Here is a 57,671-nt window from a genome sequence, read left to right on the forward strand (position 1 = left end):
GGGAGGGCCGGTTCATCGGGCGATCGGGATCTTTCCCGGGGCCCGCGGGTGAAACGGTCCGCGACCGGCGGACGGAGTGAACGCGGGGGCGCGTGCCGAACGCCCGTGCGCCCCAGCATGTTTGACGGCCTGCCCGGCGCGGGGGTATCCGGGGGCGGCGCCACGCGCCTACACTGCGAAGCTCCGTACGATTACCGGTCGGTATACCGGTCGGTACGGCTACTGGTACTACCGGTTGGGAGTTGGGATGGCCGACGAGCGGGTCCACGCGTTCACCGACGACGCCCTCGGCGCGCACGACGCGGTGGCGCTGGCCGCCCTGGTCCGGGCCGGCGAGGTCAACCCCCGGGAGCTGGTCGCGGCCGCCGTCGCCCGCGCCGGGCGGATCGACGGCGCGCTGCTGCCCGTCGCCCACGCCTCGTACGACCGGCCCAGGATCAGCCGCGAGGGCATCGGCGGCCCGCTCTGGGGCGTGCCGACCTACCTCAAGGACAACGTCGACCTGCGCGGCCTGCCCACCGCCATGGGCAGCGAGGCCTTCCGCGCCCGCCCGGCCCGCCGCAACGCCCGCTTCACCGACCAGCTGCTGTCCACCGGCCTGGCCGTGCTCGGCAAGACCCGGCTGCCCGAGTTCGGCCTGAACGCCTCCACCGAGTTCGCCACCGCCCAGCCGGTGCGCAACCCGTGGAAGACCTCGCACTCGCCCGGCGCCTCCTCGGGCGGCGCGGCCGCCCTGGTGGCCGCCGGCGTGGTGCCGATCGCGCACGCCAACGACGGCGGCGGCTCGATCCGCATCCCGGCCGCCTGCTGCGGCCTGGTCGGCCTCAAGCCCACCCGCGGTCGGCTGGTGACCAACGCGCAGGGCGGCAAGCTGCCGATCGACCTGGTCACCGACGGGGTGGTGACCCGCTCGGTGCGCGACACCGCCGCCTTCTTCGCCGCCGCCGAACGCCACCACCGCAACCCGAAGCTGCCCCCGCTCGGCCTGGTCGAGGGCCCGGGCGAGCGCCGGCTGCGGATCGGGTTGGTGGTGGACTCGCCGACCGCCAAGACCGACGAGGCGACCCGCCGGGCCGTCGAGGAGACCGCCGCCCGGCTGGAGGCGATGGGCCACCGGGTCGTGCCCACCACCCTGCCGTTCGGCGAGGAGTTCTCCCGCGACTTCCTCTCGTACTGGGGCTACATCGCCTGGGTGATCGCGTTCACCGGCCGGGTGATGCTCGACCCGAGCTTCCGGGCCGGGAAGCTGGACGGGCTGACCACCGGGCTGCGCCGCAGCTTCCAGGCCGAGTTCCCGCGCACCCCGGGCGTGCTGCGGCGGCTGCGCCGGGCCGAGGCGGTGTACGCGGGGATCTTCCGCGAGCACGACGCGATCCTGTCCCCGGTGCTCGCCCACACCGCCCCGCCGATCGGGCACCTCAGCCCCAACGTCGCCTTCGACGAGCTGGTCGAACGGCTGCTGCGCTACGTCGCCTTCACCCCGGTCAACAACGTGACCGGCGGCCCGGGCATCGCGCTGCCCGCGGGGGCGACGCCGAGCGGGCTGCCGATCGGGGCGCACCTGTCGGCCGCGCACGGGCAGGAGCGGCTGCTGCTGGAGCTGGCCTTCGCGCTGGAGGCGGACCGGCCGTGGCGGCGGATCCAGGACTGAGCGCCGGGGGGCTCGGGCCGGCGGTGCATCCGGGACTGAACGCCGGGGGTCGGGCCGGCGGTGCATCCAGGACTGGGTGCCGGCGATGGCGTCACGGATAGGCCACCGACCGGGCCGCGTGCACCTCGTGGTGCAGCCGGGCCAGCGCGCAGTCCGGGGCCAGCGTGCCAGGGTCGCCCCCGGGCGGCGGGGCGCCGGCGCGCAGCGCTTCCGCCAGGGCGGTCAGCTCCCGGGTGACGGCGTCGACCTCGGCCGGGGTCGGCGCCGGCGCGCCGTGCTCGATCCGGACCCGGGTGGCGGTGGTGGTGTCGACGATCCGCTCCACCGCGATCACCAGCGGCCACCAGGCCTCCGCCCGGGCGCCGACCGGCGGCGGCTCGGTCAGCGCCCGCTGGAACTCGCTGCGCACCGCGGAGAGGTCCCGGTAGAGCCGCCGCCGGTAGCGGGCGCGGGCCGGCTCGTCCCGCCCCGGCGCGGTGGTGAAGGCCAGCGACACGTACGAGGCGGTGTCCTGGACGGCGTCGGCCAGCCGGTCGCCGATCCGGGTGTGCCAGGACTCCGGCCACAGCAGGTAGCCGGCCAGCAGGGCGATGCCGCAGCCGATCAGCGAGTCGTAGAGCCGGGGCAGCACCAGGTGGAAGCCCTGGTGGTTGAGCAGGTCGGAGAGCATCAGGATGACCGGGGTGATGGCCGCGGTCTGGAAGGCGTACCCCTTGGCGGAGAGTACCGGGATGAGCGTCGCGAGCACCGCCATCACGGGCACGTCCCACCAGCCGTGCGGCACCTCGGCCAGCACCGGGATGGCGATCAGCAGCCCGGCGGCCGTGCCGAGCGCGCGCAGCACGGCGCGGGAGAACACCGAGCCGAAGTCCGGCTTCAGCACGAAGGTGACGGTCAGCGGGACCCAGTACGAGCGCGGGACGGCGATCGCCGAGACCAGCACCTGGGCCAGCCCGATGCACAGCGCCAGCCGCAGCCCGTACCGCCAGGACGCGCCGGACAGCAGCAGCGCCCGGGCCGCCCGGCGGGCCCGGACCTCCAGGCCGGCGGGCCGGCCGAGCCGGTCGCCGGCGGCGTACGGGTCGGGCGCGGCCTCGTGCACCACGGTGGCCGCGTGTCCGATCGCCTCGCCCAGCGCCCGGGTGGAGGGGCCGCGCGGCTCGGGCAGTTCGGGCGGCGGGACGGGGCCGGTGCGGCCCTGCTCGACGGCCTTGGCCAGTTCGCGCACGGCGGCCGGGTAGGCGGGCGACAGCGGGCCGTACCCGGGCGGGCGCAGTTGGGCGGCGGACGCCCCCTCGACCACCGGGATCAGTGCGTTGAGCTGGGCGAGCAGGCGCACCAGGGTGGCGGAGCGGCCGTGCCGGCGGGCACGGCGGGCCAGCAGCAGGTCGTAGGAGTGGTTGAGCGACCGGGTGAGCTCCCGGCGCCGGTCCTCGTAGTCGGGTGAGCCGGTGGCCTCCAGCAGCCCGGCGACCGCCCGGTAGGTGTCGGCGACCACCGCGCGCTCGGGCGTGGCGCCGCGCAGCGGCCAGGCGAGCAGGCTGAGGGCGAGCACCAGCAGACCGCCGAGCAGCAGCAGGCCGGGCGGCAGCCACCAGGGGGAGGGCAGCGGCAGACCGGACCCGACCACGGCGTTGAGCAGCAGGAGCAGGCCGGAGACGGAGGCGACCGCGCCGATCGAGGAGATCATCCCGGAGACCAGGGCGACGACGGTCAGCACCACGACCGCCGTCCAGCCGGCGCCGTACACCTGGGTGCCGACCAGCACCCCGAGGGCGCCGAACAGCTGGGGCACGGCGATGTTGAACACCCGCATCCGGTAGGCGTCGGCGGTGTCCCCGATCAACCCGGACAGCGCGCCCATCGACACCAGCGCGCCGTAGCCGGTCCGGCCGGTGGCGGTGCCGACGGCCAGCGGGGCGGCGAGCGCCACCGAGGCGCGGGCCGCCGCGGCCCAGGGGATCGGCGCGTCCCGGGGCCGCAGGCTCTCGGTCAGCCAGCCGGGCGGCCTCAGCGCGGGTGCCATACGCCCAACGTACGGCGGGTCGGTTCGGTTCACCTTTGCGGTTATGTCAATTGGCGAAACATAAAGCTGGCCCGGAAAGGCAGTGTGAGCTGCGCTGTTTTCCCGATCGGTGAGACCTGGAAAGGGTTGACACCATTAGTTGGTCTAGTCCAACGCATGGGGAGTAACCGCGACCGCGCCCTCATCGAACCCACCGACCAGGGCTTCGACATCGAACTGCACTGGGACGTCGACACCACCCGGGCCATGCTGCCGCAGCGCGTCCAGGGCATCATCGCGCTCAGCGACACCGCCCCCGACCAGGCGGAACAGCTCCGGGCCGCACTGGAATCCGCCGCGCTTCAACGAGTGGCAGGCCGCCCAGCCGTCGACCGGGCCGAGTTCCCGGTCATCCGGCCCGAGTTGAAGGCCGGCGACCTGCTGATCTGGACGGACTGCTCGCCCACGGGGTCGCCCCCAACACCTCCGAGGGCGGGGTGCGCGCGGTGCAGTACCTGTCCATGATGCCCGCCCTGGAGGAGGCCGAGCCGCTGCGCCGCTCCCGGGTCGAGTCCTGGCGCACCCTCGCCACCCCGGACTGGAACCGCACCCTGGTCGGGGACGCCGGCCGGCCCGAGGCGCTGCGCTACGGGCCGGCCGAACTGAGCGAACTGGGCGAGAAGTTGCTCGGCCTGCGGTCCTGGACCGGGCGCAGTTTCGAGCAGCTCGCGGAGGAGCGGTAGTGCGGGGACGGGCAGGCCGGTGCCCCACCCCCGATCAGGGTGCGCAGGTCGGGGAAGACCACGAAGGCGCGATTGCGGACCGGCACCTCGTCGCCCGGACGTCAACCCCTGACGCATGGGGCAGGGGCAAGGCCCAAGGAGTCAAAGCCGTCTGACGGGACGTGGGGGAAGACGGTCTTCTAGAGTCACCTGCGGTACGACCGTGCGACCGTGCGAGGGAAGAGAGCAGCATGACCGAGCAGGCCCCCGAGCCCTTCGAGCCCGTCGACGAGGACTGGCAGACCGCGGTGGCGATCGTCGCCCACCCCGACGACATGGAGTACGGCGGCGCGGCGGCCGTCGCGCGCTGGACCGCCCAGGGCAAGAAGGTGATCTACGTGATGGTCACCAGCGGCGAGGCCGGGATCGACTCGATGGGCCCGGAGGAGTGCGGGCCGCTGCGCGAGGCCGAGCAGATCGCCTCGGCCCGCGTCGTCGGGGTGGAGACCGTCGAGTTCCTCGGGTACCCGGACGGCGTGGTCGAGTACGGGCTGCCGCTGCGCCGCGACACCGCCCGCGTGGTGCGCCGGCACCGCCCGGACATCGTGATCACCAGCAACTTCCGGGAGAGCTACGGCGGGGTGCTCCTCAACCAGGCCGATCACATCGCCGTCGGCCGGGCGGCCCTGGACGGCGTGCGCGACGCCGGGAACCGCTGGGTGTTCCGCGAACTGCTGGACGAGGGCCACGAGCCCTGGAACGGCGTCCGGCAGATCTGGGCGGTGGCCTCGCCGCAGGCCCGGCACGCGGTGGACACCACCGACACCTTCGACCTGGGCGTCGCCTCGCTGGAGGAGCACAAGGCGTACCTGACCGGGCTGGGCGGGGCGATGGCGGACGCCCGGGAGTTCCTGGAGGGCTTCGGCCGGGGTGCCGGCACCCGGCTGGGGACGCGCTTCGCGGTGCCGTTCGAGGTGTTCCCGCTGCGCTAGTCGCCTTCGGAGGACTCGGAGGACTCGGTGGACTCGGAGGATTCCTCGGAAGCGGCGGCGTCGGTGTCCTCGCGGCGCCGGCGCCGGTAGCGCAGCACCTGCCGCAGCAGGAGCGCCGCGACCAGCAGCCCGAGCCCGATCGCGAACCAGAGCTGGTAGCGGATCGCCGTCCGGTAGACCGTCCCGATGTTGGCCCCGGCGACGTAGCCGAAGGTGCCCCAGACGGCCGTCCACAGCACGGCGCCGAGCAGGTTGAAGAGCGCGAACCGGCGCCAGGGCATCTCGGTGGTCCCGGCGATGATGCCGTTGTACTGGCGCAGCCCGTCCACGAAGCGGGCGACGGCGACCACCTTGCCGCCGTGCCGGGCGAAGAACCCGTCCGCGCGCTCCATCCGGGCCGGGGTGAGCAGCACGTACCGGCCCCAGCGGTGGACGAAGGCGCGTCCGCCGGTGTGGCCGATCAGGTAGCCGAGGCTGTTGCCGAGGGTGGCGGCCGCGGCGGCGATCAGCAGGACGGCGGCGAAGTCCAGGTGTCCGGTGCCGGCGTACACCGAGGCGAGCACCAGGATGGTCTGCCCGGGCACCGGGACGCCGCAGTTGTCCAGCAGTACGAGCAGCGCCACCGCCAGGTACCCGTAGTGGTCCAGCAGTGGCGCGAGCCCGGCGAGCGCCCCGGGCAGCGGGGGTGAGGGCGCGGACACCGCTCCTCACCACCTCGCACTGCTCGGCAGGCGCGGGGTGTCGGAGGAGTCGGTCAGCGTTCCGCCTTGCGGGTCTCGATGTTGCAGTCGGGGCCGGGGTAGATCAGGCCTTCGTGGCCGTCGTCGAAGCGGACCCAGTACGGCGGTTCTCCGTTGGTGCCGCGCACCTCGAGGATCTCGCCCTTCTGGTCCACCATGCCCACCGATCTGCTGTGGATGTGGAGCTGGTCACCTACCGTTGCGTGCATGGTCGTGCTCCTCGGGTCGTGGCGGCTGCCCGCGCGGCCGAGCCGCCGTTCCGCTATCCACTGTGCTGCGGTCGCGGCGGGCTCGCAACGCCTCGGGCGGACGGGACGGGCGGAGCTCGACGGGTCCCGGCTCAGTGGGCGGGCAGTTGTTGCGAGAGGTAGCCGCGCACCAGCCGCTTGCATTCGGTGATCAGCGCCGGGTCGCCCTGCGGGTCCCCCCGGAAGGCGAGCTTGAGCACCGCGTCGGCCGCCTCCAGGGCGACCCGCAGGGCGAGGGTGGTGGCAGCCGGGTCGCCCGCCTCGAACAGTTCGCCGCCGAGCGCCTGCAGGCGCAGGGCGACGGCGGTGTTGTTGTCCACGCCCGCGTCCAGCAGGTGCGTCTCGTTCCGCACCCCGGAGGGCACCGCCGCACCGGCGAGCCCGAAGTCCACCTGGCCGAAGCCGGGCACCGCGCGCTTCATCGCGACGAACTCCTCCACCGCGAGGTCGGTGAACCCGGCCGGGCCGAGCGGGGCGGACTCGGCCAGCCGGGTGTCCAGGCGCTGGAGGTAGTGGTCGAGGTTGCGGCTGGCGAGCGCGGCCAGCAGGTCCTCCTTGCCGGCGAAGAACTGGTACAGGGTGCCGATCGGCACCTGGGCGCGCTGAGCGACCTCCTTGGTGGTGAGCGCGGTCGCCCCGACCTCGTCCAGCAGCCCGGCGCAGGCGTCCAGGATGCGGCCGTACCGCTCCTGGCTGCGCTGCTGGACGGGCCGCCGCCGGGTCGGTCCGGGACTGTGCTGGTGACTGCGGGTGTCGGCGCTGGCGCCCACCTCGCAGGACTCGGCGGACGCTTCGCTCAACGCGCCCCTTTCGATGGTTCGCTCGCTCCGCTCGCTCATGTCGCAACTCTGCCGCATCGGCTGTTCCGACGGCGAATCACCGGTGCGGGGGAGCCCGGAGTGTCCGGTGGGCGGGGAATCGAGTGATGGCCGGAGCTGAACGGCACGGTGGCGGGAAGGTGTCCACGGGTTGGCTTTGGTCTTGTCGTGGACGCGCAGACCGGTTCATACTCCTGGGGCGGATCACCTTGTGTGGTTGACGCGTGCCTCTTCGTGGCGATCACGGCCCGACCGCGACCCGGTCGCGTGCTGATCGCGGACCCGAACTCAGCTGTCTGTGGCGACGACGGGCGACACCGCCGCCACCCGAAGTCTGGACGGACCCGTGTGCCCCCTTTCCCGTACCGCGTCCCGTTGTGCGTCCCGTCGAACGGAAGGAGGGGGTCGGTTCGGTGACCGTGCACTCCGCTGGGCGTGAGGCCCTCGACACCGAGCACCGCCGTCGGTTCCTGGAGTCCGGGTACCTGGTCCTGCCCGGTCTGCTGCCCGAAGCACTGCGCGAACGCCTCGTCCCCGAGGTGGACCGGTGGGTGGACGAGGGCCTGCGGGCCCGCTCGATCGCCGCCTGCGTCGACCCCGACCGGCACGGACCGCCCCCGGTGCTGGAACTGGAACTCCCCGCCCACGGCGAGCTGCTCGCCCACCCGCCGCTGCTGCGGGCGCTGACCGGGCTGATCGGCCCGTCCTTCGTCTTCCACCACCTGCACAGCGACCGCCAGGCCCCGGGCATCCCGGGGAAGCCCTGGCACCACGACTGCGAGCCCCACGATGGCTCCGACCCGTCCCTGGTGATGGTCCACGCGCTGCACTACCTCGGCGGATTGGACGAGAAGGTCGGCAGCCTGGCCGTCCTGCCCGGCTCGCACCGCACCGCCGCCGGCAAGAACGCCTACGCCCACCACGGCACCACGGAACTGCCCGGCGAGGTGGTCATCGACCGGCTGCCGCCCGGCACCACCGTGCTGCTCAACTCGGCGCTGTTCCACACCCGCAGACCGGCGCCCGAAGGGCCGGGCCGGCCCCGTTACTTCATCGACGCCTCCTACTGCCAGGCGGGAGCGCGCTGGCGCCCGGTGAAGCCGCACTGGCGGCAGATGCTGGCCCGGGCCCGCGAACTGGACCTGGCCGACGGCCAGTGGCCCGAGCTGTTCGCGGAGCACCACTTCACCGAATACACCGGAACCGTCTGAACCGCCTGAGGAGCACTGCCGTGGAGATCGTCACCGCCGTCGCCTACGCCGAGGTCCACGACGCCTACCTGCGGGACCATCCGGTGGAACGGGCCCACGAGGCGAACACCAACGTGTACGGCGAGGAGAACCTGGAACGCGCCGACAAGATGGCCGGCGGCTGGTGGCGGGTCCGGCTCACCCGGGCCGACGTCCTCGGCGTCGTGCTGCCCTGGCACCTCAGCGAGGGCGGCGAACTCGAACTGGTCCCGCGCACCGGGCTGACCGTCGCCGGAGCGGCCGAACGCGTCCGCTCCGGCGGCGCCGCCTGGACGGCGGCCAACCCGGCCTGCGCGGCGAAGCTCCGGCTGCTGCGCCGAGCCCCGTTCACGCCGCTCTACCTCTGCACCGTGCCGGTCGACCACCCCGACTACGCGGAGCTGGCGGTACGGTCCGGACTGGTCCACCTCGACGGCCTGCACCGCATGCTGGCCTGGGAGTTGGCCGGGCGCCTCCCCGAAGCCGCCGAGCTGGATGGGTACCTGGCGGGTGACCCCCGGGTGGCCGCCCGACCGGCCGGGACGGCCCGGACGGGGGACGAGTCGGCTTGACCTCCGCGACGCGGCACGTCCGGTCCACCCCCGCCACCGACTCGCTCACCGCCCTGCTGTCGCACCTCGCCCGGGCCCACCCCGACCGGCCCGCCGTCGCCGACGGCGTCCGCAGCCTCGACCACCGCACCCTGGACGCCGCCGCCGGGCGGATCGCCGCCCGGCTGGCCGCCGACGGCACCGGACGGGGCGACCGGGTCGCCCTGCTCGGCCCCCGGGACGCCCGGATGCTGGTGCTGCTGCACGGGGTATTGCGCTGCGGCGCGGCCGCCGTGCTGACCGATCCCGACTGGTCCGCGGCCGACCTCGCCCGGCGGCTGGCGGCCGTCCGGGTCGGGCGGGCGCTCGCCACCGAGGGCGGTCCCGGTGGTCCCAGCGGTCTCGGCAGCATCGGCCTGGAGGTGGTGGACGCCCTGGCGGACGGGCCGTCCTGGCAGGGCGGCGAGCCCGCCGGCGAGGACCCGGCGTACCTCTCCTTCACCTCCGGCTCCAGCGGCGAACCCAAGGCGGTGGCCGTCACCCACGCCAACGCCGTGCACTACGCCCGCTCGCTGGCCACCCGGCTCGGATTCACCGAGGCCGACGCCCCCAGGACCGCGCACGTCACCACGCTCGCCGCCGACCTCGGGCACACCGCCTGGCTGCTCGCCCTGGCCACCGGCGGCTCGGTGCACGTCGTCCCCGACCACGAGGTGCGCGACCCCGCGGCCTTCTGGGCCACGCTGCGCCGCGCCGGAGTCGACACCCTGAAGACCACCCCCTCGCACCTGACCGCCCTGCTGGAGGGCCGCCCGGCCGGCACCCCGCCGCTGCGCACCCTGCTGCTCGGCGGCGAGGCCCTGCCGCGCCCGCTCGCCGCCGCCCTGCTCGACGGCGCCGTCACCGAGCGGCTGGTCAACCACTACGGACCGACCGAGACCACCGTCGGCGCGACCTGCTTCCTGGCCACCGCCGCCGGTCAACTGCCGCTGGACGAACCGACCGTGCCGATCGGCAGCGGGATCGGCGAGGTGCTGCTCGGCGTGGTGGACGAGGCGGGGCGGCCGGTGGCCGACGGCGCCGCGGGGGAGCTGCTGATCGGCGGGCGGGGCGTCAGCGCCGGGTACTTCGGACGGCCCGAGGAGACCGCCCGGGCCTTCGTCCGGCACGACGGCCGCCGGACGTACCGGACGGGTGATCTGTGTCGCCGGCGGGCGGACGGGAACCTGGTCTTCCTCGGCCGGGTGGACCGCCAGGTGAAGGTCCGCGGGTACCGGGTCGACCTCGCCGAGGTCGAACGGGCCATGGACGGCTACCCGGGCGTGGCCGGCTCCGCCGCGCTGCTGCGGGAGACCGCTGTCGGAAACCAACTGCTGGGTGCGGTCCGCATGGTGGATCCCTCCGCCGGAGTGGCAGGGCTGGCCGACCACCTGCGCGACCGGCTGCCCGGCTACTCCGTGCCGCAGCCGATCCTGCTGCTTCCGGAGTTCCCGGTCGGGCCCAACGGCAAGCTGGACCGGACCGCGCTGGCCGGGCTGGTGGACCGACTGGTCGAGCACCGGGCGGAGTCGGCCCCCGGAGCGGCCGAAGGGGGACTGGCCGGAGAGATCGCCCGGTTCTGGGCCGGTGCGCTCGGCCTGCCCGGCGTCGGGACGCGGGCGGACGTCATCGGCCTCGGCGGGGACTCCATCCTCGCCATGCGCACCATCGCCCTGCTGCGGCGCTCCGGGCTGCGGGTCGCCTACGAGGACTTCTACCGGCACCCCACGGCGGCCGCACTGGCCCGGGCGGCGGTACCGGTGGCCCCGGCCGGGCCGGCCCCCCGGCGCGACGACACTTCGGAAGGCGGCCAACTAGCCCCAGCCCAGCGCTGGTTGTACCGCCGGCAATCCCTCCGGGACCTGCGGCACTGGAACCAGTCGGTGCTGTTGCGCTGCCGCACCGCCGTCGACCCGGCCGCGCTCTCGGCGGCGGTCGCGGCCGTCCTGGAACGCCACCCGGCGCTGCGCCGGCCCCTCCACCCGGACGGCTACGGCGAACCCCGGGCGGTCGCGGAACTCGACCCGGTCTCCCACTCCCGCATCCCGCGCGCGGCGGGCGCGATCGCCGACACCGTCGCCGGCGTCTGCACCGAACTCCACCGCAGCCTCGACCCGTTGGCCGGACGACTGCTGCGCGTCCACCTGTTCACCGGCCCGCCGGGCACCGACGACCGGCTCGCGCTGATCGCCCACCACCTGGTGGTCGACGGGCTGTCCTGGCGGATCCTGCTGGACGACCTCGCCCACGCCTACCGCGCGGCGCTGGACCGCAAGCCGACCGACCTGCCGCCGACGGGCGACTTCTACCGCTGGGCGGCGGCCGCTCCGCCGCCCCCACCGGAGACCGCCGTCGCCGAACCCGCCACGCCCGCCCGACCCGGCGCGCTCAGCTGGTCGTTGGACGCCGCCGCCACCGCCCGACTGGTCGGCCGGCACGGCGGCGGGGCCGGGCTGGAGGCCGTCCTGCTGGACGCCTTCGCCGGAGCCGTCGCCCGGTGGCGCGGCGAGCCCGGCGTCGCGGTGGAGGTCGAGACCCACGGGCGGGACACGGCCGGCGACCCGGGTGAATTCCTGGACACCGTCGGCTGGTTCACCGCCGTCAAGCACCTCGAGCTGGACCCGTTCGCGGGCCCGGAGGAGACCGCGCGGCAGCTGCGCGAGGTGCCCGTGCGGCCGATGGACGCGGCGGACGGGCCCGGCGGGCGCCCCACGGTCGGATTCAACTTCCTCGGCACCTTCCGGCTGCCCGAGGAGCCCGCGCTGGACTGGACCGTCGCCGACGAACAGGCCGGGGTGGCGCGCTGCGCCGGAGGCGACCCGCTGTACCGACTGCGGCTCACCGCACGGGTGGTGGAGCAGCGGCTGGTCGCCGACCTGGTGTACGGCCGGCCCGCCGTCCCGCGCGAGGCCGCCGAGCGGATCCTGCGCCGGTTCGCCACGGCGATCGCCGGCCCGGCGGCCGCCGAGCCGCGGCGATCGCCGCTGTCCACCTCCGGGCAGCTGCTGCACGCCGGGGTGGCGCCCCCAGCCCGGGCGAGCGTCCGCGAACCCGCCCGGGTGCTGCTCACCGGCGCCACCGGCTACCTCGGACGCCACCTGCTGGACGCCTTCCGGCGGCGCGGCGCCGTGGTCACCTGTCTGGTACGGGCCGCCGACGACGCCGCTGCCGTACGGCGCCTGGCCGGCCGGCGGGCCCAGGTCGTCGCCGGGGACCTCGAACGGGACGGCCTCGGTCTCTCCCCGGCCGGGCTGGAACGGACCCGGGAGGCCAGGATCGTGGTGCACGCCGCGGCGGACGTCCGGCTGGTCGCCTCGCCCGACGAGCTGGAGCGCGCCAACCACACGGCGGTGCGCCGACTGCTCGCCTGGCTCGACGAGCACGCCCCGCAGGCCCGGCTCCACCACGTCTCCACGCTGGCCGTCTCCGGCGGGGTGGACGGCCCACCGCGCCGCTTCAGCGAGGCCGACCTGTGGATCGGCCAGCACTTCCGCACCCCGTACGAGCGCTCCAAGTACCGCGCCGAGCAGGCCGTCCGGGCCTGGGCGGCCACCGGGCACGCCGCCTACCTGTACCGCAGCGGCCACATCGCCGCGCACAGCCGCACCGGGGCCTTCCAGGCCAACACCGGCGACAACCGGATCTACCAGCTCGTCCGCGGCTACCTGCTGGCCGGCGCCGCCCCCAGTCGGCCGGACACCGCCTTCGCGTTCTCGCACGTGGACACGGTGGCGGCCGGGATCGCCGCGATCGCCCTCGACCCGTACGCCGCACCCGGCGCCTACCACGTCGAGACGCCGTACGCCACGCCGCACGACGAACTCGTCCGCTGGCTCGCCGAGTCGGGCCGTCCCGTCCGGCTCACCGACGACGAGAGCTTCGCCGCCGCCATCGCCCGGGCCGAGCGGCAGCACCCGACGGCCGCCCGGCTGGCCGCAGCCTGGGCCCAGCAGGAGGAGCGCAACGTCCGGGTGGACAGCTCGTACACCACCGCCGTCCTGGACCGGCTGGGCGTCCGCTTCACCGCGCCGACCCCGCAGTGGTGGGCGGCCGCGCTCGGCTGGGCCGCCGAGGCCGGCCACCTGCCGCCCGCCGATCCGACCGGACAGACCCAACTTCCCTGATCCGACAGGCCCTTGAGAGAAGGCAGATTCCCTTGTCCCAGCTCTCCCCCGTGCTGAAACAAGCCACCCCGGTCATCGCCGTGCGCGGCGAAGGCCTCCACCTCTACGACGCCGACGGCCGCCGCTACCTCGACTTCACCTCCGGCGTGGGGGTGACCAGCACCGGCCACTGCCACCCGAAGGTGGTCGAGGCCGTCCGCGAACAGGCCGGCCGGCTGCTCCACGGCCAGTACACCACCGTCCTGCACGACCAACTGCTCACCCTCACCGAGCGGTTGGGCGACGTCCTGCCGCCCGGCCTGGACTCGCTGTTCTACGCCACCGCCGGGACGGAGGCGGTGGAGGCGGCGCTGCGGCTGGCCCGGCACGCCACCGGGCGGCAGAACGTGATCGTCTTCGAGGGCTCCTTCCACGGCCGCACCATGGGCGCGGCCTCGCTCACCACCGCCGGGACGCGCTTCCGCGCGGGCATCGGCCCGCTGGTGCCCGGGGTCGCGGTGGCGCCGTTCCCGGCCGCCTTCCGGCTCGGACTCCCGGAGGAGGAGGCGGTGGCGCACGCCCTGCGCGGGCTGGACGAGGTGCTGGCCACCGTCTCCGCGCCCGCCGAGACGGCCGCCATGTTCGTCGAACCGGTGCTCGGCGAGGGCGGCTACGTGCCCGCACCGGCCGGGTTCCTCGCCGGGCTGCGCGAGCGCGCCGACCGGCACGGCATCCTGCTGGTGGTCGACGAGGTGCAGACCGGCTTCGGCCGCACCGGCCGGTTCTGGGCGCACCAGCACGAGCCCGGGGTGCGGCCCGACGTGCTGATCACCGCGAAGGGCCTGGCCAGCGGCTTCCCGCTGTCCGCCATCGCCGCGCCGACCGAGCTGATGGCGCGCGCCTGGCCCGGCTCGCAGGGCGGCACCTACGGCGGGAACCCGGTGGCCTGCGCCGCCGCCCTGGCCACCCTGGACGTGCTGCGCGAGGAGCGGCTGGTCGAGAACGCGGCCGAGCAGGGCGCGCGGCTGCTGGACGGCCTGCGGGCGGTCGCCGCCGGGGCGCCCGGCATCGGCGACGTCCGGGGGCTCGGCCTGATGGCGGCGAGCGAGTTCCGCCGACCGGACGGCTCGCCCGACCCTGACACCGCCCGGCGGGTCCAGCAGGCGGCGGCCGAACTCGGCCTGCTGCTCCTGCCCTGCGGGATCCACCTCAACGTGGTCCGGATGGTCCCCGCGCTGGTCGTCACGGCCGCGCAGATCGACGAGGCGCTGGCGCTCTGGTCCAAGGCCGTCGCGGCCGGGGCCCGGCAGGAGGAGACGTCGTGAACGAGCACACCGTGACCGAGATCGGCTGGAGCAGCCTGGAGTTGGCGGCCCGACGGCAGCTGTGGTCGCTGCGGCTGGGGGAGCGGGAGCGGCGGCTGCTCTGGGCCGACGCCCGGGCCGGACGCTGGGGCGCGGGCGGGCCGGTGCGCGAGCGGCTGCGCTCCTTCGTGCGGGAGAGCACCGACTCGGTCGGGCTCACCCACGTCGCCAACCTGGTCGACCCGGCGCGGCCGGAGCAGGAGATCGCCGAGGCGCTGTCCTTCCTGCTGGCGGACTACGGCCGGATCGTCCCGCAGAACGGGCGCGGCGACCTCACCTCGGTGCTGCGCGACCAGGACGGCGACGGCGACACCGAACTCGGCTTCCACTGCGACACCTGTGACCTGCTCGTCCTGCTCTGCCTCCAACCTGCCTACCACGGCGGCGGGTTGACCAAGCTGGCGAGTGCCCGGCACGTCCACGACCTGATCGGGCGGGAGCGGCCGGACGCGCTGGCGACGCTCGGCGAGGACTGGACCTTCGACCGGACCGGCCGGGCGGGCCCGCAGCTGGTCGTCACTCCGATCCTGTACCCGCGGAAGGACGGGACGATCGGCTGCTACTACCAGACCCGCACCGTCCGCTCCTCGCCGGACCGGGGCGGGCCGGAGCTGACCGACCGTCAGTGGGAGGCGCTGGGCGTGCTGGACGAGGTGCTGTACCGGCCGGAGATCGCCTTCGGCCTGTCGATGGCCGCCGGGGACCTGCTGATCATCCGCAACAGCCGAGTGCTGCACGGGCGTTCGGCGTACCGGGACGAACCCGGCCCGCGTGCCCGGCGGATGCTGCGGATCTGGCTCAACGAGGGGGAGACGTGGGCGCCGTGACCCGATCAGACAAGACTCGATCCGACAGGACCCGACCCGCCAGGACCCAGCCGCACGGAAGGGTCGCGCTGGTCACCGGCGGCGGCAGCGGGCTCGGCCGGGCCTCCGCGCTGGCCCTCCTCGACGCCGGCTGGACGGTGGTGCTGGCCGGGCGCCGCAAGGACGCGCTGGAGGAGACCGCCGCGCTCGCGGAGGTCGACCCGGGACGGGTGCTGGCGGTGCCGACCGACATCCGCAGTCCGGAGGAGGTCGCCCGGCTGTTCGACGCCGTCCGCGACCGGTACGACCGGCTCGACCTGCTGTTCAACAACGCCGGCGCCGCCGCCCCGCGCCGGCCGATCACCGAGACGCCGTTCCGCGACTGGAACCGCGTGCTGGACACCATCGCCACCGGCGCGTTCCTGTGCGCCCGGGAGGCCTTCCGGCTGATGAGCACCCAGACCCCGCAGGGCGGCCGGATCATCAACAACGGCGCGCCCTCCGCGTACGTGCCCCGCCCCAACTCCCTCGCCTACACCGCCGCCAAGCACGCCGTCCTCGGCCTCACCAAGGTCCTCGCGCTGGACGGCCGCCCGTACGGGATCTCCTGCGGGCAGATCGACGTCGGCAACGTCGCGCCGCTGGACGGCAGCCCGCAGCCGCCCGCGATGCAGGCCGACGGGACGATGGCGGTGGAGGCCACCATCCCGGTGGAGCGCTTCACCGAGGCCCTGCTGCTGATGGCCTCGCAGCCGCCGGACACCAGCATCCAGTCCCTGGTGGTGCTGCCCACCACCATGCCCTTCGTCGGGAGGGGGTGAGCCGTGCTGGTCAGCGCCCGCTCCTTCGCCGAGTACCGCGCGATGTTCGCGCTCACCGACCGCGACCTCGACCAGCGCATCCTCGACTGCCCGGCCGGCGCGGCGAGCTTCGTCGCCGAAGCCGGGCGGCAGGGGATCGACACGGTCGCCGTCGACCGCGAATACGCCGTGCACCGGGCGGAGCTGGGCCTGCTGGTCGAGCGGGAGACCGGCTTCAAACGCGAGCTGCTGGCGCGGGAGACGGCCGGCTTCGCCCGGTCCTGGTACGCCGACGCGGACGACCTGATCCGGCAGTGGAGCGCCAACACCCGGCTGTTCCGGGCCGACATCGCCGCCCGCCCGGAGCGCTACGTGGCCGGGGCACTGCCCGAACTCCCCTTCGCTGACCGCTCCTTCGACCTGGTGCTCAGCTCGCACCTGGTCTTCTCGTACGGCAACCGGCTGGGCGAGGAGTTCCAACGGGCCGCGCTGCTGGACCTCGCCCGGGTGGCACGGCGGGAGGTCCGGCTCTTCCCGGTGACGGTGTACGACACCGGCGAGCGCTACCAGGGCCTGGAACGGCTGCGCGAGGAACTGGCGGTCCTCGGGATCGGGAGCCGGGTGCGGCGGGTGGCGTACGAGTTCCGGCCCGGGGGCGACGAGATGCTGGTACTCACCTGCGCCGGCTACCGGGCCCCTGCGCCCGCCGGTCCGGGCGTCGGCCGGCGCGGCGAGGCGGCCGTCGACCCGGTGCGGTGGCGGCACCGCGAGCGGGGCGCCTGAGCGCCCACCGGGTTCGCCGGCAGCGGAACGGCCCGAGCTGGACCGGCTCTACCTCGACTTCAAGCAGGGCGACGCGGTCCACACGGCCGAGTTCACCGCCGTCGCCGGAGACTGAGGGCGGGGTAGCCGGTGACGGCCGGTCCAAGCCTCGGGACGGTGTGGTCGGGCCGCCCGCCGGTCTGCGAGCATGGCGCGATGGACAACGGTCGAAAGCTGGTCGGTTCGGGCTCGCCCCTGGAGCCCCGGATCGGGTTCTCCCGCGCGGTCCGCAAGGGCCCGTACGTGGCGGTGGCGGGCACCGCGCCGATCGGGGACGACGGGAGGAACGTCGGGCACGGCGACGTCTACGCCCAGACGCTCCGGTGCCTGGACATCGCCGAGGCCGCGCTCGAAGCGGCGGGCGCGTCGCTCGGGGACGTGGTGCGGACCAGGATCATGCTCACCGACGTGACGACCTGGGAGGAGGCCGCCCGGGCCCACGGGGAGCGCTTCGCGGCGATCCGGCCGGTCACCACCTTCGTCGAGGTCTCCCGCTTCATCGACCCCGAGTGGCTGGTCGAGGTGGAGGTCGACGCCGTTCTCGGCGGCTGAGCAAGGGGGTCACGGGAGGGCGCGGGACATGTGGGTGAAGACAGGTCCTAGGGTGCGGGAATGGTGCACTTCGTACTGGTGGCCGGCGCCCGGCTCGGGGCGTGGGCCTGGGAGGACGTGGTCCCGCACCTGCGTGCGGCCGGCCACGGTGTCCATCCGCTGACGCTGTCCGGGCTGGCGGAGTGGCGGGGCGCAGTGACGGAGCGGTGGTGCCGCCGAGGGCAGTGAGGGCATCGGCGGCCTCACCGTGGACGGCCTCAGCCACACCTGCGCCACCCTCACCGTTCCCGCCGGCCGGGCGGCGACCGTCGAGGTCACCGGCTGAGCATGCCAACTCCCGGCCGGGGTGCCGGACTTCTCCGCACCAGTGGACCCTCCGCGTGCCCGGTCGGGCGCGTCGTCACAGGTCACACCGCACGTCCTCGGCTTCCCGGAGCCCCCCGAGGTGATCATTCGGTAGATCCGACTTCAAACTTCGACCATGTGTTTCACATATCCCCCTCTTCGGGTGCCCCCGATGCTCTAGATTGACTTTCACTTCGCAACGGTTGGGCGCGAGGCGAGACTTCATGATCTTCAAGTCCGGTGCTGCGGACGGTCGGTGGTCGCGTCCCCGGCGGAAGACGTTGGGTGGGAAATTCCTGGTGTCCGAAAACGGGCCCTGAGTGTGGAGAGCAACCGTCGGCGGGTTCCCGCGCACCTCGGGAATCCGGCAATTTCGCCATGCGCGGGAGGCGGGAACTCCCGCGGATAGGAACAGCGCGGCACGGGAGGCAGGGCCTCCCGGGGGGAGGAACGAACAGGTGCGGGAGGCGCAGGCCTCCCGGGGGGAGGAACCGTGTGGAGCGAGCACGTCGAACCCACTGGCAACCTGGACGGGGCTGTTGAGCAGGGGGAAGGAGAATTAGTCCGCCCGTTTCCATCGGCGCCGCGGCGTCGGGTGAACGGGAGACTCAGCCGGTCCGTGATCGACTGGGAGCAGCAGTACCGCCGTACCGTGATCATCAGCGACACCGTGGCCACCGCCTTCATGGTGGCGGCGATCGGCGGATTCTTCGGGGTTCGGAACGCGTCGAACTGGCACGAGAAATGGGGAATCCTCGCCTTCGGCACCGAGCTGCTGGTACTGGGGGCGCTGGCGACGACCCGCGCGTGGGCTCCGGCCGTGCTCGGCGAGGGCGCCGAGGAGTTCCGCCGCCTCGGACGCTCACTGTTCACGGCGGCCGTCGTCCTCGCGCTCGGCGGGATCGCCCTCACCTCGCACAACATCAAGCTCTGGGTCTTCGTCGCGATCCCGGCGATCACGCTCGTCACCATGACCGAGCGGTACCTGCTGCGCCTGTGGCTGCACAAACAGCGCAACTACGGACGCTGCCTGCGCCCGGTGCTCGCCGCCGGCAGCCCGGCCACCGTGCGCGACCTGATCGCCCGGACCCGCAAGTTCCCGCACCTGGGCTGGCGGGTGGAGGCGGTGTGCACGCCGTACGCGCTCGGCCCGGGCGGTGACCGGCTGGACGGAGTGCCGGTGGTCGGCCGGCTGACGGACGTCGCCAACCACGTCCGCCGCGACGGCTACCGGGTCGTCGCGGTCACCCCGGACCCGTACTGGACACCGGACCGGCTGCAGCGGCTGGCCTGGAACCTGGAGGGCGGCGACGCCGAGATGGTCGTGGCGCCGGTGCTGATGGAGGTGGCCGGACCGCGGCTGCACGTCGACGCGGTGCTCGGGATGCCGATGCTGCGGGTCAGCATGCCGGCCTTCACCGGGGGCCCGCGGGCGGTCAAGGCGGTCGTCGACCGGCTCGGCGCCGCGATCCTGCTCGTCCTGTTCGCGCCGCTGATGCTGCTCGTCGGGCTGCTCGTCCTGGTGGACAGCCGGGGCGGGGTGTTCTACCGCCAGCACCGGGTCGGCAAGGACGGCCGCCAGTTCACCCTGGTCAAGTTCCGCACCATGGTTCCCGGGGCGGACCGGGCCCGGGCCGAGCTGGCCGACCGCAACGAGGGCGCCGGCCTGCTGTTCAAGCTCCGCCGGGACCCTCGGGTGACCCGGGTCGGCGGAGTGCTGCGGCGGTACTCGCTCGACGAGCTCCCGCAGTTGCTCAACGTGCTCACCGGCTCGATGTCGCTCGTCGGGCCGCGGCCTCCGTTGCCGGAGGAGTCCGCCGCCTACGGCCCGGACATCCGCCGGCGGCTGCTCGTCAAGCCCGGGCTCACCGGCCTGTGGCAGATCAGCGGACGCAGTGACCTGCCGTGGGAGGAGGCGGTGCGCCTGGACCTGCGGTACGTGGAGGACTGGTCGCTCGCCCTGGACGCGGTGATCTTGTGGAAGACGCTGCGTGCGGTGCTCCAGGGGCAGGGGGCCTACTGATGGGTGGGGGGCGCCGTCCGATCGGCGCGCGGATGGCCGGCCGAACCGGCCTGCCCGAGGGGAGGAACGGGTCATGAGGATCAGCGTCCTGGGGCTCGGCTACGTGGGCTGCGTGTCGGCCGCGTGCCTGGCCAGTCTGGGCCACGAGGTCATCGGGGTGGACGTCAACCAGGTGAAGGTCGACCTGGTCAACGACGGCAAGGCCCCGGTGGTCGAGGAGCGGATCGGCGAACTCATCGCCGAGGTCGTACGGTCGGGGGCGTTGCGCGCCACCGGCGACGTCCGCGAGGCGATCCTGGGCAGCGACGTGTCGCTGGTCTGCGTGGGCACGCCGTCGGAGCCCAACGGCAGCCTGTGCACCACCTACCTGGAGCGGGTCGCCGAGCAGATCGGTGCCGCGGTGGCCGAGCGGGGCGGGCGGCACACCGTCGTGTTCCGCAGCACCATGCTCCCGGGCACCTGCCTGAACCTGCTGGTGCCGATCCTGGAGAAGCACACCGGGGGCACGGCCGGGGTGGACTTCGGGGTCGCGGTCAACCCGGAGTTCCTGCGCGAGGGCACCAGCGTGCGGGACTTCTTCGACCCGCCCAAGACCGTCATCGGCCAGCTCGACCGGGCGAGCGGCGACGTGGTCGCGGCGCTGTACGAGGGACTGCCCGGCGAGGTGTTCCGGGTGCCGGTCCCGACGGCCGAGGCGATCAAGTACGCGGACAACGCGTTCCACGGCCTCAAGATCGGCTTCGCGAACGAGCTGGGCGCGGTCTGCCAGGCGCTCGGGGTGGACTCGCACCAGGTGATGGACGTTTTCCTGGCCGACCGCAAACTGAACATCAGCCCCGCCTACCTGCGGCCCGGCTTCGCCTTCGGCGGCTCCTGCCTGCCCAAGGACCTGCGCAGCCTGGTCCACGCGGCGCAGCGGGCCGACGTCTCGGTGCCCATCCTGTCCCACGTGCTGCCCTCCAACTCCGACCACCTGCAGCGCGCGGTGGAGCTGGTCGAGCGCACCGGCAGGCGCCGGGTGGGCCTGTTCGGCCTGTCCTTCAAGCCCGGCACCGACGACCTCCGGGAGAGCCCGCTGGTGGAGCTGGCCGAGCGGCTCTTCGGCAAGGGCTACGACCTGCGGATCTACGACCCCAACGTGAACCTCTCCCGGCTGCTCGGCGCGAACCGCGAGTACATCGAGACCAGGCTGCCGCACCTCGCGCAGCTGCTCGCGGAGTCCGTCGACGAGGTGCTCGAGCACGCCGAGGTGTGCGTGGTCGGAACGAGGGACCCGGCCGTCCTGTCGGCCCTGCCGCAGGGCGGCGGCCCGCTGATCGTCGACCTCGTCCGCCTCCCCGACGCCGAGGCGCGCCGGGCCGAACCGGGGTACACGGGCCTTGCTTGGTGACACGGAGTCCGCAGACGCGACGAGCGGCGACGGCCGGGGCCGTCGCGCGCTGATCCTGGTGGAGAACCTGTCGGTGCCGTTCGACCGGCGGGTGTGGCAGGAGTGCACGACGCTGCGCGACGCGGGCTGGACGGTGCACGTCATCTGCCCGCAGGGGAGCAAGCGGGACACCGAACCGGAGGCGGTGATCGACGGGGTGCGGATCCACCGCTACCCGCTGCGCGCCGCCACCGGCGGGCCGGCCGGCTACCTGCGGGAGTACGGATCGGCGCTGTGGCACACCACCCGGCTGGCCCGCAGGGTCGGCCCGGTCGACGTGGTCCACGCCTGCAACCCGCCCGACCTGCTGTTCCTGCCGGCCCTGTGGCTGAAGCGGCGCGGCGCGCGGTTCGTGTTCGACCAGCACGACCTGGTGCCCGAGCTGTACCTCTCCCGGTTCGACCGCGGGCAGGACCTGCTCTACCGCGCCGTGTGCGCGCTGGAACGGTGGACCTACCGGGCCGCGGACGTCGTGCTCGCCACCAACGAGAGCTACCGGGACGTCGCGCTCAGCCGCGGCGGCCGACGGCCGGAGGACGTCTTCGTGGTGCGCAGCGCGCCCGACACCGACCGGTTCCGGCCGGTGCCGCCCGAGCCGGAGCTGAAGCGCGGCAAGCCCCATCTGCTGTGCTACCTCGGCGTGATGGGCCCGCAGGACGGCGTCGACTACGCCCTGCGGGCGCTGGCGAAGCTTCGCGACGAGCTCGGCCGCAGCGACTGGCACGCGGTGTTCGTCGGCGGCGGCGACACCTTCGACGCCATGGTGGAGCTGTCCCGGCGGCTCGGGCTGTCGGGCCAGGTGCAGTTCACCGGGCGCGTGCCGGACACCGACCTGGTGCGCTACCTGTCCAGCGCGGACGTGTGCCTCTCGCCCGACCCGCGCAACCCGCTCAACGACGTGTCCACCATGAACAAGGTCCTGGAGTACATGGTGGTGGGCCGGCCGATCGTCTCCTTCGACCTCCGGGAGGCGCGGGTCTCCGCCGGCGACGCCGCCGTCTACGCGCCCGCCGACGACGAGTCCGCGTTCGCCGGGCTGATCGCCCAGCTGATGGACGATCCGGACAAGCGGGCCTGGATGGGCAAGATCGGCCAGGAGCGGATCAACGGGCCGCTCGCCTGGCGCAACTCCCAACGAGCTCTGCTCGCCGCCTACGCCGCCGCCTGCCGGGACGACGCTCCGGCGTCGGCGGGGGGCCGGGACCGGCCCGGGAGAAGGCCGCGCCGTTGAGCGACGACACGATACGCCTGGTCACGATCGGCCGGATCCTCCGTCGGCGCTGGCGGCTGCTCGCCGTCCTCGCCGCGGTGGGTGCGCTGGTCGGCTACGGCACCTCGCTGCTGTTCCCGCCGAGCTACACGGCGTCGGCGTCGGTGCTGCTGCCCGGGGTGTGGCAGGACCGGGAGCTGCTGACCCAGGCGGAGATCGCCACCAGTTCGGTGGTGGTCGACCGGGCCGCCGCCACGCTCGGCTGGAACGGGGTCAGCGGCAGCGAGCTGCGGGACCAGGTGAGCGCCACCGCCGCGGACGGCAACATCATCAAGATCTCGGGCACGGCCGACACCCCGGAGCGCGCCCAGCAGCTCTCCGACCAGGTGGCCCAGCAGTTCGTCACCTTCGCCGGGCGGATCGCGGGCGACAGCACCGACCCCGAAGCGGCGCAGCCCGAGGCGCTGCGGCAGCTGGTGGTGCAGGCCAGCCGCCGCATCACCGACCTGGCGGCCGCGGCCGATCCGGGGCAGACCGTGGACAGCGTGCAGACCCGCACCGACTTGGAGAAGCTGCGCACCACACTGCAGGACGCCATCAAGAAGCTGGACCAGATCGACCCGGCCGCCAACCGGTCCAACATGGTCGTCATGGGCTCGGCCACCCGGCCGTCCGGCCAGGCGCCGCCGACCAGGATCCAACTCATCGCCGCCGGGGCGTTGTCGTTCTTCCTGATCGCGGTCGTCGGGCATCTCGTCGCCGCCCGGAGGAGCCGGCGGCCGCGCACCGGGGCGGAGATCGCCGCGGCGCTGGGCTCGGCGCTCCTCGGCACCGTCGACGTGCCCGGGGGGCCGCGCGCGCACCGGCCGGCGGGCCGTGGCCCGTGGGCGCTGCTCCGCCGGCTGCTGGGCACCGACGTCCGGTGGGACCTGCCGGCCCCGCAGCCCTCCGGCGACGAGGCCGACCGGCGGCTCCGCTACCGGCGGGTGTGCGCCCGCCTGCGGGACCGACTTCCGGACCCACCACGGCTGTTGGTGGTCGTCCCGGACGGCGACGAGCCGGGCCGCCGGGCCGCCGGGCAGCTGGTCGACGAGGCCGGGAGCGATCCGCTGCTACGGGTGGTGGAGGTCGCGGTGTCCCGGCCGCTGCTGCCGGACCGGGACGACGAGTCCGGTGCCCTGCTCGTGCTCAGCGCGGGCGGCTGGACCGCGGAGGAACTCGCCGGCATCGCCGACGCGTGCGCGGACGCCGGGCACGAGCTGGTCGGCGTCGTCGTCGCCGGCCCGGTCCGGGAGCGTCCGACGCGGTCCGAAGGCCGCCGACCGGACGACGCCGAACCGGCGCTCGCGGATGACGCCACGCCGGCGCTCGCGGTCGGCGACGACGGGGGGAGAGGGTCGGGGTGACACCAACTACGACCTCGGAGCCGCCGCCCGCCGCGCCACTGCTGGACCTCCAGGCGCTGGTGGTCGCGGTGCGCAGGCGGCGGCGCCTCTGGTGCTGCCTGGCGCTGGTCGGGCTGCTGCTCGGCGCGGCGCTGGCGGTCCTGAAGCCGCCGCCGCCGACCGCGGTGACCACGGTGCTGGTCGCGCACCAGGCGGACCAGCCCAACGACCCGGGAACCCTGATCCGCACCGACGCCGCCCTGCTGCAGACCACCGAGATCGCCGGCAAGGCGCTGCAAGCCCTCGGGTCCGCGCAGAAACCTGAGGACTTCATGCGGGACTACGGGGGCGCCGGCCTGACCAACAACCTGTTGCAGATCACCGTGACCGGACACAGCGACGCCGAAGCCCAGGCCCGGGCCAAGGCACTGGCCGACGCCTTCGTCGCGGACCACGTGCGGCGGATCCAGGAAGCCGCGGCCGCCGAGGCCAAGGCCCTGCTCGACCAGCGCGACCAGATGCAGAAGGAACTCGCCCAGGTCAACCAGCAGATCGGCGATGCGGCGCAGCAGAGCGGGGCGAAGGCCGCGACGAACCTGCAGTCGCTCTACGACAGCCGGACCGTGCTCACCTCGCGCATCAACGACTTCAGCCAGCGCGCCGCCGAGGCGGGCGTCGGCACCCCCGGGCTCGTCGCCGGGACCCAGATCGTGGACGCCCCGCGCGCGGTGAGGCAGTCCCTGCCGAAGACCGCCGCCACCGATGCCGGGATCGGGCTCGTCCTCGGGTTCGTCCTCGGGATCGCGGTGGCCGCCGTCGGCGCGGTGGTGGCGGACCGCCCCGTGCTGCGCCGGGAGATCGCGACGAACCTCGGCGCCTCCGTCATCGCGGAGCTGCGCCGGGTGCCCCGCCGACCGGCCGGCCGGTGGCAGCCGCGGCGGACCCGGACGGCCCGGGCGAGGCTCACCGCGACCCTGGCCCGCACCGTGCGCGGCTCCGCGGAAGCGGTGTCACTGCTGGAACTGGGCTGCGCGCGCAGCACCGGCGAGATCGCCCTGGACCTCGCCGGGGCACTGGCGGAGGAGGGGCCGGTGGTGGTCGTCGACGGGCTGCCCGGCCCCCAGCTCGCCAAGCGCCGCCCGAGGCCGGGCGAGCCGGCAGTGGTCGCCGCCGAGCAGGTCGGGGCCGGTGCGGAACGCCGGCTCGGCGTCGGCTCGGTGGCGCCCGGCACGGCGTGGACCGACCTGCGCCACCTCGGCACCCGGACCGTGCTCGTGGTGCGCGCCGGGCACGGCAGCGCCGCCTGGCTGCACACCGTGGCGCGCCAGCTCGCGGACCAGCGCATCCCGGTGCTCGGGGTGGTGCTGATCGACCCCGATCCGCGCGACCGGACCGACGGCACCCTGTGGGACGGGCCGCACACCGCGCTGCGCGGTGAGAACGGGCGGCTGGCCCGGCTGAGCCGGACGGGCCGGCGGCGGACGGAACGACTACCGATGTGGACCTCACGGGTCCCCGACAGCGATCAGGAGGCGAGGTAGCACATGTGCGGCATCGCGGGCACGTACCGATGGCCGGACGGCAAGGCCGTGACCGACCTGCTCACCGACACCCTCGCCCACCGCGGCCCGGACGGAGCGGGCCGGTACGGCCACCCCCTCGGTGACGGCGAAGTGCACCTGGGGCACCGCCGGCTGGCCATCATCGACCTCTCCGAGACCGGCGCCCAGCCGATGGTCTCGGACGGCCTGGTCCTGACGTACAACGGCGAGCTGTACAACGCGCCCGAGCTGCGGGCCGAGCTGTCGGCCGCCGGGGTGCGCTTCCGCGGCACCTCCGACACCGAGGTGCTGCTGGAGGCCTGGCGGCGCTGGCGCACGGACTGCCTGCCCCGGCTGCGCGGCATGTTCGCGTTCGGGATCTTCGACGAGCGCACCGGCGAGCTGGTGCTCGCCCGCGACCAACTCGGCATCAAGCCGCTGTTCCTGGTCCGGCGCGGCGAGGGCCTGGTGTTCGCCTCCGAGCTCAAGGCGCTGGCCGCCGCCACCGGCGGGTCGCTGGAGGTGGACCAGGCGGCACTGGTGGCCTCCCTGCTGTACTACTGGGTGCCGGACTCGCGCTGCGCCTTCCGCGAGGCGGAGAAGCTGCCGCCGGGCAGCTGGCTGCGCTGCCGGCCCGACGGCCGGGTGGAACGCGGCCGGTACTGGCACCTGCGGGAGGTCGCCGCCGAGGGCCGGGACCGGGCCCGGGCCGGCGAGCTGCCGGACCTCGCCGCCATCGTCGAGGAGTCGACCAGGCGTCACCTGCTCTCGGACGTCCCGGTGGCGACCTTCCTCTCCGGCGGACTGGATTCCAGCTACCTGACCGCGCTGGCGGCCCGCGACCACCCCGGGATCTCCGCCTACACGATCGGGTTCCGCGCCGAGGACGCCAGGTTCGAGGCGATGCCGGACGACCTGCGCTACGCCCGGCAGGTGGCCGAGCGGTTCGGCGTCGACCTGAACGAGATCGAGATCGCCCCGGACGTGCTCGACCTGCTGCCGAAGATGACGTACCACCTGGACGAGCCGATCGGCGACCCGGCGGCGATCAACACCTTCCTGATCTGCTCGGCCGCCCGGGAGGCCGGGGTCAAGGTGCTGCTGTCGGGGATGGGCGCCGACGAGCTGTTCGCCGGCTACCGCAAGCACCTGGCCAACCAGCTCGCGCTGCGCTACCAGCGCGTCCCGCGGCCGCTGCGGCGCGGTCTGTCCGCCGCCGTGGACCGGCTGCCGGTGGCCACGGCCAGGCGGGGGCTGCGGTCGGTGCGGTTCGCCAAGCGGTTCCTCTCCTTCGCCGACCTGCCGGAGGAGACCGCGTTCCGGCGCAGCTACACCATGTACGACCAGGAGGAACTGCTCGCCCTGGTCGACCCGGACCTGGCCGGGACGGTCGAGGACGTGCTGACCGAGCACGCGGACGTCTACCAGGACAACGACCTCGACGACTTCGTCAACCGGATGTGCCTGGGCGACGCCCGGATGTTCCTGCCGGGCCTGAACCTCGCCTACACGGACCGTTCCAGCATGGCCGCGTCCACCGAGGTGCGGGTGCCGTACGTGGACGTCGAGGTGGTCAGGGCGGCGTTCACCGTGCCCGGCGACCGCAAGATCGTGGGGCGGCAGGGCAAGGCCGTGCTCAAGGAGGCAGCCGCCTCGATCCTGCCCCGGGAGATCGTGTACCGGCCCAAGGGCCTGTTCAGCGCCCCGCTGCGGGCCTGGATGAGCCGGGACCTGGCACCGCTGGTGCGCGAGGTGATCAACGACGGCGAGCTGGTCCGCTCCGGGTTCCTGCGCCGCGACGCACTCGCGCGGCTGGTCGCCGAGGACGCCGCCGGCCAGCGGGACTTCTCCAAGCACCTGTGGCACGTGCTGACCCTCGAGTACTGGTACCGCGGCGCGACCTCCGGCCACAGCGCTCATCCGACGGCTTAGGGCTCACTTTCCGGCGTACGGCTCATTTCCCGGCGCAGCAGCAACCGGCTTAGAAGCAAGGGGACTTCCGTTGAAACAGGTTGTGCAGAACTACAAGAGCGGTGAGCTGTCGGTGCTCGACGTGCCGGTGCCGGGGTGCAAGCCGGGCGGGGTGCTGGTCCGCAGCGCCTTCTCGCTGATCTCCACCGGGACCGAGCTGATGAAGGTCTCCGAGGCCGGCATGTCGATGCTGGGCAAGGCCCGGTCCCGCCCGGACCAGGTGGCCAAGGTGATGCAGAGCGTGGCCGTCAACGGGCTGCCCGCCACCTACCGCAAGGTGATGGGCAAGCTGGACTCCTACACGCCGCTGGGCTACTCGCTGTGCGGGGTGGTCGAACAGGTCGGCGCCGGGATCGACGAGGTGAAGGTCGGCGACCTGGTGGCCTGCGCCGGCAACGAGCACGCCCTGCACGCCGAGGTGAACTGGGTGCCGAGGAACCTCTACACCCCGGTGCCGGACGGCCTCGCGCCGCGGCACGCGTCCTTCGGCACCGTCGGCTCGATCGCCCTGCAGGGCGTGCGCCAGGGCGAGCCGCAGCTCGGCGAGGTGGCGCTGGTCATCGGCCTCGGGCTGATCGGGCAGCTGGTGGTGCAGCTCCTCACCGCTGCGGGGGTGCGCGTCGTCGGGGCCGACCCCGACCCGGCGCGCTGCGAGCTCGCCGAGCGGCTGGGCGCCGTGGCCTGTGGCGATCCAGGGTCCGCGGCGGTGGAGAACGCCGTCGCCGAGCTGACCGACGGTCACGGCGTGGACCAGGTGTACCTGGCCGCCGGCGGCGGCAGCAACCAGCCCGTCGAGCTGGCCGCCCACCTGGCCCGGGACCGCGGCCGGGTCGTCGACATCGGCAAGTGCCGGCTGGACCTGCCGTGGAACGCGTACTACGAGAAGGAGCTCGACGTCCGGTTCTCCCGCTCGTACGGGCCCGGGCGCTACGACCCGGAGTACGAGCTCGAGGGGCGGGACTACCCGATCGGCTACGTGCGCTGGACCGAGCGCCGCAACCTGGCGTGCTTCCTCGACCTCATGGCACGCGGCCGCGTCGACGTGGAGCCGCTGATCTCCCACATCGCCGACTTCGACGCCGCCGTCGAGACCTACCGGCGCCTGAAGGACGGCGAGTTGAAGGCGGTGGCCGTGCTGTTCCGCTATCCCTCGGCGGAGGCGGAGGCGGAGGCGGAGCTGGCGGCCGGGTCCCTGGCGGTGGCGGTGCCCGCGGTGCGCCGCGCGGACCCGTCGGCCCGGCCCGTGCCCGGCCGATCCGCAGGGGCGCCGGTGCGGCTGGCGTTCGTCGGCGCGGGCAACTACGCGACCTCGATGCTGCTGCCGCACCTGGCCCAGCGCGCGGGCGTCGCACTGTCCACGGTCGTCACCACCACGGCGCTGTCCGCCGCCAACGCCCAGCGGAAGTTCGGCTTCGCCCACGCGACCACCGACCTCGACGCCGTGCTCGGGGACCCGGCCGTCGACGCGGTGTTCGTGGTCACCCGGCACAGCTCGCACGCCGAACTGACCCGCCGGGCGCTGCTGGCCGGCAAGGCGGTGTTCGTGGAGAAGCCGCTGGCCCTCACCGAGGACGAACTGGCCGGGGTGCTCGCCGCGGTGGAGGAGTCCGGCAACGACCGCCTGCAGGTCGGCTTCAACCGCCGGTTCGCGCCGCTGCTGCGGGAGGCCAAGGCCCGCTTCGGCGCCCGGACCGGTCCGGCGAGCCTGCGCTACCTGGTCAACGCGGGCCGGTTGCAGCACGGCAGCTGGTACCTCCAGCAGGGCACCGAGGGCTCGCGATTCGCCGGCGAGGGCGGGCACTTCATCGACACCGCGAGCTGGCTGCTGGACGCCGACCCGGTCTCGGTGTACGCCGTCGCGCCGTCCGGCAACGAGGACCTCCAGGTGGTGCTGCGCTACCCGGACGGCTCCACCGCCACCGTCAGCTACGTCACCACCGGCGCGCCCGGTTTCCCCAAGGAGACCCTGGACCTCGTCGCGGACGGCAGGGTGCTGAAGCTCGACGACTTCGTCCGCGCCTCGGTGTATTTCGAAAGCACGGCCGGGCGGAAGCGGTGGGTCAGCTCGCGGCTGCCCAAGGCCCGGGACAAGGGCCAGTCCGCCGAACTGGCCGCGTTCGTCAAGGCCGTGCGGAGCGGCGGGCCGATGCCGGTGCCACTGGAGTCGCTGGTCGCCACCACGGCGGCCACCCTCGCGGTGCGGGCCGCGATGGCCGGCGGCGCGCCGGTGACGCTGGCGAGGTCGCTGTGACCATGAGCCCTGGCTGGTACCTGCGCCGGCTGTCCCGGATGGGACCGCGGGAGATCGGCGGCCGGGTCGGCGACGCGGTGCGCAGGCGCCGGTGGCGCTCGTCGGCGCCGCCGCACGGCCCGGCCGTCACCGGCGCCCGGTTCACCGCCGTGCTGCCCGCCGGGACGATCGCCGCGCTGCCACCCGACGCCGCGAAGCGCCTGCTCGCCGCGGCGGACCGGCTGATGGACGGCCACGCCGAGTACTTCGGGGTGGAGCGCGACGACCTCGCCGCCCCGGACTGGTGGCGCGACCCGAAGACCGGACGCCGGGCCCCGTCCGGCTACGCCTTCGAGGTGCCGTACCGCGACGAGGACGCGGTCGGGGACATCAAGCAGATCTGGGAGCCGTCCCGCCACCAGCACCTGACCGTGCTCGCCGCCGCCTACGCGATCACCGGCGACGAGCGGTACGCCGAGCGGGTGGCCGAGCACCTGCGGTCCTGGTGGGCGGCCAACCCGCCGCTGCGCGGCGTGCACTGGATCAGCGGCATCGAGCTGGGCATCCGGCTGCTGTCCTGGGTGTGGGTCCGCCGGCTGCTCGACGGCTGGCCGGGCGCGGCCGCCCTGTTCGAGGGCAACCCGGTGGCGCTGGACCAGATCTGGCACCACCAGCGCTGGCTGGCCGCCTTCCCCAGCCGGGGGTCCTCGGCGAACAACCACGTCATCGCCGAGGCGGCCGGGCAGTTCGCCGCGGCCTGCGCCTTCGGCTGGTTCCCCGCCTCGGCGCGCTGGCGCTCCGACGCGCTGCGCTCGCTGGAGCGGCACCTGCGCGCCAACACCTTCCGCTCCGGCCTCAACCGCGAGCTGGCCACCGAGTACCACGGACTCGTCCTGGAGCTCGGCCTGGCCGCGCTGGCCGAGGCGGACGCCGCCGCCGTGCCGGTCCCCGCGACGGTCCGGCTGGTGCTGCTGCGGATGACCGACGCGCTCGCGGCCGTCGTCGACAACCGGCTGCGGCCACCGCGCCAGGGGGACGCGGACGACGGACACGGCCTGGTCCTGGACGGCGCCGGCACCGACCGCTGGGCCTCGCTGCTGACCACCGGGGACGCGGTGTTCGGCCGGCTCGCCTGGTGGCCGGCGGTGACCGGCACGGATGTGCGCACCCCGCTGCTGGCCGCGCTGATCCGGCCGTACGGGCGGACCCCCGCCGTGGCCCGCCCGGCGAGCCGGCCGGTCCACTTCCCCGACGCGGGGATGACCGTCCTGCGCGGACCGGGGGAGATCTGGTGCCGCTGCGACGGCGGTCCGCACGGGTTCCTGTCCATCGCCGCGCACGGCCACGCGGACGCGCTGTCCGTGGAGGTCCGGCACGACGGGGTCGACGTGCTCGCCGACCCGGGGACGTACTGCTACCACGGACAGCCCGAGTGGCGGCGGTACTTCCGCTCCACCCTGGGCCACAACACCCTGGAGCTGGACGGCGCGGACCAGTCCGCCTCCGGCGGCCCGTTCCTGTGGACCCGGCACGCCCACAGCCGCGTCCTGGTCGCGGACACCTCCGACGCGAAGGTGGCGCGCTGGTGCGCCGAGCACGACGGTTACCACCCCTCGGTGCACCGCCGCCGGGTGGAACTGGACTCCGGCAGCCGGGAGTTGCGGATCACCGACGAGGTGAGCGGTCCGGGCCGGGCCGTCCGGCTGGCGTTCCACCTCGGCCCGGCGATCACCGCGGACCTGACCGGCGACCGGGCCGTGCTGACCTGGACCACGGACGGCGAGCGGCGCTCCGCCGTGCTCGACCTGCCGGAGCAGCTGTCCTGGCGGGCGCACCGGGGCGAGAGCGAGCCGCCGCTGGGCTGGTACTCGGCCGGCTTCGGCCGCCGGGAACCCGCCACCACGCTGGTCGGCACCGGCTTCTCCGACGGCGCACAGGGGTTCCGCACGTTCCTCAGGTTCAACGGCGAGGGGTGAGGGTGGGGATCAACAGGCGGCACTGGGGGGCCCTGGCCTCGGTCCTGCTGCTGGCGACCGGCTGCACCAGCGGTTCGGACGCCCCGCCGGAACCGACCGCCCCGCCCACCGGGTCGGCAGCGGTGGCCCGGGTGTGCGCCGATCCCGAGGCCGGGCCGGCGCAGCCGCCGGCGGGCGCGGTGACGGTCGACCCCGCGGTGGTCGGCGACCTGGCCGCGAAGACCAAGGACAGTCCCCCGCACACCACCTTCTGGCTCCAACCGGGGACCCACACCCTGGCCCCCGACCGGTACGCCCAGGTCGTCCCCAAGGAGGGGGACAGCTACCTCGGCGCACCGGGCGCGGTGCTCGACGGCCGGAAGACCAACGAGTACGCGTTCAGCGGTGCCGCCGCCGACGTCACCATCCGCTACCTGACCGTGCAGGGCTTCGTCGCGCCGCAGAACGAGGGCGTGGTCAACCACGACTCGGCCGACGGATGGGTGATCGAGCACGCGACGATCCAGGACAACTCCGGTGCCGGGCTGATGGCCGGCGCCCGCCAGCGGGTCCGCGCCAACTGCCTGCGCGGCAACGGGCAGTACGGCATCAACGCGTACAAGGCCGGCGCCCCGCTCAGCGACCTGGTGGTCGAGGGCAACGAGATCACGGCCAACGACACCGACCAGTGGGAGAAGCGGCAGCCCGGCTGCGGCTGCACCGGCGGCGTCAAGTTCTGGGCCGTCAACCGCGCCGATGTACGCGGTAACTGGGTCCACGACAACCGCGGACCCGGGCTGTGGGCGGACACCGACAACAACGACTTCCGCATCGAGGACAACCTGCTGGAGGCCAACGACGGTGCCGCGCTGATCTACGAGACCAGCTACAACGCGGTCATCCGCGGCAACACGATCCGGCGCAACGACTGGGTCGAGGGCCGCAACGCCGCCGACCGCGGCGACGACTTCCCGTACGCGACCGTCTACCTGTCCGAGTCCGGCGGCGAACCACGGATCCCGGCCCGCACCGACAAGATCGAGATCGACCGCAACGTGCTGGAGGACAACTGGTCCGGGATCACCCTGTGGGAGAACGCCGACCGGTTCTGCAACAGCCCGGCCAACACCTCCTCCGGCGACTGCACCCTGCTGGTGAAGGACACCGCCCGCTGCGCCCAGCCGACCATCGCCAGCGCACCGCTGAACGCCGACTGCCGGTGGAAGACCCAGCGGGTGGACATCCACGACAACCGCTTCACGCTGGACCCGTCCGTGGTCGGGTGCACCGTCAAGTGCGGCCGGATGGCGGTACTGGCCAACTACGGCACCTATCCGGACTGGTCACCGTACAAGGGCGAACAGGTCGCCGAGGCGATCACCGGCAAACAGCAGAACCGCTGGCACGACAACGCCTACCGCGGGCCGTGGAGCTTCGTCGCCCACGACCCGAGCCGGACGCTCGACTTCGGGCAGTGGCAGGGCCGGCCGTACCAGCAGGACGCGGGCAGCACCTTCCAGCCACGGGCGGGTGGTTGAGATGGGCCGGGGCCTGACCCTCGAAGGGCTGGACGAGGACGTCGCACAGCGGCGGCGCGGCGCGCCGAGGACCGTCGGGGTGGTCTGGGGACTGCTGATCCTCAACACCCTCGGCTCCGCCGGGGCGCAGACCATCATCCCGCTGCCCCGCTCCCTCATCCAGATGGTCACCATGGGCTCGCTGGTCTCCGCCTTCGCGCTGGCGCTCGTGGTCAACCTCCGGCTGCGGATCCGGCCCAGCGCCTACCTGGTCCTGCTCACCCTGCTGCTGGTGCTGAGCGTGATCTCCAGCGCCAACCTGGAGTCCGGGGCCGGCGCGCTGTTCCGCTGCGCCCGGCTGGCCCTGTTCGTCGGCACGCTGTGGCTGCTCAGCCGCTGGTGGGACGGCGGCGAGACGTTCGTGCGGCATCACATCCGGATGTACTTCGCGGTGCTGGTGTCGGTGGCCGCCGGCCTGGCCGTCTCGCCGGGCGCGGCGATGCCCGACCTCTACGGCGGGCGGCTGGTCGGCGCGCTGTGGCCGCTCACTCCGCCGCAGATCGGACAGTACGCCGCGGTGATCACCGGGCTCGCCGCGCTGCTCCTGCTGGGCCGGCGGACCACCGGGGCCAGTGCGGCGGCGGTCATCGTGCCGTCGCTCGTCCTGCTCGCGCTGACCCACACCCGGACGGCCACCCTCGGCCTGATCATCGGATTGGCGCTGGCGATCGGCTCGCTCGTGCTGACCAGCGCCGCCGCCCGCAGGTTCTTCGGCTGGGCGGTGCTGTGCGCCACCGCGGCCGCGGTCGGGCTGAGTTCGCTGCTGGAGGCGTGGTTCCTGCGCGGCCAGAGCCAGGAGAACTTCTCCAACCTCACCGGCCGGGCCAAGGTCTGGGACGCCCTGCTGGCGGCGCCCCGGACGACCACCGAGCAGCTGTTCGGCAGGGGCCTGGGCGACAAGTCGTTCGGCGGGCTGCCGATCGACAACAGCTGGCTGGCCGTCTACAACGAACAGGGCCTGACCGGCGTCGGCCTGGTGGCGGCGTTCGTCCTCGTGCTGGGCGGCGTCGCGCTGCTGCGGCCACCGTCACTGTCGAGGGCCTGCGCGATCTTCCTGATCAGCTACTGCGCGATCGCCTCGTACACCGAGGCCGGGCTGGGCGACGCCTCGCCGTACCTGCTGCACCTGACCGTGGCCGCCTCGCTGCTGGCGGCGCCTGCCGCGGCCGCTCCCCTCCCGACGCCCGAAGCCATCCAGAGAACGGAGGGAACCTGAGCATGCACGTCCTCGTGGTGCACAACCGCTACGGCTCGGCGCAGCCGAGCGGGGAGAACAAGGTCGTCGACCAGGAGGTGGCGCTGCTGCGCGAGGCCGGCCACCGGGTCGAGCTGTTCGAACGGCGCAGCGACGACATCGCCGCCCGCTCCCTGCTGGGCAAGGCCGCGGTGCCGCTGCTGGTGCCGTGGAACCCGGCGGTCCGCGCCGAACTCGCCACCCGGCTACGGGCCGAGCGGCCGGACGTGGTGCACGTCCACAACGTCTTCCCGCTGCTGTCGCCCGCGGTGCTGTCCGCCTGCGCCGACGCCGGCGTGCCCGCCGTCGCCACGCTGCACAACTACACCCAGATCTGCCCGCCGGGCACGCTGCAACGGGACGGCCGGCCGTGCACCGAGTGCGTCGGGGGGTCACCGCTGCCCGCCGTCCGGCACGGCTGCTACCGCGACTCCCGGCTGGCGACGGTGCCGCTCGCGGTCAGCCTGGCGGTCAACCGGCGGCGCTGGTGGTCCGGCGTGGAACGGTTCTTCTGCATCTCCGCGGCGCAGCGCGACGTCCTGGCACGGGCCGGACTGCCGGCCGGGCGGCTTTCGGTGAAGCACAACTTCGTGCCCGAGCCGGGCGCCCGCCGTACCGGCCCCGGCGAGCACCTGCTCTACCTCGGCCGACTCGCCGAGGCCAAGGGCGTGCGGCTGCTGATGGCCGCGTGGGACCGGCTCGCCGCGAGCGGCGGGGTGGGCGTGCCGCTGGTGATCGCCGGCACCGGGCCGCTGGAGCGGGAGGTGACCGCCTGGGCGGCGGGCCGGGACGACGTGCGGTACGCGGGCCTGTACGACCCGGCCCAGTGCCGGCAGGCCGTCGCCCGCTCGGTCGCCGTGCTGGCGCCCTCGACCTGGCTGGAGGCGTTCGGCCTGGTGGTCGTGGAGGCGATGGCGGCCGGAGTGCCGGTCGTCGCCGCCGGGCACGGCGCCTTCGTCGAACTCGTCGAGGACGGAGTGACCGGACTGCTGCACCAGCCGGGCGAGGCGGCCTCGCTCGCGTCCCGGATCCGCCGGATCACGGCCGAGCCGGACCGCAACCAGGAGATGGGCCGGGCCGCCCGGCACCGATACGAGCAGGGGTTCAGCCCGGTCGTCGGGCTGGAGCGCCTGCTGGAGGGGTACCGCACCGCGATCGCGGGTCGGTCCGGCGGCGCGAACGGCGCGCCGCCGGAAGCGAGAGCGAAAGCTGGCTCGCCGCGGAACACCCGCGCGAGCAGGAATGGGGGCACTACATGACACGATGCCGACTCTGCGGCTCGACGGCGATGGGGAGCGTCGTCGACCTGGGGGCGACCCCGCCGTGCGAGAGCTTCCTCGCCGCCGACCAACTGGACCGGCCCGAGCCGGCCTACCCGCTGCACCTCAAGGTCTGCACCGACTGCTGGCTCGCCCAGCTCCCTCCGCTGATCACGCCGGAGGAGACGTTCAAGGAGTACGCGTACTTCTCCTCCTACTCGACCTCCTGGGTGGAGCACGCCCGCACCTTCGTCGACGGTGCCGTCCAGCGCCTCGGCCTCGGCCCCGACGCCTTCGTGGTCGAGGTCGCCAGCAACGACGGGTACCTGCTCCGGCACGTGATGGACCGGGGGATCCGCTGCCTCGGCATCGAACCGTCGGTGAACGTCGGCGCCGCGGCGAGGGAGGCGGGCGTGCCCACGCTCACCGAGTTCCTCTCCCCGGACACCGGCGCGGCCGTCCGCGCCGAACACGGCCCGGCGGACCTGGTCGTCGCCAACAACGTGTACGCCCACATCCCCGACGTGGTCGGCTTCACCCGGGGGCTGCGCGCCCTGGTCGCCGACGACGGCTGGGTCTCCATCGAGGTGCAGCACCTGCTCACCCTGATCGAGGAGAACCAGTACGACACCATCTACCACGAGCACTTCCAGTACTACACGGTCGCCTCCGCCACCCGGGCGCTGGAGAGCGGCGGACTCACGCTCGTGGACGTCGAGCTGCTGCCCACCCACGGCGGCTCCATCCGGCTATGGGCCCGCCCGGCCGAGGCGGCCGGCGAGCCGAGCCGGCGGGTGGCCGAGGTGCTGGACCGGGAGAAGGCCGCCGGGCTCCAGGAACTGTCCGGGTACACCGAGTTCTCCGCCCGGGTCGCCAAGGTCCGCCGGGACCTCCTGCGCTTCCTCATCGACGCGGCCGAGCGCGGCGAGACGGTCGTCGGCTACGGCGCCCCCGGCAAGGGCAACACCCTGCTCAACCACTGCGGCATCCGGCCCGACCTGCTCCCGTACACCGTCGACCGCAACCCCTACAAGCACGGCCGGTTCACCCCGGGCACCCGCATCCCGATCCTGCCGCCCGAGCAGATCCGCACCGACCAGCCGGACTACGTCCTCGTCCTCCCGTGGAACCTGCGGGCCGAACTGGTCGAGCAGTTGTCCTTCGTGCACGAGTGGGGCGGCCGACTGGTCTTCCCGATCCCGGAACTCAGCATCGTGGAGGTGAAGCGGTGAAGGTCGTCCTGTTCTGCGGCGGTTACGGGCTGCGGATGCGCAGCGGAGCCTCCGACGACATGCCCAAACCGATGGCGATGGTCGGCCCCCGGCCGCTGATCTGGCACGTCATGCGCTACTACGCGTACTTCGGGCACACCGAGTTCATCCTGTGCCTCGGCTACGGGGCCCGCCACATCAAGGACTTCTTCCTCAACTACGAGGAGACGACGTCCAACGACTTCGTCCTGCGGGGCGGGCGGACCGAGCTGCTGTCCACCGACATCTCCTCCTGGACGATCACCTTCGCCCAGACCGGCATCGAGTCGCCGATCGGGGAGCGGCTGCGCCGGGTGCGCCACCACCTGGACGGCGACGAGATGTTCCTCGCCAACTACGCCGACGTGCTCACCGACGCCCCGCTGCCGGAGATGATCGACCGGTTCGCCCGGCGCGACGCCGGCGCGTCGATGATGGTGGTGCCGCCGCAGTCCTCGTTCCACTGCGTGGAGTTGGGCGAGGACAACCTGGTGGGCGGCATCACCGCGGTGAGCGACATGCCGCTGTGGGAGAACGGCGGCTACTTCGTGCTCCGCCAGGAGGTCTTCGACCACATCCCGGAGAACGGGGACCTGGTCGCCGACGGCTGCGCGGGCCTGGCCAAGCAGGGCCGGCTGGTGGCGCACCAGCACCGCGGCTTCTGGAAGCCGACCGACACGGTGAAGGAGCGGGCCGCGCTCGACCTCGCCTACGCCCGGGGCGACCGCCCGTGGGCCGTGTGGGAAGGGAACGGCGCGGGCGCCACCAGCGGCAGCGGCGGCGCCGGGGTGAGGACCGCTTGACATCCTCCCCGCCCTCAAGGGACGGGGATTCCTCCCGCGCCTGCGGCACGGACACCCGTGGACCGCAGGTCGCTGAGGCGGGTTCCCCGTTCAACGGGCCGTGCCTGGCGCGGGATCGCCACGCCGGGACTGACCGGCCCTCCAGGGGCGTTTAGCCTGTCCGCCTGCCCGGCGGCCAGGATGTTTCGAGCAGCATTGAGGTCACGGTCATGCAGCACACCACACGCACGGCAGGCCCACTCGCGGATGGCGAGGGGCTTGGGCCCGTCGCGGTGCCCGCACTCCGAGCAGAGCTGGGAGGACGGGAACGCGCGGTGCACGATGCCGACCGTGCGCCCGTACCGGGCCGCCTTCTCCTCGAGGAGTCGCCGGAAGGTGGACCATCCGGCGTCGTGGACGGACTTGGCCAGGCGGCCGCGGCCGAGGGGTGGACCGGTTCGACATCCACGACGAAGCTGGCGTGGTACCGGCCAGCCGGGTCCAGCACGATCGTCACGGACGACGGATCGGCGGGCAGTGCCCGAGACCATTTCACCCGCACGTCGCCGATCTTCGCCAGGTTCAGCTTGCCGTTGGACCGGATGCGGAACCCGTTGCGGGTGAACCGCAGACTTTGCCGAGTGTCGCGCTTCGACTTGAACCGCGGCAAACCGACCGGGCGCCCCTGCCGCTTGCCGGACACCGAGTCGAAGAAGTTCCGGTACGCGGTGTCCAGATCCCGAAGGGACTGGATCAGCGGGTCCACCCCGACCGATGCAAGCCACGCCCGTTCGGGGGTCTTCTTTGCCGCCGTGATCGCCAGCTTCTGCAAGTCCGTGGACTTGGGGTACGGCAGGCCGCCCTTCCGGGCTTCCTTCCGCACCGCGAGAGCGTCGTTGTACACCACCCGGGCACACCCGAACGTCCGGGCCAGCGAGGCACGCTGACCTGCCGTCGGGTAGATGCGATAGGAGTACCGAAGATGCACACAATCAACCTACCGGCCGCCACTGACAACGGCCCGCCTCCAAATCTCCGGAGATCATTCCGCCGCTTCGCGGCTCCGAGTCAAGGCCCCATTCCTCCCCGGCCTGAAGGCCGGGGCATCTTGGGAGATCAAAGGTGATCCGGCTCGGGGCCGGGCCCCTGACCGGCATCGTCGCGGTGGGGGCGCACTGCGACGACATCGCCATCGGCGCCGGCGGCACCCTGCTGACCATGTGCCTGGCGCGTCCCGGGCTGCGGGTGGACGCGCTGGTGCTCTCCGGCGGCGGCAGCGAGCGGGAGCAGGAGGAGCGGGCCGCGCTCGCCGCCTTCTGCCCCGGCGCCGACCTGCGCCTGACCGTCCGCAAGCTGCCGGACGGCCGACTGCCGGCGCACTGGGACGAGGCCAAGGCCGCGGTGGAGGAGCTGCGCGCGCAGTCCGACCCGGACGTCGTGCTCGCCCCGCGCACCGACGACGCGCACCAGGACCACCGCGGCCTGGCGGAGCTGGTGACCACCGCGTTCCGCGACCACCTCGTGCTCGGCTACGAGATCGTCAAGTGGGACGGCGACCTCGGCCGCCCGACGGCCTACCAGCCGCTGACCCCGGAGACCGCCGAACAGAAGGTGCGGCTGCTGCAGGAGCACTACCCCTCGCAACGGCACCGGCCCTGGTACGACCGGGAGGCCTTCCTCGGGCTGGCCCGGATCCGCGGCATCGAATGCCACGCGCGCTACGCCGAGGCCTTCGCCGCCACCAAAGTCACTCTCAACCTGGGGGGTTGAACCATGCGCGTACTGCTGACCGGACACCAGGGCTACCTGGGCACCGTGATGGCCCCGGTCCTCGCCGCCGCCGGGCACGAGGTCGTCGGCCTGGACGCCGGCCTGTTCGCGGGCTGCCTCCTCGGCCCGACGCCCGCCGACCCGCCCGGCCACCGGGTGGACCTGCGCGACGTCACCGCCGAGCACCTGGCCGGGGTGGACGCCGTGATCCACCTGGCCGCGCTGTCCAACGACCCGCTGGGCTCGCTGGCGCCGGACCTCACCTACGACATCAACCACCACGCCTCGGTACGGCTGGCCCGGCTGGCCTGCGACGCCGGGGTGCGGCGCTTCCTGTACGCGTCGACCTGCTCGGTCTACGGTGCCGCCGGCGGCGACGAGCTGGTCACCGAGGACGCCCCGCTGCGCCCGGTGACGCCGTACGCGGAGTCCAAGGTGCGGGTGGAGGACGACCTGCACGCGCTGGCCGACGGCGACTTCAGCCCGGTGTACCTGCGCAACGCCACCGCCTTCGGCTACTCGCCCCGGCTGCGCGCCGACATCGTGCTGAACAACCTGGTGGGCCACGCCCACCTGTCCGGCGAGGTGCTGGTGCTCTCCGACGGCACCCCCTGGCGCCCGCTGGTGCACGCCGCCGACATCGCCCGGGCCTTCACGGCCGCGCTGACCGCGCCGCGGGAGGCCGTGCACGACCGGGCCTTCAACATCGGCACCGAGGCCAACAACGTCACGGTCGCCGAGATCGCCGGGCAGGTCGCCGAGGCGGTGGCCGGCGCACGGGTGGTGATCACCGGGGAGACCGGTGCCGACCCGCGCTCGTACCGGGTGGACTTCTCCCGGTTCCGCGCCGCGATCCCCGGCTTCGACTGCGAGTGGACGGTGAAGCGGGGCGCGCTCGAACTCGCCGACGCCTACCGGAAGTTCGATCTGACCCGGGAGGACTTCGAGCGCCGCTTCACCCGGCTGGCCGTGCTGCGCCGGGCGTCCGAGGCCGGCACCGTCGACGACACCCTGCGGTGGCGCCGGTGACCACGGCCGGGGAGGAGATGCACGCGCTGGTGGAGCGGCTCTACCCGCTCTGCCGGAGCATCACCGGCGACGGGGTGCGCGCCACCCTGGAGATCGTCGGCGAGTACCTGCCGCTGCAGGTGCACGAGGTGCCGACCGGGACGCGGGTGCTCGACTGGACGGTGCCGCAGGAGTGGAACATCCGGGACGCGTACATCGCCGACGCCTCCGGCCGCCGGGTCGTCGACTTCGCCGCGTCCAGCCTGCACGTGCTCGGCTACAGCGTGCCGGTGGCGGCCACCATGCCGCTGAGCGAGCTGCGCGGACACCTCCACACCCTGCCGGAGCACCCGACCTGGGTGCCCTACCGCACCAGCTACTACCGGCCGGAATGGGGGTTCTGCCTCGCCCAGGAGACCCTGGACGCGCTGCCGGACGGCGACTACGAGGTGCGCATCGACTCCACGCTCGCGGACGGCCACCTCACCTACGCCGAGCACGTCGTCCCCGGGCAGGTCGCCGACGAGGTGATCGTCTCCTGCCACGTCTGTCACCCGTCGCTGGCCAACGACAACCTGGCGGGCATCGCGGTGGCGACGTTCCTGGCACGGGAGTTGGCGCAGCGCGGCCCGTGGTACACCTACCGGTTCATCTTCGCCCCCGGCACCATCGGGGCGATCACCTGGCTGGCCCGCAACGCGGAGCGGGTGCAACGGGTCAGGCACGGGCTGGTGCTGGCCTGCGCCGGCGACCCGGGGCAGCTGACGTACAAGCAGAGCAGGCGCGGCGACGCGGAGATCGACCGGGTGCTGCGGCACGTCCTGACCACCTCCGAACGCCCGCACCGCGTCACCGAGTTCACCCCGTACGGCTACGACGAGCGGCAGTACTGCTCGCCCGGGTTCGACCTCGGCGTCGGCTCGCTCAGCCGCACCCCGTACGCCGGGTACCCCGAGTACCACACCTCGGCGGACAACCCGGACTTCGTCCGGCCGGAGGCGATGGCGGACACCCTCGCCGTCTGCCGCGAGGCCTTCGCCGTCCTCGACCGCAACCGCAGCTACCTCAACCTCAGCCCGTACGGCGAACCGCAGTTGGGCCGGCGCGGGCTGTACGACTCGCTCGGCGGGCGAAGCGACGCCAAGCAGGCCCAGCTGGCCATGCTCTGGGTGCTCAGCCTCTCCGACGGCCGGCACAGCCTGCTGGACGTCGCCGAGCGGTCCGGCCTGCCCTTCGACACCGTCGCCGTCGCGGCCGACGCCCTCGAGGGCGCCGGGCTGATCAAGGCGTGACGCCGATGACCACCGAGGGGTTGAAGACGACCGCACCGGCGGCCCGGCCGGGAGCGGCCCGGCCCGTCAAGCGGGGCGTGGTCGGCCGGCTGTCCTGGGGGCTGGCGGACCAGGCGGTCACCAGCATGATCAACTTCGCGGTGGGCATCTACGTCGCCCGCGAGCTGGGGGTGCACGCGTTCGGCGTGTTCAGCCTGGCCTGGCTGACCTACGGCGTCGTGCTCAACGTCTCCCGCGGGCTGGCCACCGACCCGCTCATGGTGCGCTTCAGCGGCGTGCCGGAGGCGGCCTGGCGCGCGGCGGCCGCCCGGTCCTCGGGCACCGCGCTCGCCGTCGGAACCACCCTCGGCGCGGTGTGCCTGCTGGTCGGGCTCGGCCTCGGTGGCGAGGTGGGGTCCGCGTTCGCCTGCCTCGGCGTCGCCCTGCCGGCGCTGCTGCTCCAGGACTCCCGGCGGTTCGCCTTCTTCGCCGCCGGCACCGGGCGGAAGGCGTTCACCAACGACCTGGTCCAGGGCGCCGCGCTCGTCCCGGCCATGGTGGTGGCGGCCCGCTTCGGCACCGTGGCCGCCTTCCTGCTGGCCTGGGGCGCCGCCGCCGCGGCCGCCGCCGGATACGGCTTCCTCCAGTCCGGCGTCCGACCCCGGGTGACCGGAGCCCGCGGGTGGCTCCGCGAGCAGCGCGACCTCGGCTCCCGGTACCTGGTCGAGAACGTCAGCCTCAGCGGCGCCGGCCAGCTGCGGGCGTACGGGCTCGGCGCGATCGCCGGGGTCGGCGCGGTGGGCGCCGTCCGGGGTGCCGAACTGCTGCAAGGCCCGTTCCTCGCCCTGCTGATGGGGCTGTCCCTGGTCACCGTGGCGGAGGCGGCCCGGGTGCTGCGGCAGACCCCCGAGCGGCTCGGCCGGTTCTGCTTCCTGCTGGGCGGTGGGCAGGCCGGTGCCGCCCTGCTGTGGGGCGCGGCGCTGTTGCTGATGCCGGACCGGGCGGGCCGACTCGTCCTCGGCGACGTCTGGCAGTCCGCCTCGCAGCTCATCGTCCCGGCCACGCTCGGCGTCGCCGGCGCCGGCCTCGGCAGCGGCGCGGCGGCCGGGCTGCGCGCGCTCGCCGCCGCCCGGCGCAGCCTGCGCTGCCAGCTGTTCGCCTCCGCCTGCTACCTCGGCGGCGGGCTCGGCGGGGCGGCCCTGGCCGGCACGGTCGGCTCGGCCTGGGGCGTCGCCACCGCCACCGCCTGCGGCTCGGCCCTGTGGTGGCTGCAACTGCGCGCCGCCCTGCGCGAGCACCACGACAACGACATCCCCGAAGTGAGGACGCCTTGACCACCGTGCCCCGGCTGAGCATCGGCCTGCCCGTCTACAACGGCGAGGAGTACCTCGCCGAGTCGCTCGACGCCCTGCTCGGCCAGACCTACGAGGACTTCGAGCTGGTCATCTCCGACAACGCCTCGACCGACAGCACCCAGGACATCTGCCGCACGTACGCCAAGCAGGACTCGCGCATCCGCTACCTCCGGCTGCCCGTCAACGTCGGCGCCGCGCCCAACCACAACTACGTGTTCACCCAGTGCCGCGGCGAGCTGTTCAAGTGGGCCTCGCACGACGACCTGTACGCCCGGGACCTGCTGCTGCGCTGCGTGGAGGCGCTGGACGAGCGGCCGGAGGCGATCCTCGCCCACTCCGGCCAGGCGGTCATCGACGGCGACGGCCGGGTGAAGGTCCCCTACGAGTACGGGCTCGCCACCGACTCGCCGTCCGCGCCGGAGCGCTTCCGCAGCCTGCTGTTCGAGCCCGGCGGCGACGACTTCTACGGGGTGATGCGGGCCGACGTGCTGCGCCGGGTGAAGCCGCACGACAGCTATCACCACGCGGACCGCACCTTCGTCGCCGAGATCGGCCTGCACGGGCCCTTCCACCAGGTGCCCGAGCTGCTGTACTTCCGCCGCGACCACCCCACCCGCGCCGAGCGGGCGAACCCCTCCAAGCGCTCCCGTTGCGTCAACCTGGACCCGCGCCGGGCCGGCCCGCTGCACCCGACGCCCCGTCTGCTCGTCGAGTACGTCTGGGGCTTCGTCGAGGCGATCCAGCGGGCGCCGCTGTCCCCGAAGGACCGGCTCGCCTGCTACCGCCACCTGGCCTCCTGGATGACCAGCCGGGCGCGGCCGGGCGCCGGCGAGCGGGTCGAGGACCGCGCCCCGGTCGTGCCCACCGAGCTGGCCGTCTCCGTCGACGCCCTGGTGGCCGGACGCGAGGGGCGGGGGGCATGAAGCAACGCCCGGTGCGCGTCGGGGTGTTCGGCCTGCTCGGCTCCGGCAACCTCGGCAACGACGGGTCGCTGGAGGCCGTCCTCGGCTACCTGCGCGCCGAGCACCCGGAGGCGGCCGTGGACGCGCTGTGCGGCGGGCCCGAGTTCGTCACGGCCCGCTACCGGATCCCCGCAACCCGGCTGCACTGGTACCGGGGGGAGTACCGCACCGCCTCCCGGGCGGGCGCGATCCTCGGCAAGGGCCTGGGCAAGCTCGTCGACGTGGTGCGCACCGCCGCCTGGGTGCGCCGGCACGACGTGGTGATCGTGCCGGGCATGGGCGTCCTGGAGGCGACCCTGCCGCTGCGGCCCTGGGGCTTCCCGTACGCGCTGTTCCTGCTCTGCGCCTCCGGGCGGCTGGTCGGCACCAGGGTGGCGCTGGTCGGCGTCGGCGCCGCCCCGATCCGCGACCGGGCCACCCGGGCGCTCGTGCGCTGGTCGGCCCGGCTGGCCGCGTACCGCTCGTACCGGGACACGATGTCCCGCGACGCGATGCGGGCCATGGGCGTGGACACCGCGCGGGACGAGGTGCACCCGGACCTCGCCTTCTCCCTGCCGACGCCCGCCGCCCCGGATCCCTCGCCCGGGCGGGTCTGCGTGGGCGTCATGGACTTCCACGGCGGCAACGACGACCGCGCCCGCGCCGGGCAGATCCACCGGCGCTACCTCGACGGGACGACCCGCTTCGTCCGCACCCTGGTCGAGGACGGCCGGCAGGTGCGCCTGCTCACCGGCGACGGCGCCGACGCGGCGGTGGTCACCGCCATCATCGAGGCGGTCGGCTCACCGCTGGTCACCGCCTCCGATGCGGCCTCCCTGACCGAGCTGATGGCGGAGACGGCCGCCGCCGACTCCGTGGTGGCGACCAGGTACCACAACCTGATCTGCGCGCTGAAGTCCGGCACGCCGACCCTGGCCCTGAGCTACGCGGCGAAGAGCGACGCGCTCATGGACCGGATGGGCCTGGGCGCGTACTGCCACCCGGCGCGCGAGGTCGACCCTGACCGGCTGCTGGAGCAGTTCCGGGAGCTGGAGAAGCGGTCGGCGGAGCTGCGGCAGACCCTCGCCGAACGCAACCTCGCCGTCGCCCGCCGGCTCGACCGGCAGTTCACCGCCCTGACCTCGGCCCTCTTCCCGAACTCGCCTAAGGACCCGTCTTGAAGGTCACCGAAGTCCCGGCGATCGCCGGCGCCTACCTGTTCACCCCGACCCCGTACACCGACGAGCGCGGCTTCTTCTGCCGCACCTTCGACGCCGAGGTGCTCCGCTCCGTGGGACTCGACCCCGACGCCTTCGTGCAGCACAGCGTCTCCCGCTCGGTGCGGGGCGTCCTGCGCGGCATGCACCTGCGCTCCGGTGCCGGGGAGGCCAAGATCGTGCGCTGCTCGCACGGGGAGGTGTTCGACGTGGTCGTGGACCTGCGCCCCGACTCGCCGACCTACCGCAACGTGGCCACCTTCGAACTGTCCGGCGAGACGCAGGCCAGCGTCTACATTCCGGCGGGGTGCGCGCACGGCTTCCAGGCGTTGACCGACGCCGACGTCTCGTACCGGATCGACCGCCCGCACGACCCGGCCGAGGACGTGACCATCGCCTTCGACGACCCGGAGCTCGCCATCGCCTGGCCGCTGCCGCCCGTGTCGATGTCCAAGCGGGACCGGGAGGCGCCGAGCCTCGCCGAGGCCCTGCGTTCTGAGGAGAACTGATCCCCATGGCCGTTGACGACTTCCAGCTCCCCAAGTCCCGGGCCGCCAACGAGCGGCTGCACGCCATGGTCCCCGGCGGCGCGCACACCTACGCCAAGGGCGACGACCAGTACCCCGAGCACCTCGCCCCGGTCATCAGCCACGGCCGCGGCGCCCACGTGTGGGACGTCGACGGCAACCGCTACGTCGAGTACGGCTCCGGCCTGCGGTCGGTCAGCCTCGGCCACGCCCACCCGCGCGTGCTCGAGGCGGTGCGGCGGGAGCTCGACCGCGGCAGCAACTTCGTCCGGCCGTCCGTCGTGGAGGTCGACGCCGCGGAACGCTTCCTGGCCACGGTGCCGACCGCCGAGATGGTGAAGTTCGCCAAGAACGGCTCCGACGTCACCACCGCCGCCGTCCGTCTCGCCCGCGCCGTCACCGGGCGCGCGCTGGTGGCGGTCTGCGCGGATCACCCGTTCTTCTCCGTCGACGACTGGTTCATCGGCACCACGCCGATGGACGCCGGCATCCCCTCGGCGATCACCGACCTCACCGTCTCCTTCCCCTACGGGGACCTGGCGGCGACCGAGGAACTGCTCACCCGCCACCGGGGCGAGATCGCCTGCCTGATCCTCGAACCCGCCGGCCACACCGAGCCGCCGCCCGGATACCTCGCCGGCCTGCGCGAACTGGCCGACCGGCACGGCTGCGTGCTGGTCTTCGACGAGATGATCACCGGCCTGCGCTGGTCCGAGGCGGGCGCCCAGGGCCTGTACGGCGTCGTCCCCGACCTCTCCACCTTCGGCAAGGCACTGGGCAACGGCTTCGCCGTCTCCGCCCTGGCCGGGCGCCGCGACCTGATGGAGCGCGGCGGGCTGCGCGGGGACGGCGACCGGGTGTTCCTGCTCTCCACCACCCACGGCGCGGAGACCCACGCGCTGGCCGCCGCGATGGCCGTGCAGGCCACCTACGTCGAGGAGGGCATCAGCGCCCGGCTGCACGCCCTCGGCGAGCAACTGGCCGCCGGGGTCCGCGAGGCCGCCGCCGGCATGGGCGTCAGCGAGCACGTCGTGGTCCGGGGCCGGGCCAGCAACCTGGTCTTCGCCACCCTCGACGGGGAGGGTCAGCCCTCCCAGGAGTACCGCACCCTGTTCCTGCGCCAGCTGCTGGCGGGCGGAGTGCTGGCCCCGTCGTTCGTGGTGAGCAGCGCACTCGACGAGGCCGACATCGCCCACACCGTCGACGCGGTGGCCGCCGCCTGCGCGGTGTACCGCAAGGCCCTGGACGCCGGAGACCCCACCCCCTGGCTGGGCGGGCGGCCGGTGAAGCCGGTCTTCCGCCGCCGCGCCTGACCTACCTCCCCTTGTCCACTACCCACCGACCAGCCAGGCGGCCGCCGGCACCACCGCCGCCAGCGCGGTGCACCAGCCGCCCAGCGCGTCGGTCGGGGTGGTGCGCGCCCATCACCCCTCACCTTCGACACCCCCAGCCCACGAGGCTGACAGGCAACGCCCCGCCCATACGCTCGGCGGACCTGACCAAACGTCGGTGCAACCAGCCAGGAGCGGCCGTACGCTGTGCGGATGGAGCGAGCTGCAGTGACTTCGTTTCGTGCGGTGGTCTTCGACTTCCTCGGCGTCCTGACGTCGAACATGGTCGAGGTCATCACGTGGTTCGAGAACCGGGAGCGGATCGCCCCGGGGACGTTCCTGCGTGCCTGGTCCGACCCGCGGGGGCAGGACCTGTTCCGGAATCTTGAACTCGGCCGGACAGCCAGGAGGACTGGAACACCGGGTTCGCGGCCCTGATGGACGTGAAGCCGGACAACCTGCTGGCGAGGTACCTTCACGACGCTTTTCCGACGTACCAGGTTCTCCAGGTCGCGCGGCAGGCCCGTGCGGCGGGGGTGCGGACGGCGGTACTGTCCAACAGCCTCGGCCGGCAGCCCTACGACCCGTACGCTGGTTTCGACCTGCACGGCACCTTCGATGCGGTGGTGCTGTCGGCGGAGCATGGTGTCCGCAAGCCCGAACCCGAGGCGTTTCAGGTCGTACTGGAGCGCCTCGGTGTCAGCGCCGAGGAGTGCCTGTTCGTGGACGACAGTGAGGAGAACCTCGTCGCCGCCCAGCGGCTCGGCCTCACCCCTGTGCTGGGGCTGGACGAGGACGTGGTCGTCCGACGGCTACGCGAACTTCTGCACCTGCCCAGCCTCTAGTCCACCCTTCCGCGTGATCAAAAGGTAGCTAGCGCACCACAGGGATCTTCCCGGAGCGCCAGTCGGCCAGCCGCTTGCGGATGTTCGACACCATCGGCAGCCCGTCCGTCTCGATCGGGGTGAACCACGCCACCTCGTAGGACTCGTCGGACACCCGCAACTCCCCACCGAGCGGGCGTCCGAGGAGGCAGATGGAGAACTCCTGGCGGACCTCGCCGTCGTCGTAGGCGAACACGTGGCGGGGATCGGTGTAGGTGCCGACGATCCCGGTGATCTCGATGTCGATGCCGGTCTCCTCGCGCGTCTCGCGGACACCGCAACCGGCGAGCGACTCACCGATGTCCATCTTGCCGCCGGGCAGGGCCCACATCCCGTTGTCGGTGCGCCTCTGGAGGAGAACACGGCCCGCATCGTCGACCACGACGACGGACGCGGCCGGGACGAGCGAGTTCGCCTTCGGGGCGTCGGGGTCGTCCTCGTAGTCACGCCTGGGCATGATCCACCACCTCCGCTGCCAGGGTCGTCCATACGTCCCGCCCCTTCGTCCACAAGTCCTCAACGTGGCCCGCGAAGCGATCGAACACGCCGTCGTCCTGGGCCCGCCTGAGATGCATCATCGGAGCGTCATGGCCGATCCTACCTGGCAGCAGTGGCGTGACGATCATGTCGTCGTCGAAGCGGAAGACACTGAGTGAGACGTGCGCGGTCTCGTATCGTGCCTCGATCGACGTGTCCCGCAGCTTGGCCAACTCCGACAGGGTGACCTCGATCCGGGTCGAAAGGCTCAGCGGTACATCCTCCTCCAACTCGCGCTGACGGGTGACCGGATGTCCGGGCTCACCAAGGATGAAGCGGACCTGGACGCCCGCCGCCGCCTTCTGTCGCAGCAGGCTGCCGAAGTTCGCGTGCTCCAGCCACAGGAAGTAGTTGGTGTACCCGGCGAACGTCAGCTCCTGGGTCGCTCCCTTAATCAGTTGACGCCACAGCGAAGCCGGTGCCGCCGACCGGTACGGGTACATCTGCACCGCCGACCTGCACGGCCACGCCGATGTCCGCGTCGCCGTCCGTTCCGGCAAGGTCGTCGCCGGCGGCCTCGGCCTGCTCATCCCGCAGTACTTCGGCGGCTCCCCGGTCCCCAGCGCCCTCCTCGCCGCCGGCTGCGTCGCCCCTGAAGAACGCGGCGACCGCCTCGCCGCCCGCATGGTCCATGAACGCCTGCGTCCCCTGCGCGAACGCGGCGCCGTCATCTCCACCGTCTCCACCCTCTCCAACGGCCACGCCCGGCACCTGGGCTGGCAGGCACCCGCCCCGGTCCACGCCCACGCCGTACGCGCCGACGACCTCAAACGCTCCTTCACAGCCGGGGACTTCCACATCGAACACGGCGACGGACCGGGCACCCACGCCCTGCAACGGAACCTCGCCCGCCGCTGGAACGCTCCCCTCGAACGCCCCACCTGGTGGCAGGACTGGAAGAACGCCAAGAACAACCTGACCACCTACCGCTTCCACCGCTCCGGCCAGCCGACCGCCGGATGGCTCTCCCTCACCACCAACCGACGAGAGCGCCACGGCACCGACCTCACCGTCCACGACTTCTGGGCAGACGACCACGACTGCGCCGCCGCGATGCTCGCCTTCCTCGGCCGCCACCACAGCCGCACCGAGACCATCCACTTCCGCCGCGGAGCCCTCCCACCCGCACCCCTGCTGCTGCACAACCTCCACCGCTACCAGGTCACCACCCAAGCCTGGCACCCATGGATGCTGCGCATCCTCGACCCCCAAGGCGCGGTACGCCTGCGCGGCTGGCGCCACGACATCGACCTCGAACTGCCCATCGAGATCGGGCAAGCAGGCCCCCGCACGACGCCCCACCGCTACCTGCTACGCATCCGCGCCGGCACCGGCGACCTCACCCCCACCCCGGACGAAGGCCACGTGACCCTCACCACCGGCCAGTTCGCGGTGTGGTACGCCGGAGGCTGGTGCAGCCCCGAGACGGCCCGCCTCTCCGGCGTCCACATCCGTTCCGACGCCGCCCTCGCCGGGCTTCTCGAGGCAACAGCCGGTGAGGTCCCCTGGCTGCCCGACCACTTCTGAGCCCACGGAAGAAGGCGATCCGGTGCCGGGCCACCCCAGTTGCGGCGGACCAGTGCCGCTTGGTCCCGTTCCTGCGCCGGCTCCTCGCGGGCGGAGTGCTGGCGCCGTCGTTCGTGGTGAGCAGTGCGCTCGACGACGCCGACATCGACCACACCGTCGACGTGGTGGCCGCGGCCTGTGCGGTGTACCGGAAGGCACTGGACGCCGCCGACCCCACGCCCTGGCTGGGCGGGCGGCCGGTGAAGCCGGTGTTCCGGCGGCTGGCCTGACTGACCGTCAGTTACGCTGCCGCCGCTGCTCGGCCGCCCGGTCGACCAGCCAGGCGGTCGCCGGTACCACCGCCAGCGCGGTGCACCAGCCGCCGAGGACGTCGGTCGGGTAGTGCGCGCCCAGCGCGACCTGCGCCCAGCCCATCGCCGCACCGGCGAGCAGTGCCGCGGCGAGCACGAGCAGGGTGCCGGCCGTCCGGCCGCCGCCGAGGCTGAGGCCCCCGCCTCGATGGGGCCCGTCCTGGCCTCGGCGGCGCGTCGCGAGCATCGCCAGCACCAGGGCGAGCGCGGTGGCGAAGGCGGTGTGCCCGCTCGGGTAGGACAGGTTCCCGCCGTGGATGGTGCGCCCCGCGAGGTGCTTGAGCAGCGTCGCCGCCCCCACCGCCAGGCCGACGCCGGCCACGGCGAACACCGCCGCGCGCGGACGCCGGAGCAGCAGGCAGCCCGTCACGACGGCCCCCACCAGCGCCGCCGCTCCCACCGGTTCCCCCAGCGAGTCCATGGTCAGGGCGACGGACCGCCACGGCGTCCCCGGGCCGTAGACCGCCGCACCGATCCGCGCGTCCACCCGGCCGGGCCCGTCGTCGCCCGCGTACCGGATCCCCAGCACGAGGACCACCAGCGCGGCGAGGCCCGCGACCAGCCTGAGCCTCATCGTTCCCCAGCCGGTCGGTCGGCCGGTCGGTCGGCCGGTCGGTCGGCCGGGCGAGGGCCGAGGACGGCCTCCAGCAGACGGCGGTTCGACGAATGGAGGCCGGGCCGCTCCTTCTTGATGTCGTAGTTCTGCATCAAGGCGCATCTCCCGCGTGTGATGGGTGGGTTCGCCGGGGGCCATCCTAGGGAGTCGTGGCGGCCGGCCAGGCCGCCCGCTTCCCCGGGTTCCCCGGGTTCCCCCCATCGTCCGAAGCCCTCTGGTGGTTCGGAGCTACGCCAGTAACATGAGTACCCCTCATGTTCTGTCGGGAGACTGCCATGCCGGATCGTTTCGAACTACCGCTCGGCTTCCAGTGGGGCGCCGCCACCGCCGCCTACCAGATCGAGGGCGCGGTGAACGAGGACGGCCGCGGCCCCTCGGTCTGGGACACCTTCTCCGCCCGCCCCGGCGCCGTCCGGGACGGCCACACCGGTGCCGTCGCCTGCGACCACTACCACCGCTATCCCGAGGACATCGCCCTGATGAAGGGCCTCGGACTCGACGGCTACCGCTTCTCCATCGCCTGGCCCCGCGTCCTGCCCACGGGCTCCGGACCCGTGAACCCCGCCGGCCTCGCCTTCTACGACCGCCTGGTCGACGCCCTGCTCGAGGCGGACATCACCCCACTGCCCACCCTCTTCCACTGGGACCTCCCGCAAGCCCTGGAGGACACCGGCGGCTGGCTCAACCGCGACACCGCCTACCGCTTCGCCGACTACGCCACCGTCATGGCCGACCACCTCGGCGACCGCGTCCCCACCTGGATCACCCTCAACGAGCCCTTCGTCCACACCGTCTTCGGCTACGCCCTGGGTACCCACGCCCCCGGCCGCACCCTCATGTTCGAAGCCCTCCCGGCCGCCCACCACCAACTCCTCGCCCACGGGCTGGCGGCATCCCTGCTGCACGAACGCGGCCTGGAGGTGATGCTCTCCAACAACCTCACCCCCGTCTGGCCGGCCTCCTCCGCACCCGACGACCTCGCCGCCGCCGAGGCCTACGACACCCTCCACAACCGCCTGTTCACCGACCCCGTCCTCCTCGGCCGCTACCCCGACCTCTCCGCCCTCGGCGTCCCCGACGACATCTACGGCGCCGTCCACCCCGGCGACCCCGACCTCATCCACACCCCCCGCCTCGACGGCCTCGGCCTCAACTTCTACAACCCCACCCGCATCGCCGCCCCCACCACCCCCACCCTCCCCTTCGACCTCGTCGACATCCCCGAAGCCCCCCACACCGCCTTCGGCTGGCCCGTCGTCCCCGACGCCCTCCGCCAACTCCTCCGCCACCTCCACGACTCCTACGGCAAGGCCCTCCCACCCATCACCATCACCGAGAACGGCTGCTCCGTCACCGAATCCACCACCCCCGACCAGCCCCGCATCGACTACCTCGCCACCCACCTCGACGCCCTCGCCCAGGCCGTCGCCGAGGGCATCGACATCCGCGGCTACTACACCTGGTCCCTCCTCGACAACTTCGAATGGGCCGAGGGGTACCACCAGCGCTTCGGTCTCGTCCACGTCGACTTCGCGACGCAGCGGCGCACGCCGAAGGCCTCCTACGCCTGGTACCGCGACCTGATCGCCGCCCATCGTGCTCACCGTTCACAGTAGTTGGCTTCCAGTCATTGCGGACTGAATGGCCGTTCGGTAGCAGTCGAGAGACCATCCGGACGGCTCGGTTCGCAGCAGCTGGGCCTCGGACATAGGCAGAAGACAGGGTGTTCGATAAGTCCGTAGCTCGTCCCCAGTGGTTCAGCCGGGCATCGGTGAGCTCGGCCAGTACGAGGCCCTCGCGGCCCGGGCCGCGACGTCTACCGGCCGGCGCCGTCCGGGGTCCGGGTGGGCGGGGGGATGCGCAGCACCGGGAGTGCGCAGAGTGCAGCCGCCGTCGTGGCGCAGACGGCGGCCATGGCGAGGATCGTCCAGGCGGACGGGGCGCGGGCGATGCCCGCGCCGATTCCGCTCAGCTCGCCCTGCCGGTCGATGAGCCGGCGGACGAGCGGGATGGCGACGACCGATCCGACGCCGACGGTGCTCAGGGCGATGACCGTCCCGCGGACGGCGAGCACGACGGCGGACTGGCCCGGGGTGAGGCCGATCGCCCTGAGCAGGCCGAGGTCCCGGCGGCGTTCGTGGAAGCCTGCGGTGGCGGTGGTGAGCAGGTCGACCAGGCCGATGAGGGCGAGTACGAGCAGGAGGCCGACCACGCTGGCCCGCAGGGCGCCGGGTCTGGTGACCGGGCCGGTGGGGAGGCGGATCTCCGTCTGCCCGGCGAGGCCGGCGCGGGCGGGGAGGTCGCGCTGGACGGCGGCGGGGTCCTGGCCGGGGCGCAGGGTCAGTTGCCAGAAGTCCGGGTGGGTGGGGTCGCCGGGCCGGTCGAGGGTGTCGAACCCGGTGGACAGGACACGGCCGCCGTGTTCCGGTTCGAGATTGCGTCCGACGATGTGCAGGATGCGGGGGGTGCTCCCGGTGGTGAGCCGCACCCACTGGCCGACCCGGGCGCCGAGCAGGTCGAGGGCGCCCTGCCCGGCGACGGCTTCGTCGGTGGCGCGGATCGCCCGGCCCTCGACGACGGTGTACGGGTACGGCGCGTCGGTGGTGCCGACGGCGCGCAGGGTGAGTGTCGCGGACTGGCCGGGCGCGAGGGCCTGCATTTCCGTGCCCGGGTAGACGCCCTGCACGGCGCCGTCGGCGGCCAGGGCGTCGGCGAGCCGCCCGTCGCCGGGTGTCTGATCGGGGGTGGTGCGGCGGGCGGTGACGGACGGGACGGTGGCGCCGCGATCGGGCCGGGTGACGGCGTCGAGGGTCGCCCAGGTGCTCAGGGCCAGGGTGGCGGCGACGACCGGGACGGTCAGCCGCAGGGTGCTGCCGACCAGGTCCGAGCGTCGGCGCAGGACGCTGCCGAGGCCGAGCGCGAGTGCCGGGGGCAGCCGTCGGAGTGGGCCGAGCCGGACCGGTCGGGCCGTCATTGCGGGTGGTCGGGTGCCGTCGGTCGGGGGCACGGGGGTGACCCGCGAGGCCCGCAGTGCGGGCAGTGCGGCGGCGGCCCCGACGGCGAGGAGTGCGGCGGCAGCGACGGCGACGGTGGTCGCCGTGCCGCCGGGCACGGGTCCGTGGAGCGCGTCGGTCCCGCCGCCGAGGGCCGGGACGGTGTGGACGGCGATCGCGGCACCGCCGGAGCCGAGCAGGACTCCGGTGCCGGCCAGCAGGAGCTGTTCAACGATGAACATCCAGGCGACCTGGCCGGCGGTGAAGCCGAGCGCCTTGAGGAGGGCGATGTCGCCCGTCCTGGTCCTGATCCGCCAGCCTGCCCCGCCGGCCACCGCCAGGGCAGCGGCGAGCAGTGCGGCGAGTCCGCTGAGTCCGAGGAGCAGGCCGGCCAGCCGGTTGTCCTGCTGCCGCGCGTCCCGCGCGTCCAGCCAGGTGGTGATCCGGGAGACCCGCCCGGCACCGAGGACGCTGACCACCCGCTGGGCCGTGTACGCGGCGTCGGAGGGACGGGCCAGGCGCAGGCCGAGGGTGAGACCCCGGGCTGCCTGGTCCGGCTGGACCAGGTCGAGGGTGTCGGGGAGTGCCCAGCCGAGGTCGTAGCCTGCGGCCTGGCTGGGCAGCTGGTCGGGGCTGTCGGCGATGCCGAGGACCTGTAGTTCGACGGCCGCGCCGTGGCTGTCGAGGACGGTCAGGTGGTCCCCGGGGTGGGCCCAGGCGGCGTCGGCCGCGGACTGTTCGAGCACGATGCCGCGGGCGTCGGCGGGGTCGAGCCAGGTGCCGGAGCGCAGCAACGGGCGGGCTGCGCCCGGGGTGTCCCCGCGCAGCACGAGCGCGGTGCGGCCGGGTGGGCCCGCGGCGGCCGCGCCGTCTGCTCGTCGGCCGACGAGTGTGGTCTCGGCGGTCTGCTGGGGTGGTGAGACGGCGAGTACGCCGGGTTCGCGGGCGAGCACGGCGGCCGAGGGTTCGTCGGTGCCGCCCCGGGCGGCCGTGGACGGGCGCAGGTCGATCCGGATGTCGGGTGATCCGGCGGCCTGGAACTGCCGCTGCCACGGGTCGGCGGCGGCGCCGAGCAGCGTGCCGGCAAGCAGGAGAGCGGCGGTGGTGCCGCCGGTGGCGAGGACGATCAGAAGCGCGTGGACGCGGTGCGAGCGCAGGTCGACGCGGATCCAGCGGAGCAGGGCACGCACCGGCTCACCCGCCGAAATCGATGATGTCGCGGACCCCGACGGCGCGCCGCGCGGCCGGGGGCTCCTCCACCCGGGCGTCGTCGGCGATCCGGCCGTCGAAGAGGCTGACGACCCGGTCGGCGGTGCTCGCCGCCCGCGCGTCGTGGGTGACCAGCACGATGGTGGTGCCCTGTTCGTGGTAGCGGCTGAGCAGGGCGAGGACGTCGCGGGTGCTGCGACTGTCGAGGTTTCCGGTGGGCTCGTCGGCGAGGAGCAGCTGCGGCCGGTTGACCAGCGCGCGGGCCAGGGCGACGCGCTGGCGCTCACCGCCGGAGAGCTCGCCGGGCCCGGCGGTGGCCTTGTGGGCGAGGCCGAGGTCCTGAAGGAGTTCCTCGCGGCGTTCGCGGGCGGTGCGGCCGGACATGCCCGCGAGCACCGCGGTCAGCTCGATGTTGTCAGCGACGGAGAAATCGGGGAGCAGGTTGCCGCTCTGGAAGACGATGCCGTAGTGCCGGCGGCGCAGGCGGGCCCAGGCGGACTCCTTCAGGCGGTCGACCCGGCGGCCGTCGAGCCACAGCTCGCCCTCGTCGGGCCGCAGCAGGCCGGCGAGGAGGTGCAGCAGGGTGGACTTGCCGGCGCCCGAGGGGCCGGTGACGGCGACGAACTCGCCCCGGTCGATCCGCAGGCTGATGCCGCGGACCGCGGGTATCAGGGTCGAGCCGCTCAGGTGCGAGCGCACCACGGACTCGGCGGCCAGCAGCGGCGGCATCGGTGGCGGTATCGGCTCCGGGCCGGTCACGTGAGCTCCTCCTGGCAACGCTCCAGCCAGTCGAGGTCGGCCTGCAGGTGCAGGACGGCGCCCTCGATCAGCAGCAGCGAGGTCCGGTTGCCGCGCTCGGTGGCGGCCAGCTTGTTGAGTCCGCGCATCGTGTTGATGCAGTGCCGGCGCTGGTTGTTGATCAGCGTCAGCCGGTCGGCGAGGTCGGTGCCTTCGGCCAGGATCAGCTTCATGAAGAACTCGTCCCTGACGCGGGGCCCCTCGGTGGGCGCCTCGAACCAGCCGGCGAGTTCCTCGGTGCCCTTCTCCGTGATCTCGTAGACCTTCTTGTCCGGCCTGCCCTCCTGCGCCACCTCGGTGCCGCGGATCAGTCCGGACTTCTCCAGTCGGCTCAGGGTCACGTAGATCTGGCCGATGTTCGGCTGAGGGTACGCCGCGCCGAAGGTCTGCTCAAGCCCCTGCTTGAGCTCGTACCCGTAGGCGGGCTGCCGGGCCAGCAGCGCCAGCAGCTGATGGCGCACCGGGCGTCACCTCTTCCCTCTCGTGCCTGTTCGCTGGTTACACCTCGGTCACACAGTACGGGCAGGCGGGCCCCCACCAGCAGGGAGGCCGTATAAAGGGACGTGCGTCGGCCCCCACCCGTGCCGGCGGACCGAAGGAGCTCCATGGAAGACCGGCCGCCCACCGGGCCCGACGCGGGCCGTCGGCGCGTGGTGCGCGCGCTGGTGGGCGGGGCGGCGGTGCTCGCGGCCGGGGGCGCGTCCGCCTGGTACGGCCTGGTCGGCGGTGCGCAGGCGATGGGCGACCAGGAGGGCGTCGGGCCGGTCACGCTCGCCACCGGCCGGGACACCACCGGCTACCTGCGCGGGCTGCTGGCCGACTGGAACGCCGAGCACCCGGACCAGCCGGCCGAACTGGTCGAGCTGCCGGAGGCGGCGGACGAGGTGCACGCCCAGCTTGCCGGAGAGCTGTCGGCCGGCGGCAGCCGCTTCGACGTGCTCAACCTCGACGTGGTGTGGACGGCCGAGTTCGCGGCCCGGCGCTGGACCGTGCCGCTGGACGAGTCGGACTTCGCACTGGGCAGCTTGCTGCCGCCGGTCGTCCGGACCGGTCAATTCGACGGGCGGCTGTACGCGGTACCGTTCGTCGCCAACGCCGCCCTGCTGTACTACCGCAGCGACGTGCTGGACGCCGCCGGCGAGCAACCGCCCACCACCTGGGCCGACCTGGCACGGCAGGCACGGACACTGGCCCCCGCGCACGGGCTGTCCGGGTACGCGGGGCAGCTGAGCCCGTACGAGGGACTCGCCGTCAACGCCCTGGAGGCGATCCGCTCGGCCGGCGGGGACCTGCTCGCCGGAGACGGAACCGTGGTGGTCGACAGCCCGCAGGCCCGGGCCGGCCTGGAGTTTCTGGCCGGCGGCGTGCGCGAGGGCTGGATCCCGCGCGAGGCGCTCGGCTACCAGGAGGAGGAGTCCCGCGAGGCCTTCGGCCGGGGCGGCCTGCTCTTCCTGCGGAACTGGCCGTACGTCTACCACGCGGTCGGCGCCGCCGGTTCCCCCGTGGAGGGGCGGTTCGGCGTGGTGCCGCTGCCCGGCCCGAACAGGCCCGGCAGCGGTGTGCTGGGCGGCTCGGGGCTGGCGGTCAGCCGGTTCTCCCGGCGCCAGCGCACCGCGCGGCAACTGATCGGCTACCTGACGAGCCGCCGGGCGCAGTCCCGCGTGCTGACCGAGGGCGGGCTGCCACCGGTCTGGGCCGACCTCT

The 57,671-nt window shown here is 73.6% G+C and carries 47 protein-coding genes and 4 pseudogenes (1 of these 51 only partly in view); 39 read left to right on the forward strand and 12 right to left on the reverse strand.

The window, feature by feature from the left end; translation table 11 throughout:
• Positions 1–247: 247 nt before the first annotated feature.
• Positions 248–1,651 (forward strand): amidase, encoded by a 1,404-nt coding sequence (locus ACWCYO_RS10980; protein ID WP_449784025.1) that lies wholly within the window; start codon positions 248–250, stop codon positions 1,649–1,651.
• 91 nt (positions 1,652–1,742) lie between these two features.
• On the opposite strand, the gene ACWCYO_RS10985 is transcribed toward ACWCYO_RS10980, so the two are convergent.
• Complete coding sequence (locus ACWCYO_RS10985) at positions 1,743–3,677, reverse strand: FUSC family protein (RefSeq protein ID WP_449784026.1); 1,935 nt, start codon at positions 3,675–3,677, stop codon at positions 1,743–1,745.
• Between the two features lie 165 nt (positions 3,678–3,842).
• On the opposite strand from ACWCYO_RS10985, the pseudogene ACWCYO_RS10990 reads away from it, so the two are divergent.
• Positions 3,843–4,399: pseudogene (locus ACWCYO_RS10990) on the forward strand (phytanoyl-CoA dioxygenase family protein); the annotation flags it as partial.
• A gap of 230 nt (positions 4,400–4,629) precedes the next feature.
• Positions 4,630–5,370: a PIG-L deacetylase family protein gene (locus tag ACWCYO_RS10995; RefSeq protein WP_449784027.1), complete on the forward strand. Its 741-nt coding sequence runs from the start codon at positions 4,630–4,632 to the stop codon at positions 5,368–5,370.
• Here ACWCYO_RS10995 and ACWCYO_RS11000 read toward each other — a convergent pair.
• The 3 genes from ACWCYO_RS11000 to ACWCYO_RS11010 form a co-directional block, all read right to left on the reverse strand.
• Complete coding sequence (locus tag ACWCYO_RS11000; protein WP_270141472.1) at positions 5,367–6,071, reverse strand: DedA family protein; 705 nt, start codon at positions 6,069–6,071, stop codon at positions 5,367–5,369. The two genes, ACWCYO_RS10995 and ACWCYO_RS11000, sit on opposite strands and share 4 nt — an antisense overlap.
• 53 nt (positions 6,072–6,124) lie before the next feature.
• A complete protein-coding gene (locus ACWCYO_RS11005; RefSeq protein WP_270141470.1) occupies positions 6,125–6,319 on the reverse strand; it encodes a DUF1918 domain-containing protein in 195 nt (64 codons plus the stop codon).
• A gap of 131 nt (positions 6,320–6,450) precedes the next feature.
• A complete protein-coding gene (locus ACWCYO_RS11010; RefSeq protein WP_270141469.1) occupies positions 6,451–7,197 on the reverse strand; it encodes a TetR/AcrR family transcriptional regulator in 747 nt (248 codons plus the stop codon).
• A gap of 392 nt (positions 7,198–7,589) precedes the next feature.
• Here ACWCYO_RS11010 and ACWCYO_RS11015 point away from each other — a divergent pair, with 392 nt between their 5' ends.
• From ACWCYO_RS11015 to ACWCYO_RS11120, 22 genes and pseudogenes are all read left to right on the forward strand, one after another.
• The gene (locus tag ACWCYO_RS11015; protein ID WP_449784028.1) at positions 7,590–8,387 is read left to right on the forward strand and encodes a phytanoyl-CoA dioxygenase family protein; all 798 of its coding nucleotides are present in this window, start codon (positions 7,590–7,592) and stop codon (positions 8,385–8,387) included.
• Positions 8,388–8,407: 20 nt separating this feature from the next.
• Positions 8,408–8,977: a DUF6309 family protein gene (locus ACWCYO_RS11020; protein ID WP_270141465.1), complete on the forward strand. Its 570-nt coding sequence runs from the start codon at positions 8,408–8,410 to the stop codon at positions 8,975–8,977.
• Positions 8,974–13,119: an AMP-binding protein gene (locus tag ACWCYO_RS11025; protein WP_449784029.1), complete on the forward strand. Its 4,146-nt coding sequence runs from the start codon at positions 8,974–8,976 to the stop codon at positions 13,117–13,119. Before ACWCYO_RS11020 ends, ACWCYO_RS11025 begins: the two co-directional genes overlap by 4 nt.
• 32 nt (positions 13,120–13,151) lie before the next feature.
• Positions 13,152–14,423 (forward strand): aspartate aminotransferase family protein, encoded by a 1,272-nt coding sequence (locus tag ACWCYO_RS11030; protein WP_270141462.1) that lies wholly within the window; start codon positions 13,152–13,154, stop codon positions 14,421–14,423.
• Positions 14,420–15,289 carry a TauD/TfdA family dioxygenase gene (locus tag ACWCYO_RS11035; RefSeq protein ID WP_270141460.1) on the forward strand — a complete coding sequence of 290 codons (870 nt, stop codon included), beginning with the start codon at positions 14,420–14,422 and terminating at the stop codon, positions 15,287–15,289. Before ACWCYO_RS11030 ends, ACWCYO_RS11035 begins: the two co-directional genes overlap by 4 nt.
• A complete protein-coding gene (locus ACWCYO_RS11040; protein ID WP_270141458.1) occupies positions 15,286–16,089 on the forward strand; it encodes an SDR family oxidoreductase in 804 nt (267 codons plus the stop codon). Before ACWCYO_RS11035 ends, ACWCYO_RS11040 begins: the two co-directional genes overlap by 4 nt.
• Before the next feature lie 3 nt (positions 16,090–16,092).
• Entirely contained in the window at positions 16,093–16,851 is a 759-nt protein-coding gene (locus ACWCYO_RS11045) for a methyltransferase domain-containing protein (protein ID WP_449784030.1), read from the forward strand.
• 195 nt (positions 16,852–17,046) lie between these two features.
• Positions 17,047–17,442 (forward strand): RidA family protein, encoded by a 396-nt coding sequence (locus ACWCYO_RS11050; RefSeq protein ID WP_449784031.1) that lies wholly within the window; start codon positions 17,047–17,049, stop codon positions 17,440–17,442.
• A gap of 60 nt (positions 17,443–17,502) precedes the next feature.
• Positions 17,503–17,634: pseudogene (locus tag ACWCYO_RS11055) on the forward strand (alpha/beta hydrolase); the annotation flags it as partial.
• A gap of 679 nt (positions 17,635–18,313) precedes the next feature.
• Positions 18,314–19,810: a sugar transferase gene (locus ACWCYO_RS11060; RefSeq protein WP_449784061.1), complete on the forward strand. Its 1,497-nt coding sequence runs from the start codon at positions 18,314–18,316 to the stop codon at positions 19,808–19,810.
• A 73-nt stretch (positions 19,811–19,883) separates the two neighbouring features.
• Positions 19,884–21,200 carry a nucleotide sugar dehydrogenase gene (locus tag ACWCYO_RS11065; protein ID WP_449784032.1) on the forward strand — a complete coding sequence of 439 codons (1,317 nt, stop codon included), beginning with the start codon at positions 19,884–19,886 and terminating at the stop codon, positions 21,198–21,200.
• Positions 21,190–22,470, forward strand: a complete 1,281-nt coding sequence (locus tag ACWCYO_RS11070; RefSeq protein WP_449784033.1) for a glycosyltransferase family 4 protein — start codon at positions 21,190–21,192, stop codon at positions 22,468–22,470. The genes ACWCYO_RS11065 and ACWCYO_RS11070 overlap by 11 nt, the downstream gene beginning before the upstream one ends.
• Entirely contained in the window at positions 22,467–23,855 is a 1,389-nt protein-coding gene (locus tag ACWCYO_RS11075; protein ID WP_449784034.1) for a Wzz/FepE/Etk N-terminal domain-containing protein, read from the forward strand. The genes ACWCYO_RS11070 and ACWCYO_RS11075 overlap by 4 nt, the downstream gene beginning before the upstream one ends.
• The gene (locus ACWCYO_RS11080; RefSeq protein ID WP_449784035.1) at positions 23,852–25,375 is read left to right on the forward strand and encodes a Wzz/FepE/Etk N-terminal domain-containing protein; all 1,524 of its coding nucleotides are present in this window, start codon (positions 23,852–23,854) and stop codon (positions 25,373–25,375) included. The genes ACWCYO_RS11075 and ACWCYO_RS11080 overlap by 4 nt, the downstream gene beginning before the upstream one ends.
• Positions 25,376–25,378: 3 nt before the next feature.
• Positions 25,379–27,307: an asparagine synthase (glutamine-hydrolyzing) gene (gene asnB, locus ACWCYO_RS11085; RefSeq protein WP_449784036.1), complete on the forward strand. Its 1,929-nt coding sequence runs from the start codon at positions 25,379–25,381 to the stop codon at positions 27,305–27,307.
• Positions 27,308–27,377: 70 nt separating this feature from the next.
• Positions 27,378–29,597: a bi-domain-containing oxidoreductase gene (locus ACWCYO_RS11090; RefSeq protein ID WP_449784037.1), complete on the forward strand. Its 2,220-nt coding sequence runs from the start codon at positions 27,378–27,380 to the stop codon at positions 29,595–29,597.
• A 2-nt stretch (positions 29,598–29,599) separates the two neighbouring features.
• Positions 29,600–31,552 (forward strand): alginate lyase family protein, encoded by a 1,953-nt coding sequence (locus tag ACWCYO_RS11095; protein ID WP_449784038.1) that lies wholly within the window; start codon positions 29,600–29,602, stop codon positions 31,550–31,552.
• Between the two features lie 2 nt (positions 31,553–31,554).
• Complete coding sequence (locus ACWCYO_RS11100; RefSeq protein WP_449784039.1) at positions 31,555–33,069, forward strand: right-handed parallel beta-helix repeat-containing protein; 1,515 nt, start codon at positions 31,555–31,557, stop codon at positions 33,067–33,069.
• Position 33,070: 1 nt separating this feature from the next.
• Entirely contained in the window at positions 33,071–34,324 is a 1,254-nt protein-coding gene (locus tag ACWCYO_RS11105; protein ID WP_270141439.1) for an O-antigen ligase domain-containing protein, read from the forward strand.
• A gap of 2 nt (positions 34,325–34,326) precedes the next feature.
• The gene (locus ACWCYO_RS11110; RefSeq protein ID WP_449784040.1) at positions 34,327–35,601 is read left to right on the forward strand and encodes a glycosyltransferase; all 1,275 of its coding nucleotides are present in this window, start codon (positions 34,327–34,329) and stop codon (positions 35,599–35,601) included.
• Positions 35,598–36,833 carry a class I SAM-dependent methyltransferase gene (locus ACWCYO_RS11115; protein WP_449784041.1) on the forward strand — a complete coding sequence of 412 codons (1,236 nt, stop codon included), beginning with the start codon at positions 35,598–35,600 and terminating at the stop codon, positions 36,831–36,833. The genes ACWCYO_RS11110 and ACWCYO_RS11115 overlap by 4 nt, the downstream gene beginning before the upstream one ends.
• Positions 36,830–37,654, forward strand: a complete 825-nt coding sequence (locus ACWCYO_RS11120) for a glucose-1-phosphate cytidylyltransferase (protein WP_449784042.1) — start codon at positions 36,830–36,832, stop codon at positions 37,652–37,654. The genes ACWCYO_RS11115 and ACWCYO_RS11120 overlap by 4 nt, the downstream gene beginning before the upstream one ends.
• A gap of 14 nt (positions 37,655–37,668) precedes the next feature.
• On the opposite strand, the gene ACWCYO_RS11125 is transcribed toward ACWCYO_RS11120, so the two are convergent.
• Both ACWCYO_RS11125 and ACWCYO_RS11130 read right to left on the reverse strand, forming a co-directional pair.
• On the reverse strand, positions 37,669–38,184 hold the full coding sequence (locus ACWCYO_RS11125; RefSeq protein ID WP_449784062.1) for a zinc ribbon domain-containing protein: 516 nt from the start codon (positions 38,182–38,184) through the stop codon (positions 37,669–37,671).
• A gap of 368 nt (positions 38,185–38,552) precedes the next feature.
• Positions 38,553–38,621: pseudogene (locus ACWCYO_RS11130) on the reverse strand (helix-turn-helix domain-containing protein); the annotation flags it as partial.
• 134 nt (positions 38,622–38,755) lie between these two features.
• Here ACWCYO_RS11130 and ACWCYO_RS11135 point away from each other — a divergent pair.
• The 10 genes from ACWCYO_RS11135 to ACWCYO_RS11180 all read left to right on the forward strand — a co-directional run bounded on the left by ACWCYO_RS11135 (position 38,756) and on the right by ACWCYO_RS11180 (position 47,898).
• Complete coding sequence (locus ACWCYO_RS11135) at positions 38,756–39,403, forward strand: PIG-L deacetylase family protein (protein ID WP_449784043.1); 648 nt, start codon at positions 38,756–38,758, stop codon at positions 39,401–39,403.
• Between the two features lie 3 nt (positions 39,404–39,406).
• Positions 39,407–40,432 (forward strand): NAD-dependent epimerase/dehydratase family protein, encoded by a 1,026-nt coding sequence (locus ACWCYO_RS11140; protein ID WP_449784044.1) that lies wholly within the window; start codon positions 39,407–39,409, stop codon positions 40,430–40,432.
• Positions 40,420–41,703, forward strand: a complete 1,284-nt coding sequence (locus tag ACWCYO_RS11145) for a DUF4910 domain-containing protein (RefSeq protein WP_449784045.1) — start codon at positions 40,420–40,422, stop codon at positions 41,701–41,703. The genes ACWCYO_RS11140 and ACWCYO_RS11145 overlap by 13 nt, the downstream gene beginning before the upstream one ends.
• A gap of 5 nt (positions 41,704–41,708) precedes the next feature.
• A complete protein-coding gene (locus ACWCYO_RS11150; RefSeq protein WP_449784046.1) occupies positions 41,709–43,016 on the forward strand; it encodes a hypothetical protein in 1,308 nt (435 codons plus the stop codon).
• Complete coding sequence (locus ACWCYO_RS11155) at positions 43,013–43,960, forward strand: glycosyltransferase family 2 protein (RefSeq protein WP_449784047.1); 948 nt, start codon at positions 43,013–43,015, stop codon at positions 43,958–43,960. Before ACWCYO_RS11150 ends, ACWCYO_RS11155 begins: the two co-directional genes overlap by 4 nt.
• Complete coding sequence (locus ACWCYO_RS11160) at positions 43,957–45,159, forward strand: polysaccharide pyruvyl transferase family protein (protein WP_449784048.1); 1,203 nt, start codon at positions 43,957–43,959, stop codon at positions 45,157–45,159. Before ACWCYO_RS11155 ends, ACWCYO_RS11160 begins: the two co-directional genes overlap by 4 nt.
• Positions 45,156–45,704, forward strand: coding sequence for a dTDP-4-dehydrorhamnose 3,5-epimerase family protein (locus ACWCYO_RS11165; RefSeq protein ID WP_270141425.1), 549 nt, complete (start codon positions 45,156–45,158; stop codon positions 45,702–45,704). Before ACWCYO_RS11160 ends, ACWCYO_RS11165 begins: the two co-directional genes overlap by 4 nt.
• 5 nt (positions 45,705–45,709) lie before the next feature.
• A complete protein-coding gene (locus ACWCYO_RS11170; RefSeq protein WP_449784049.1) occupies positions 45,710–47,035 on the forward strand; it encodes a glutamate-1-semialdehyde 2,1-aminomutase in 1,326 nt (441 codons plus the stop codon).
• Positions 47,036–47,281: 246 nt separating this feature from the next.
• Entirely contained in the window at positions 47,282–47,491 is a 210-nt protein-coding gene (locus tag ACWCYO_RS11175; protein ID WP_270141423.1) for a hypothetical protein, read from the forward strand.
• Positions 47,491–47,898, forward strand: a complete 408-nt coding sequence (locus ACWCYO_RS11180; RefSeq protein ID WP_449784050.1) for an HAD-IA family hydrolase — start codon at positions 47,491–47,493, stop codon at positions 47,896–47,898. Before ACWCYO_RS11175 ends, ACWCYO_RS11180 begins: the two co-directional genes overlap by 1 nt.
• Before the next feature lie 28 nt (positions 47,899–47,926).
• Here the strand turns inward: ACWCYO_RS11180 and ACWCYO_RS11185 are convergent, their stop codons facing one another.
• Together ACWCYO_RS11185 and ACWCYO_RS11190 are read right to left on the reverse strand one after the other, a co-directional pair.
• Positions 47,927–48,394: an NUDIX domain-containing protein gene (locus ACWCYO_RS11185; protein ID WP_270141420.1), complete on the reverse strand. Its 468-nt coding sequence runs from the start codon at positions 48,392–48,394 to the stop codon at positions 47,927–47,929.
• Entirely contained in the window at positions 48,381–48,917 is a 537-nt protein-coding gene (locus tag ACWCYO_RS11190) for a hypothetical protein (RefSeq protein WP_449784063.1), read from the reverse strand. Before ACWCYO_RS11190 ends, ACWCYO_RS11185 begins: the two co-directional genes overlap by 14 nt.
• A 13-nt stretch (positions 48,918–48,930) precedes the next feature.
• Between ACWCYO_RS11190 and ACWCYO_RS11195 the strand changes: the two genes are divergently transcribed.
• Both ACWCYO_RS11195 and ACWCYO_RS11200 read left to right on the forward strand, forming a co-directional pair.
• Positions 48,931–50,001 carry a GNAT family N-acetyltransferase gene (locus ACWCYO_RS11195; protein WP_449784064.1) on the forward strand — a complete coding sequence of 357 codons (1,071 nt, stop codon included), beginning with the start codon at positions 48,931–48,933 and terminating at the stop codon, positions 49,999–50,001.
• A 68-nt stretch (positions 50,002–50,069) separates the two neighbouring features.
• Positions 50,070–50,270, forward strand: a pseudogene (locus tag ACWCYO_RS11200) (glutamate-1-semialdehyde 2,1-aminomutase); the annotation flags it as partial.
• Positions 50,271–50,277: 7 nt separating this feature from the next.
• Here the strand turns inward: ACWCYO_RS11200 and ACWCYO_RS11205 are convergent.
• Entirely contained in the window at positions 50,278–50,925 is a 648-nt protein-coding gene (locus ACWCYO_RS11205; protein ID WP_449784051.1) for a phosphatase PAP2 family protein, read from the reverse strand.
• A 317-nt stretch (positions 50,926–51,242) separates the two neighbouring features.
• On the opposite strand from ACWCYO_RS11205, the gene ACWCYO_RS11210 reads away from it, so the two are divergent.
• On the forward strand, positions 51,243–52,583 hold the full coding sequence (locus ACWCYO_RS11210) for a GH1 family beta-glucosidase (RefSeq protein WP_449784052.1): 1,341 nt from the start codon (positions 51,243–51,245) through the stop codon (positions 52,581–52,583).
• Positions 52,584–52,783: 200 nt separating this feature from the next.
• Here ACWCYO_RS11210 and ACWCYO_RS11215 read toward each other — a convergent pair whose 3' ends face one another.
• Genes ACWCYO_RS11215 through ACWCYO_RS11225 form a run of 3 tightly spaced genes read right to left on the reverse strand, consistent with a single transcriptional unit; the run spans position 52,784 to position 56,428 of the window.
• On the reverse strand, positions 52,784–55,150 hold the full coding sequence (locus ACWCYO_RS11215; RefSeq protein WP_449784053.1) for an FtsX-like permease family protein: 2,367 nt from the start codon (positions 55,148–55,150) through the stop codon (positions 52,784–52,786).
• 4 nt (positions 55,151–55,154) lie between these two features.
• A complete protein-coding gene (locus ACWCYO_RS11220; RefSeq protein ID WP_449784065.1) occupies positions 55,155–55,898 on the reverse strand; it encodes an ABC transporter ATP-binding protein in 744 nt (247 codons plus the stop codon).
• 26 nt (positions 55,899–55,924) lie between these two features.
• Complete coding sequence (locus ACWCYO_RS11225; RefSeq protein ID WP_270141404.1) at positions 55,925–56,428, reverse strand: PadR family transcriptional regulator; 504 nt, start codon at positions 56,426–56,428, stop codon at positions 55,925–55,927.
• A 144-nt stretch (positions 56,429–56,572) separates the two neighbouring features.
• Between ACWCYO_RS11225 and ACWCYO_RS11230 the strand changes: the two genes are divergently transcribed.
• A protein-coding gene (locus ACWCYO_RS11230) for an ABC transporter substrate-binding protein (RefSeq protein WP_270141402.1) crosses the window boundary here: on the forward strand, positions 56,573–57,671 show its 5' portion. Its footprint extends 209 nt past the window's final position; only the first 1,099 of its 1,308 coding nucleotides appear in the window; its start codon is at positions 56,573–56,575; its stop codon lies off the right edge, out of view.

It is taken from the genome of Kitasatospora sp. NPDC001683, assembly GCF_053596495.1.

Excerpts from the sequence above, each read along its gene's own strand:
- ACWCYO_RS10980 (WP_449784025.1), top strand. The coding sequence starts at position 248 with ATGGCCGACGAGCGGGTCCACGCGTTCACCGACGACGCCCTCGGCGCG.
- ACWCYO_RS10985 (WP_449784026.1), bottom strand. The coding sequence starts at position 3,677 with ATGGCACCCGCGCTGAGGCCGCCCGGCTGGCTGACCGAGAGCCTGCGG.
- ACWCYO_RS10995 (WP_449784027.1), top strand. The coding sequence starts at position 4,630 with ATGACCGAGCAGGCCCCCGAGCCCTTCGAGCCCGTCGACGAGGACTGG.
- ACWCYO_RS11005 (WP_270141470.1), bottom strand. The coding sequence starts at position 6,319 with ATGCACGCAACGGTAGGTGACCAGCTCCACATCCACAGCAGATCGGTG.
- ACWCYO_RS11010 (WP_270141469.1), bottom strand. The coding sequence starts at position 7,197 with ATGAGCGAGCGGAGCGAGCGAACCATCGAAAGGGGCGCGTTGAGCGAA.
- ACWCYO_RS11050 (WP_449784031.1), top strand. The coding sequence starts at position 17,047 with ATGGACAACGGTCGAAAGCTGGTCGGTTCGGGCTCGCCCCTGGAGCCC.
- ACWCYO_RS11065 (WP_449784032.1), top strand. The coding sequence starts at position 19,884 with ATGAGGATCAGCGTCCTGGGGCTCGGCTACGTGGGCTGCGTGTCGGCC.
- asnB (WP_449784036.1), top strand. The coding sequence starts at position 25,379 with ATGTGCGGCATCGCGGGCACGTACCGATGGCCGGACGGCAAGGCCGTG.
- ACWCYO_RS11095 (WP_449784038.1), top strand. The coding sequence starts at position 29,600 with ATGAGCCCTGGCTGGTACCTGCGCCGGCTGTCCCGGATGGGACCGCGG.
- ACWCYO_RS11105 (WP_270141439.1), top strand. The coding sequence starts at position 33,071 with ATGGGCCGGGGCCTGACCCTCGAAGGGCTGGACGAGGACGTCGCACAG.
- ACWCYO_RS11110 (WP_449784040.1), top strand. The coding sequence starts at position 34,327 with ATGCACGTCCTCGTGGTGCACAACCGCTACGGCTCGGCGCAGCCGAGC.
- ACWCYO_RS11115 (WP_449784041.1), top strand. The coding sequence starts at position 35,598 with ATGACACGATGCCGACTCTGCGGCTCGACGGCGATGGGGAGCGTCGTC.
- ACWCYO_RS11125 (WP_449784062.1), bottom strand. The coding sequence starts at position 38,184 with ATGGTCTCGGGCACTGCCCGCCGATCCGTCGTCCGTGACGATCGTGCT.
- ACWCYO_RS11140 (WP_449784044.1), top strand. The coding sequence starts at position 39,407 with ATGCGCGTACTGCTGACCGGACACCAGGGCTACCTGGGCACCGTGATG.
- ACWCYO_RS11150 (WP_449784046.1), top strand. The coding sequence starts at position 41,709 with ATGACCACCGAGGGGTTGAAGACGACCGCACCGGCGGCCCGGCCGGGA.
- ACWCYO_RS11160 (WP_449784048.1), top strand. The coding sequence starts at position 43,957 with ATGAAGCAACGCCCGGTGCGCGTCGGGGTGTTCGGCCTGCTCGGCTCC.
- ACWCYO_RS11170 (WP_449784049.1), top strand. The coding sequence starts at position 45,710 with ATGGCCGTTGACGACTTCCAGCTCCCCAAGTCCCGGGCCGCCAACGAG.
- ACWCYO_RS11180 (WP_449784050.1), top strand. The coding sequence starts at position 47,491 with ATGGACGTGAAGCCGGACAACCTGCTGGCGAGGTACCTTCACGACGCT.
- ACWCYO_RS11185 (WP_270141420.1), bottom strand. The coding sequence starts at position 48,394 with ATGCCCAGGCGTGACTACGAGGACGACCCCGACGCCCCGAAGGCGAAC.
- ACWCYO_RS11190 (WP_449784063.1), bottom strand. The coding sequence starts at position 48,917 with ATGTACCCGTACCGGTCGGCGGCACCGGCTTCGCTGTGGCGTCAACTG.
- ACWCYO_RS11205 (WP_449784051.1), bottom strand. The coding sequence starts at position 50,925 with ATGAGGCTCAGGCTGGTCGCGGGCCTCGCCGCGCTGGTGGTCCTCGTG.
- ACWCYO_RS11210 (WP_449784052.1), top strand. The coding sequence starts at position 51,243 with ATGCCGGATCGTTTCGAACTACCGCTCGGCTTCCAGTGGGGCGCCGCC.
- ACWCYO_RS11220 (WP_449784065.1), bottom strand. The coding sequence starts at position 55,898 with ATGCCGCCGCTGCTGGCCGCCGAGTCCGTGGTGCGCTCGCACCTGAGC.